This is a genomic window from Pseudomonas sp. GD03903 (assembly GCF_029840045.1).
Lineage (GTDB): Bacteria > Pseudomonadota > Gammaproteobacteria > Pseudomonadales > Pseudomonadaceae > Pseudomonas > Pseudomonas pseudonitroreducens.
On the sequence record NZ_JAOCBT010000032.1, the window covers coordinates 1 to 57,671 of the forward strand.

At 64.0% G+C, this 57,671-nt stretch carries 48 protein-coding genes (1 of these 48 running past the window's edge); 18 read left to right on the plus strand and 30 right to left on the minus strand.

Annotation, left to right across the window (positions count from 1 at the left end):
- Positions 1-586: 586 nt before the first annotated feature.
- The 8 genes from N5C91_RS29795 to ppc all read right to left on the minus strand — a co-directional run bounded on the left by N5C91_RS29795 (position 587) and on the right by ppc (position 8,629).
- Positions 587-1,369: a class I SAM-dependent methyltransferase gene (locus N5C91_RS29795; protein ID WP_236173143.1), complete on the minus strand. Its 783-nt coding sequence runs from the start codon at positions 1,367-1,369 to the stop codon at positions 587-589.
- A gap of 55 nt (positions 1,370-1,424) precedes the next feature.
- Positions 1,425-2,117, minus strand: coding sequence for an extensin family protein (locus N5C91_RS29800; RefSeq protein WP_236173144.1), 693 nt, complete (start codon positions 2,115-2,117; stop codon positions 1,425-1,427).
- A gap of 3 nt (positions 2,118-2,120) precedes the next feature.
- A complete protein-coding gene (locus tag N5C91_RS29805) occupies positions 2,121-2,948 on the minus strand; it encodes an isocitrate lyase/phosphoenolpyruvate mutase family protein (RefSeq protein ID WP_279833993.1) in 828 nt (275 codons plus the stop codon).
- 74 nt (positions 2,949-3,022) lie between these two features.
- Positions 3,023-3,880, minus strand: coding sequence for a DUF72 domain-containing protein (locus N5C91_RS29810; protein ID WP_279833995.1), 858 nt, complete (start codon positions 3,878-3,880; stop codon positions 3,023-3,025).
- A 23-nt stretch (positions 3,881-3,903) separates the two neighbouring features.
- Positions 3,904-4,251 (minus strand): hypothetical protein, encoded by a 348-nt coding sequence (locus N5C91_RS29815; protein WP_236173147.1) that lies wholly within the window; start codon positions 4,249-4,251, stop codon positions 3,904-3,906.
- A 66-nt stretch (positions 4,252-4,317) separates the two neighbouring features.
- Positions 4,318-4,992: a tRNA (adenosine(37)-N6)-threonylcarbamoyltransferase complex dimerization subunit type 1 TsaB gene (gene tsaB, locus N5C91_RS29820; protein ID WP_236198413.1), complete on the minus strand. Its 675-nt coding sequence runs from the start codon at positions 4,990-4,992 to the stop codon at positions 4,318-4,320.
- A 104-nt stretch (positions 4,993-5,096) separates the two neighbouring features.
- Positions 5,097-5,744 carry an adenylate kinase gene (gene adk, locus N5C91_RS29825; protein ID WP_236173149.1) on the minus strand — a complete coding sequence of 216 codons (648 nt, stop codon included), beginning with the start codon at positions 5,742-5,744 and terminating at the stop codon, positions 5,097-5,099.
- A gap of 248 nt (positions 5,745-5,992) precedes the next feature.
- Positions 5,993-8,629, minus strand: a complete 2,637-nt coding sequence (gene ppc, locus N5C91_RS29830; RefSeq protein WP_279833999.1) for a phosphoenolpyruvate carboxylase — start codon at positions 8,627-8,629, stop codon at positions 5,993-5,995.
- Between the two features lie 218 nt (positions 8,630-8,847).
- Here ppc and N5C91_RS29835 point away from each other — a divergent pair, with 218 nt between their 5' ends.
- Positions 8,848-9,183, plus strand: coding sequence for a pilin assembly protein (locus N5C91_RS29835; protein ID WP_279834001.1), 336 nt, complete (start codon positions 8,848-8,850; stop codon positions 9,181-9,183).
- A 230-nt stretch (positions 9,184-9,413) separates the two neighbouring features.
- On the opposite strand, the gene cadR is transcribed toward N5C91_RS29835, so the two are convergent.
- Positions 9,414-9,881: a Cd(II)/Pb(II)-responsive transcriptional regulator gene (gene cadR / locus N5C91_RS29840; RefSeq protein ID WP_279834003.1), complete on the minus strand. Its 468-nt coding sequence runs from the start codon at positions 9,879-9,881 to the stop codon at positions 9,414-9,416.
- Positions 9,882-10,262: 381 nt separating this feature from the next.
- Between cadR and N5C91_RS29845 the strand changes: the two genes are divergently transcribed.
- From N5C91_RS29845 to N5C91_RS29855, 3 genes are all read left to right on the plus strand, one after another.
- Positions 10,263-12,332: a heavy metal translocating P-type ATPase gene (locus tag N5C91_RS29845; RefSeq protein ID WP_279834041.1), complete on the plus strand. Its 2,070-nt coding sequence runs from the start codon at positions 10,263-10,265 to the stop codon at positions 12,330-12,332.
- 176 nt (positions 12,333-12,508) lie between these two features.
- A complete protein-coding gene (locus N5C91_RS29850; RefSeq protein ID WP_279834006.1) occupies positions 12,509-12,919 on the plus strand; it encodes a DUF4398 domain-containing protein in 411 nt (136 codons plus the stop codon).
- Positions 12,920-12,956: 37 nt separating this feature from the next.
- Positions 12,957-13,748 carry an OmpA family protein gene (locus N5C91_RS29855; RefSeq protein WP_236173155.1) on the plus strand — a complete coding sequence of 264 codons (792 nt, stop codon included), beginning with the start codon at positions 12,957-12,959 and terminating at the stop codon, positions 13,746-13,748.
- Between the two features lie 269 nt (positions 13,749-14,017).
- Here the strand turns inward: N5C91_RS29855 and N5C91_RS29860 are convergent, their stop codons facing one another.
- The 15 genes from N5C91_RS29860 to N5C91_RS29930 all read right to left on the minus strand — a co-directional run bounded on the left by N5C91_RS29860 (position 14,018) and on the right by N5C91_RS29930 (position 30,594).
- Positions 14,018-14,548, minus strand: a complete 531-nt coding sequence (locus N5C91_RS29860; protein WP_279834007.1) for an O-acetyl-ADP-ribose deacetylase — start codon at positions 14,546-14,548, stop codon at positions 14,018-14,020.
- Between the two features lie 37 nt (positions 14,549-14,585).
- Positions 14,586-14,909, minus strand: coding sequence for a hypothetical protein (locus N5C91_RS29865; protein WP_045209962.1), 324 nt, complete (start codon positions 14,907-14,909; stop codon positions 14,586-14,588).
- Complete coding sequence (locus N5C91_RS29870) at positions 14,906-15,844, minus strand: alpha/beta hydrolase (protein ID WP_236198409.1); 939 nt, start codon at positions 15,842-15,844, stop codon at positions 14,906-14,908. Before N5C91_RS29870 ends, N5C91_RS29865 begins: the two co-directional genes overlap by 4 nt.
- Positions 15,845-16,003: 159 nt before the next feature.
- A complete protein-coding gene (locus N5C91_RS29875; protein ID WP_236198408.1) occupies positions 16,004-17,308 on the minus strand; it encodes a flavohemoglobin expression-modulating QEGLA motif protein in 1,305 nt (434 codons plus the stop codon).
- The gene (locus tag N5C91_RS29880) at positions 17,305-17,868 is read right to left on the minus strand and encodes a hypothetical protein (RefSeq protein ID WP_236198407.1); all 564 of its coding nucleotides are present in this window, start codon (positions 17,866-17,868) and stop codon (positions 17,305-17,307) included. The genes N5C91_RS29875 and N5C91_RS29880 overlap by 4 nt, the downstream gene beginning before the upstream one ends.
- 107 nt (positions 17,869-17,975) lie before the next feature.
- Entirely contained in the window at positions 17,976-18,692 is a 717-nt protein-coding gene (locus N5C91_RS29885; RefSeq protein WP_236173161.1) for a TetR family transcriptional regulator, read from the minus strand.
- 673 nt (positions 18,693-19,365) lie between these two features.
- Positions 19,366-20,871, minus strand: a complete 1,506-nt coding sequence (lysS, locus tag N5C91_RS29890) for a lysine--tRNA ligase (protein ID WP_236198406.1) — start codon at positions 20,869-20,871, stop codon at positions 19,366-19,368.
- Positions 20,872-20,989: 118 nt separating this feature from the next.
- A protein-coding gene (gene prfB / locus N5C91_RS29895) for a peptide chain release factor 2 (RefSeq protein ID WP_236173163.1) occupies positions 20,990-22,085 on the minus strand; the annotation gives its coding sequence in 2 pieces (ribosomal slippage) (positions 20,990-22,012 and positions 22,014-22,085; 1,095 coding nt in all).
- 119 nt (positions 22,086-22,204) lie between these two features.
- Positions 22,205-23,215: a PleD family two-component system response regulator gene (locus tag N5C91_RS29900; protein WP_236173164.1), complete on the minus strand. Its 1,011-nt coding sequence runs from the start codon at positions 23,213-23,215 to the stop codon at positions 22,205-22,207.
- A 24-nt stretch (positions 23,216-23,239) separates the two neighbouring features.
- Positions 23,240-24,247, minus strand: coding sequence for a chemotaxis response regulator protein-glutamate methylesterase (locus N5C91_RS29905; RefSeq protein WP_236173165.1), 1,008 nt, complete (start codon positions 24,245-24,247; stop codon positions 23,240-23,242).
- Positions 24,244-26,574 (minus strand): hybrid sensor histidine kinase/response regulator, encoded by a 2,331-nt coding sequence (locus N5C91_RS29910; protein ID WP_279834010.1) that lies wholly within the window; start codon positions 26,572-26,574, stop codon positions 24,244-24,246. Before N5C91_RS29910 ends, N5C91_RS29905 begins: the two co-directional genes overlap by 4 nt.
- Positions 26,571-27,269 (minus strand): chemotaxis protein CheW, encoded by a 699-nt coding sequence (locus N5C91_RS29915; RefSeq protein ID WP_236198403.1) that lies wholly within the window; start codon positions 27,267-27,269, stop codon positions 26,571-26,573. The genes N5C91_RS29910 and N5C91_RS29915 overlap by 4 nt, the downstream gene beginning before the upstream one ends.
- The gene (locus tag N5C91_RS29920) at positions 27,262-28,497 is read right to left on the minus strand and encodes a CheR family methyltransferase (RefSeq protein WP_279834011.1); all 1,236 of its coding nucleotides are present in this window, start codon (positions 28,495-28,497) and stop codon (positions 27,262-27,264) included. The genes N5C91_RS29915 and N5C91_RS29920 overlap by 8 nt, the downstream gene beginning before the upstream one ends.
- Positions 28,494-29,000: a chemotaxis protein CheW gene (locus N5C91_RS29925; RefSeq protein WP_279834012.1), complete on the minus strand. Its 507-nt coding sequence runs from the start codon at positions 28,998-29,000 to the stop codon at positions 28,494-28,496. The genes N5C91_RS29920 and N5C91_RS29925 overlap by 4 nt, the downstream gene beginning before the upstream one ends.
- Positions 28,975-30,594 carry a methyl-accepting chemotaxis protein gene (locus N5C91_RS29930; RefSeq protein WP_236198400.1) on the minus strand — a complete coding sequence of 540 codons (1,620 nt, stop codon included), beginning with the start codon at positions 30,592-30,594 and terminating at the stop codon, positions 28,975-28,977. The genes N5C91_RS29925 and N5C91_RS29930 overlap by 26 nt, the downstream gene beginning before the upstream one ends.
- 205 nt (positions 30,595-30,799) lie before the next feature.
- On the opposite strand from N5C91_RS29930, the gene N5C91_RS29935 reads away from it, so the two are divergent.
- The 3 genes from N5C91_RS29935 to N5C91_RS29945 all read left to right on the plus strand — a co-directional run bounded on the left by N5C91_RS29935 (position 30,800) and on the right by N5C91_RS29945 (position 33,521).
- Positions 30,800-31,237, plus strand: coding sequence for a YqaA family protein (locus N5C91_RS29935; RefSeq protein ID WP_236173171.1), 438 nt, complete (start codon positions 30,800-30,802; stop codon positions 31,235-31,237).
- 154 nt (positions 31,238-31,391) lie between these two features.
- A complete protein-coding gene (locus N5C91_RS29940; protein WP_279834013.1) occupies positions 31,392-33,014 on the plus strand; it encodes a methyl-accepting chemotaxis protein in 1,623 nt (540 codons plus the stop codon).
- 117 nt (positions 33,015-33,131) lie between these two features.
- Entirely contained in the window at positions 33,132-33,521 is a 390-nt protein-coding gene (locus tag N5C91_RS29945; RefSeq protein ID WP_279834015.1) for a hypothetical protein, read from the plus strand.
- Between the two features lie 146 nt (positions 33,522-33,667).
- On the opposite strand, the gene N5C91_RS29950 is transcribed toward N5C91_RS29945, so the two are convergent.
- The 3 genes from N5C91_RS29950 to N5C91_RS29960 all read right to left on the minus strand — a co-directional run bounded on the left by N5C91_RS29950 (position 33,668) and on the right by N5C91_RS29960 (position 37,783).
- Positions 33,668-33,952, minus strand: a complete 285-nt coding sequence (locus N5C91_RS29950) for a hypothetical protein (protein WP_279834016.1) — start codon at positions 33,950-33,952, stop codon at positions 33,668-33,670.
- Between the two features lie 133 nt (positions 33,953-34,085).
- Entirely contained in the window at positions 34,086-35,708 is a 1,623-nt protein-coding gene (locus N5C91_RS29955) for an MFS transporter (protein ID WP_279834018.1), read from the minus strand.
- 410 nt (positions 35,709-36,118) lie between these two features.
- Positions 36,119-37,783, minus strand: coding sequence for a GMC family oxidoreductase N-terminal domain-containing protein (locus N5C91_RS29960; protein WP_279834020.1), 1,665 nt, complete (start codon positions 37,781-37,783; stop codon positions 36,119-36,121).
- Positions 37,784-37,921: 138 nt separating this feature from the next.
- Here N5C91_RS29960 and N5C91_RS29965 point away from each other — a divergent pair, with 138 nt between their 5' ends.
- The 9 genes from N5C91_RS29965 to N5C91_RS30005 all read left to right on the plus strand — a co-directional run bounded on the left by N5C91_RS29965 (position 37,922) and on the right by N5C91_RS30005 (position 52,719).
- Positions 37,922-38,827, plus strand: coding sequence for a LysR family transcriptional regulator (locus tag N5C91_RS29965; protein WP_279834022.1), 906 nt, complete (start codon positions 37,922-37,924; stop codon positions 38,825-38,827).
- Between the two features lie 381 nt (positions 38,828-39,208).
- Complete coding sequence (locus tag N5C91_RS29970) at positions 39,209-41,362, plus strand: type I secretion system permease/ATPase (RefSeq protein ID WP_279834024.1); 2,154 nt, start codon at positions 39,209-39,211, stop codon at positions 41,360-41,362.
- 4 nt (positions 41,363-41,366) lie between these two features.
- The gene (locus N5C91_RS29975; RefSeq protein ID WP_279834026.1) at positions 41,367-42,794 is read left to right on the plus strand and encodes an HlyD family type I secretion periplasmic adaptor subunit; all 1,428 of its coding nucleotides are present in this window, start codon (positions 41,367-41,369) and stop codon (positions 42,792-42,794) included.
- Between the two features lie 124 nt (positions 42,795-42,918).
- Positions 42,919-45,012 carry a M12 family metallo-peptidase gene (locus tag N5C91_RS29980; RefSeq protein ID WP_279834028.1) on the plus strand — a complete coding sequence of 698 codons (2,094 nt, stop codon included), beginning with the start codon at positions 42,919-42,921 and terminating at the stop codon, positions 45,010-45,012.
- Positions 45,013-45,075: 63 nt separating this feature from the next.
- The gene (locus N5C91_RS29985) at positions 45,076-45,993 is read left to right on the plus strand and encodes a glycosyltransferase (RefSeq protein ID WP_279834029.1); all 918 of its coding nucleotides are present in this window, start codon (positions 45,076-45,078) and stop codon (positions 45,991-45,993) included.
- 26 nt (positions 45,994-46,019) lie between these two features.
- Complete coding sequence (locus N5C91_RS29990) at positions 46,020-46,838, plus strand: hypothetical protein (protein WP_279834031.1); 819 nt, start codon at positions 46,020-46,022, stop codon at positions 46,836-46,838.
- Positions 46,839-47,581: 743 nt separating this feature from the next.
- Positions 47,582-48,388 carry a glycosyltransferase gene (locus N5C91_RS29995; RefSeq protein WP_279834033.1) on the plus strand — a complete coding sequence of 269 codons (807 nt, stop codon included), beginning with the start codon at positions 47,582-47,584 and terminating at the stop codon, positions 48,386-48,388.
- A gap of 168 nt (positions 48,389-48,556) precedes the next feature.
- Positions 48,557-50,635: a tetratricopeptide repeat protein gene (locus tag N5C91_RS30000; RefSeq protein WP_279834034.1), complete on the plus strand. Its 2,079-nt coding sequence runs from the start codon at positions 48,557-48,559 to the stop codon at positions 50,633-50,635.
- A 101-nt stretch (positions 50,636-50,736) separates the two neighbouring features.
- Positions 50,737-52,719 (plus strand): tetratricopeptide repeat protein, encoded by a 1,983-nt coding sequence (locus N5C91_RS30005; protein ID WP_279834035.1) that lies wholly within the window; start codon positions 50,737-50,739, stop codon positions 52,717-52,719.
- A gap of 94 nt (positions 52,720-52,813) precedes the next feature.
- On the opposite strand, the gene eco is transcribed toward N5C91_RS30005, so the two are convergent.
- The 3 genes from eco to N5C91_RS30020 all read right to left on the minus strand — a co-directional run bounded on the left by eco (position 52,814) and on the right by N5C91_RS30020 (position 55,113).
- The gene (gene eco, locus N5C91_RS30010; RefSeq protein ID WP_236174683.1) at positions 52,814-53,296 is read right to left on the minus strand and encodes a serine protease inhibitor ecotin; all 483 of its coding nucleotides are present in this window, start codon (positions 53,294-53,296) and stop codon (positions 52,814-52,816) included.
- A gap of 112 nt (positions 53,297-53,408) precedes the next feature.
- A complete protein-coding gene (locus tag N5C91_RS30015; RefSeq protein ID WP_279834036.1) occupies positions 53,409-54,197 on the minus strand; it encodes a tellurite resistance TerB family protein in 789 nt (262 codons plus the stop codon).
- Positions 54,198-54,393: 196 nt separating this feature from the next.
- Positions 54,394-55,113 (minus strand): tellurite resistance TerB family protein, encoded by a 720-nt coding sequence (locus tag N5C91_RS30020; protein WP_236198388.1) that lies wholly within the window; start codon positions 55,111-55,113, stop codon positions 54,394-54,396.
- A 251-nt stretch (positions 55,114-55,364) separates the two neighbouring features.
- On the opposite strand from N5C91_RS30020, the gene N5C91_RS30025 reads away from it, so the two are divergent.
- Positions 55,365-56,276, plus strand: a complete 912-nt coding sequence (locus N5C91_RS30025) for a LysR family transcriptional regulator (protein WP_024765694.1) — start codon at positions 55,365-55,367, stop codon at positions 56,274-56,276.
- Between the two features lie 293 nt (positions 56,277-56,569).
- Positions 56,570-57,671 carry the 5' portion of a gamma-aminobutyraldehyde dehydrogenase gene (locus tag N5C91_RS30030; protein ID WP_236174686.1) on the plus strand. 395 nt of this gene lie beyond the right edge of the window, so 1,102 of the gene's 1,497 nt are visible here — the first part of the coding sequence; its start codon is at positions 56,570-56,572; the stop codon falls past the right edge of the window.

Sequence of the window (57,671 nt, forward strand, 5' to 3'; positions counted from 1 at the left end):
CTGCAAGAGCAAAGCTGCGGCAACATGATTTGTAGGAGCGGACTCCGTCCGCGATAGGTGCGAATCGCGCCGAAAGTCATCGCGGACAAAGTCCGCTCCTACGTGAAAGTTCTGCGCTCAGGTCGGCCCCACCCTAACCCTCTCCCGGAGGGAGAGGGGACCGTCCTGAGCGCCCTGATCGCGCCGCGCTATCCGGCTGGCTCCGGAATCGATCCGGTGCGAACAGGATTTCCCGGCGATTTCGGCGTTGGGCCGGTTCGCGAGCAAGCTCGCTTCTGCAAGAGCAAAGCTGCGGCAACAAGATTTGTAGGAGCGGACTCCGTCCGCGATAGGTTCGAATCGCGCCGAAAGTCATCGCGGACAAAGTCCGCTCCTACGTGAAAGCTCTGCGCTCAGGTCGGCCCTCTCCCGGGGAGAGGGAACCGTTAGGTGCAGGATGAAACCTCAGTGTCAGCCGGCTCGGGCTGCCCCCTCTCCCTGAGGAGCGGGGCGCGCAGCCAGGGCTGGGGTGAGGGGGATGTATTGGTACGGCCCCGAGGAAAAAACAGTTGCTCCTACGTAAATCCTCGGGCCCTCGAGTTGGCCGTCAGCCCTTCAGGCTCTTCAGCGGATAGATGTCATACCGGCTGGACTTGCCTTCCAGGCTGTAGCTGGGCTTCTGCCCCTCGATGATCGGCGCCTTGCGCGGGCGCTTCACCACCACTCGGTGGCTGGCCAGCTTCAGCGCCGCTTCCAGCAGCGCCGGTGCATCCAGGTCGTCGCCGACCAGCGGGCGGAACAGGCGCATTTCCTTCTTCACCAGCGCGCTCTTGTCGCGGTGGGGGAACATCGGGTCGAGATAGATCACCTGTGGCGCCTCCCCCTCCCACGCGGCCATGCGCTCGATGGCGTTGCCCCGCAGCAGGCGCATGCGCGCGACGATGGCGCCCACCTCGAAATCCCCCGCCGCGCGAGCCAGGCCGTCTTCCAGCAACGCGGCAATGATCGGCTGACGTTCGCTCAGGTGCATCTCGCAACCCAGGGTCGCCAGCACGAAGGCGTCCTTGCCCAGGCCGGCGGTGGCGTCCAGCACATGCGGGCGCACGCCCTGCTGGATACCCACGGCCTTGGCGATCATCTGCCCGGCGCCGCCGCCGAACTGCCGGCGGTGCGCCGTGGCTCCCTCGAGGAAGTCCACCCGCACCGGGCCAGGCGAATCCGGCCCCAGTTGCAGCAGTTGCAGGCCGTCATCCCCCAGTTGCACGGCGAAGTCCGCATCACCCTCGCCCATCGGCAGCCCGAGCCGCTGCGCCCACTGCTCGGCGGCAGCCTGCCAGGCAGGCGCCAGCGCCTGGACGACGATGCGCGGCGGGGTGAGTACTTCGGTCATGACGGGGCGATCCTGGGAAAAACCGCAATTCTATCGCAGCGCGCGACCCGCTGGCTCAACGGCAGATCTGCCAGCCGCCCAGGTCGAGATGGAAATGATCATGGTGGGCGCGGTTGTAATCCGGGCCGAGCACACCGTCGAAATTGCCACACGCGCCATCGCGCACGGCACGCAGGAAGCGCGCGGCATCGCCGTGTCCGTTCCAGTCCTCGGCCACCACGATGCGTCGGCCATCGGCGAGGCGGAAGGCGGCGATGTCCAGCGCATTGGCGCTGGCATGCTGGCTGCGCCGGGCATCGGCGCGGCCGTAGATGTTGCGGCAGGCAAAGCTGCCCAGGTGCTCGACTCCAGCCACCGGCTGGCCATAGATCTCCCGCGCGACCGGCTGCAGCGAGTGGCGCTCGAACAGTGCGAAGCTCACCGCCAGCGGGCAACTGGCGAGAAAGCTGCTGCTCAACTTCACCTGCGCGCCCTGCACCCGCCAGACGTTGTGCAACGGGCAGCCGGCGACCGGCTCACTGTCGGCCATCGGCTGCGCCTTGAGATCGGAACTCTGCAATGCCAGGCGGCATAGGTCGACGTCGTCACGCAGGCGCCAGAGCTTGTAGCGGGTCAGCAGGTTGGGCTCATCGCGCACATCCAGCGGTGCCCAGGGATTCCAGCGAGCTGGCAGGCTCAACCACTGTTGCTGCACCGACAACGCAAACCCCGCGCAGGCGAGGACGAAAGCGAGCAGCCACCAGCGCAAGCCTCAGCCCCGGAACAGGCCGTTGATGCGGTCGAAGGGCATGGCGCCGTGCATGGGCTGCAGGTCGCCTTTCGCCAACGCTTCGGAAGCACCGAAGAAGGCGCCATAGGCCGCTCGCGCCAGGGTCGAACCGACGCTGACACGCTTCACGCCCAGCTCGGCCAACTCCTCCAGCCCCAGTTGCAGGGCCGGCGAGCCCACCAGCACGTTGACCGGGCGCGGCGCCACGGCGCTGACCACGGCGGCGATTTCCTCGCGGGTCTTCAGGCCCGGGGCATAGAGCACGTCGGCGCCCGCTTCGGCGAAGGCCACCAGGCGGCGGATGGTGTCGTCCAGGTCGACTCGGCCGTGCAGGAAGTTTTCCGCCCGCGCCGCCAGGGTGAAGGTAAAGGGCAAGTCACGGGCGGCTTGCACGGCAGCGGTGACGCGCTCCACGGCCAGTTCCAGCGGGTAGATCGGCGCATCGGCCCGGCCGGTGGCGTCTTCGATGGAGCCGCCGACCAGCCCGCAGGCGGCGGCAAGACGGATCGTTTCCGCACAGTGCTCCGGGGTATCGCCGTAACCGTTCTCCAGGTCGGCAGCGACCGGCAGCGGCGTCGCTTCGACTATCTCGCGCGCATTGGCCAACGCCTCGTCACGACTCACCGCGCCTTCGGCGTCACGCCGACCGAGGGCGAAGGCCAGCCCCGCACTGGTGGTGGCCAGGGCTTCGAAACCCAGGTGGGCGAGCATTTTTGCCGAGCCGGCATCCCAGGGGTTGGGCAGGACGAACAGGCCATCGCGCTGGTGTAGCGCGCGGAAGGCTTCGCCGCGTTGCTGTTGTGGGGTCATGGCCATCTCCTTGCCGAACGGGGAAGCAGCAGGTTAGCCCCCTCGCTCGCCCCACGCCACGCACAATTGCCCGCTCAGAGCAGCCCGAGCTGTTCCACTTCCGGTTTGTGCTCGAACAACGGCGGCAGTCCCGGCAGGCGCTCGCGCAGCAAGGCGTGGAAGCGCTGTGCCTGCTCGGCGGCGCAGTGGTTGTCCGGCGTGTGGAGGAACACGTAGGGCGTCAGGCCCTGCTCGATCCACTCGGCCACCTTGCCGATCCAGGGCGCGAGATGGGCGAGATTGGCGTCCAGGTCCGGCCCTCCGATGAAGCGCACTTGCGGGCTGTCGCTGAAGGCCGCCGGACGCACCGGCACCTTGGGTTTCTTCGACTGGGCATGGAGCACGGCAGGATCGTCGGACTGCACGGCGAACAGCGCCCGCGAGTCCAGGCAGATGCGCTCGACGCCACGGTCCAGCAACAGGCGGTTGAGCGCCCGTTCTTCGTCGCCCTTGGCGAAGAAGGCCGGATGCCGGACCTCCACCGCGATGCGCCGCGTGGAGAAAGCGTCCAGCCAGGCGGCCAGCTCGGCGAGGCGGTCCGGGCCGAAGCCGGCGGAAACCTGCAACCACAGCGGCGCGACGCGCTGGCCCAGCGGCGCCAGCAGGTCGAGGAAGTCCTGGGTGTTCTCCAACTGGCCGCGCAGATCGCCTTCATGACTGATGTCGCGCGGCAGCTTGGCGCAGAAGCGGAACGTCTCCGGCATGGTCTGCGCCCAGCGCACGAGGGTGTCGGCGCTGGGTCGGGCATAGAAGGTGGTGTTGCCTTCCACCGCGTTGAATACCTGGGAGTAGAAGCCCAGGGTGTCGCCGGCGCGCAGCTCGGGCGGGTAGAAAGTGCCGCGCCAGGCGGACTCGTTCCAGGAGGGGCAACCGAGGTAGTACGGCAGGCTCATGAAAAGTACGGCAGGGTCATGAATCAGGCGTAGAGGTCGAGACCGACGACTTCCTGGCCTTCGTACTGGCCCACCATGCTGGCGGTGCTGGTGTAGCTGGCGAGCGCCTGGGCCGCGCGGGAACTCAGCGGGCGCTGGTACTCGAGATTGTCGCGCAGGGTCGCCGGCACACCGTAGCTGCTGGCGCTGGAGGATTCCACGCGGCGGGTCTGGGCCTGCGATTCCAGGCCCTGGCTGGCCGAGGTCGACGCGGGCTGTTCGCGGCGGGTTTCGACGTCACGTTGCACTTCCCGATACGGAGTGACCGCAGTGCCCGTACGGGACCCGCGCTCCGGTGTCTGGGATAGGGAAGTGAAGCCGTCGATACGCATGGGAGAAACTCGGTGGGAATAAGCTCACTCTAGCGAGCGGGCGCGACTGCGGTCAATTGGCACAGGTCAGGCTTTCTTGGGTGTTGCCACGTTGTCGCGCAGGTACACCGGCTGGGCCTGCTCTGCGTCAACGGCATCGCCACGGGCCCAGGCGAATTCGGCCAGGGTCAGCAGGTCTTCGGCGTGTGGCAGCAGGCTCGCGTCACGGGCAGCAACCTTCACCGCCAGGCGCTCCTCGAAGCCCCAGCCGGTGCCGGAGCCGAACCACTCGCCCTGGGCGTCGCGCGGCAGCTCTACACGCTCGGGCGGCAACACCGCCTCGGCGCCGGCCAGGCGCATCTCGCCCTGCTCCACGCGGTAGCACCCCCAGTACACCTCGTCCATGCGCGCATCGATGGCCGCCGCTACCTGGCTGGCGCCATGCTCGCGGTAGGCACGCTGGGCCAGCACGGCCAGGTCGGAGATCGGCAGCACCGGCTTCTGCAGGGCGAACGCCAGGCCCTGGACGACGCCGATGGCGATGCGCACCCCGGTGAAGGCGCCGGGGCCGCGGCCGAAAGCGATGGCGTCGACGGCGGACAGCGCGATGCCGGCCTCGCCGAGGAGGTCCTGCACCATGGGCAGCAGGCGCTGGGCGTGCAGGCGCGGGATCACCTCATGGCGCACGAACCGGCGGCCGTCATGCAGCAGGGCGACGGAACAGGCTTCGGTCGAGGTATCCAGGGCCAACAGCGTGGGCATGGTGCTTTCCTTCAATGGCAAACAGCAGAAGCGATAAAAAACGGGCCGGCATTATAAACGCCAAAGGCCCGCGTGTGCGGGCCTTTGGCTGATACGGCGATGGATCAGTTCAGAGCGCCGAGCACCTTGGCGGTGATCTGCTCGACCGAACCGACACCCTCGACGCGGGTGTACTTCGGCGTGCCATCGGCAGCGGCGAGCTTCTGGTAGAAGTCGACCAGCGGCTTGGTCTGCGAGTGGTAGACCGACAGGCGGTGACGCACGGTGGCTTCCTTGTCGTCTTCGCGCTGGATCAGCTCTTCGCCGGTCTCGTCGTCCTTGCCTTCCACCTTCGGCGGATTGTGCTCGACGTGGTAGACGCGGCCCGAGGCCGGGTGAACGCGACGACCGGCGATGCGACCGACGATTTCCTCGTCGTCCACGGCGATCTCGACCACGTGGTCGATGGAAACGCCCGCTTCCTTCATGGCCTCGGCCTGGGGAATGGTGCGCGGGAAGCCGTCGAACAGGAAGCCCTTGGCGCAGTCCGGCTGCGCGATACGTTCCTTGACCAGGTTGATGATCAGGTCATCGGATACCAGGCCGCCGGCGTCCATCACGCTCTTGGCCTGCAGGCCGAGCTCGGTGCCAGCCTTGACCGCTGCACGCAGCATGTCGCCGGTGGAAATCTGCGGAATGCCGAACTTCTCAGTGATGAAGCGAGCCTGGGTACCTTTGCCGGCACCGGGCGCCCCGAGCAGAATCACACGCATCGATATGCTCCTTAATACTTGTTAAGCGAAATCACGGATCCGCCTCGTGGGGCCAATCTCATCATGCTTGGAATGGCGCAGAGGTGCGCCGAAAGGTTGCTCACGATACACAGCGGTCCCACACCACACAAGCCGGCCATGGGGACTGCGCACGCTGATCCCGGGCCATTTCCGCGCCCGGGATCAGCCATCAAATTAATCTCAATTGACGGCTCGGCAATTCACCTTTGGTGGGGGGTGAGCGAGCCTCAGCCGGTATTTCGCAGCCCTGCCGCAATACCGGCCACCGTCACCAGCATGGCTTGCTCCAGACCGCCGCAGGCATCGCCGGTACAGCGTCGCGAGCGTGCCAGCAGCTCGGCCTGGAGCAGGTGCAGCGGGTCCAGGTAGGTGTTGCGCACACCAATGGATTCGCGCGTCTCGGCGGCGTGGGCAAGCAGTTGCGATTGCCCGGTCAGGCCCAGCACCACGCGCACCGACTGCGACAATAGGTCGCGTAAATGCGCACCTAATGGTCGCAGTTCCGATTGCACCAGGCGCTCATCGTAGAGTTGGGCGATTTCCCGGTCGGCCTTGGCCAGAACCATCTCCAGCATGTCGATGCGCGTGGTGAAGAATGGCCACTCCTTGCGCATCCGCCCCAGCAGCGCCCCTTCGCCACGCTCGATGGCCTTGAACAGCGCATCCTCCCAGCCCAGCCAGGCCGGCAGCATCAGGCGCGTCTGGGTCCAGGCGAAGATCCAGGGGATCGCCCGCAGGCTTTCCACCCCGCCCTCGCGGCGCTTGGCCGGCCGACTGCCCAGCGGCAGGCGGCCCAGCTCCTGCTCCGGCGTGGCTTCGCGGAAGTATTCGACGAACTGCGGGTTCTCCCGCACCACTGCGCGGTAGGCGAGCACGCCATCGGCGGCGAGGCGGTCCATTTCCTCGCGCCAGGCGGACTCGGGAACCGGCGGCGGCTGCAGGGTGGCCTCCAGTACGGCGGCGAGGTAGAGGTTGAGGTTCTGTTCGGCGATGTCCGGCAGGCCGAACTTGAAGCGGATCATCTCGCCCTGTTCGGTGGTGCGGAAGCGCCCGGCCACCGAGCCCGGCGGCTGCGAGAGGATCGCCGCGTGAGCCGGGCCGCCGCCACGGCCGACGGTGCCACCGCGGCCATGGAACAGCAGCAGCTCGACGCCATGGTTGCGGCAGATGTCCACCAGCGTCTCCTGCGCGCGGTATTGCGCCCAGGCGGCCGCCAGGGTTCCGGCGTCCTTGGCCGAGTCGGAGTAGCCGATCATCACTTCCTGCGGCCCGGCCAGTTGGGTGCGGTAGCTGTCCAGGCTGAGCAGGCGGTCGACGCAGGGGCCGGCGTTGTCCAGGTCATCCAGCGTCTCGAACAGCGGCACGACGCGCATCGGCCGCTCCAGGCCGCACTCCTTGAGCAGCAGTTGTACGGCCAGCACGTCGGACGGCTGCCCGGCCATGGAGATGACGTAGGAGCCCAGCGCAGCGGCCGGCGCCTGGGCTACTACGCGGCAAGTGGCGAGGACCTCGGCGGTTTCCGGCGTCGGAGCGTAGTTTGCCGGCAGCAGTGGGCGGCGGCTGGCGAGCTCTTCGAGGAGGAATTCCTGGCGCACGCTTTCGTCCCACTCGGCATAGTCGCCCAGGCCCAGGTACTCGGTGATTTCGCTCATCGCCCTGGCGTGCCGCGTGGAGTCCTGGCGCACGTCCAGCCGCGCCAGGAACAGCCCGAATGTGGCGGCGCGGCGCAACGTATCGAGCAACGCGCCATCGGCGATCACGCCCATGCCGCATGCCTGCAGCGAGCGATAGCAGAGGTTCAGCGGCTCCAGCAGTTCGCGGTTGTCCTGCAATACCTCGGCGCCGGGCTCCTCGCCGGTACGAATCGCGCGTTCTGCCCAGGCGCGGGTCGCGCGCAGGCGCTCGCGCAGTTGCTTGAGCAACGCGCGATAGGGTTCGGCGAGGTCGCCCACTGCTGCGCGCAATTCGTCGCTGGCCTGCTGCATGGACAGGTCGGACGCCAGGCTGTCCACATCGCGCAGGTAAAGGTCGGCGGCCATCCAGCGCGCCAGCAGCAGGACTTCGCGAGTGATGGCGGCAGTGACATTGGGGTTGCCGTCGCGGTCACCGCCCATCCAGGAGGCGAAGCGGATCGGCGCGGCGGTGAGCGGCAGGCGCTCGCCAAGGGTGTCCTGGAGGGTGCGGTCGACGTGACGGAGGAAGTCCGGCAACGCGTGCCAGAGTGAATGTTCGATCACCGCGAAGCCCCATTTCGCCTCGTCCACCGGGGTCGGCCGGGTGCGGCGGATTTCGTCGGTGTGCCAGGCCTCGGCAATCAGCCGCTGGAGTTTTTCCTGCACCGCCTGGCGCTCTTCGGGCAGCAGGTCGGCGTGGTCGCCGGCGGCCAGTTGCGCGGCGATGGCGTCGTACTTCTGGATCAGCGTGCGGCGCGCCACTTCGGTGGGATGCGCGGTGAGCACCAGTTCGATTTCCAGCTCCGCCACTTGCCGCGCCAGGCCCTCGGCGCCCAGGCCGGACTTGCGCAGGCGGCCCAGCAGTTCGGCGAGCACGCGGTTCTCGAAAGGCTCCGGCTCCTTCGCCGTGCGCCGACGGATGCGGTGGTACTGCTCGGCGATGTTGGCCAGGTTGAGGAACTGGTTGAAGGCCCGCGCCACCGGCAGCAGTTCATCTTCGCCCAGGCCATCAAGTGTCGCGGTGAGCTGTTTGGCGCCTTCGGCAGAACCGCGTCGGGCGGCCTTGGCGCCGGTGCGGATCAGCTCGATCTTGTCGAGGAAGCCCTGCCCGTACTGGGCGCGGATGGTCTGCCCGAGCAGTTCGCCGAGCAGGTGAACGTCCTCGCGCAGGCGCGCATCGATATCCGGCATCGCAATCTCCTGGATAAAGGGCCCTTGTCCGAGAGCCCTTGATTGAAGGGGCGTCGCTTGGTTGCACAGTGCCGCCGGCGGGGCCGGCAGGCAAGCGCTCGACGAACGCCTGCAGTCCTGCTCGGACAACGTCTAGGCTGAAAGTTATCCCCATCGTCGGGAAAACCTGCGGCGGCCTCACGAGGGCCGACCGCCACGTATCGACCCTAGAGGTGAACATGAAAATCCGCGAGCTGGTACGCCATTGGGAAAAGAACGCCAGGGGGCGCATGACCAACCACCAATACAGCATTCCGCTGGACGTCGAGACGGCCGCGCGTCTGGCCGCGCTGCACGACATGTACCCCAAGCGCAGCGTCGAGGAGCTGCTGGGGGAACTGGTCAACGCGGCGCTGGAAGAGCTGGAGGCGAGCTTCCCCTATGTGCAGGGGAACAAGGTGGTGGCACAGGACGAACACGGCGACCCGATCTACGAGGACATCGGCCCGACGCCGCGCTTCCTGGCACTGTCGCGCAAGTACCTGCATGAGCTGACGGAGGCGGAGCACTCCTGAAACCCAGCGCCCTGGAGTTTTCCGGGGTGCTGGATTCTATTTGTAGGAGCGAGCAAGCTCGCTCCTACATAAAAGCGGTGCCAACTGTCCGTTCCTACGCATGGCCTCGGATCAACAAATTGGCCCAGTAGGGCGCATGCCCTGGGACAGGTTATGCGCCAGCCGGCGCTCAATGGCGGATAACGCTGACGCGTTATGCGCCCTACGAATTCTCGAGCCCGACAATACGATCAATGCCGCCCATGAACGCCCGGGACGTGCAAATGCCCTGCCGCGGCGCACGTATCGGGAATCACCGAAGGCTCCGCCGGCTGCTCCAGCTCGCGGAGGATGCCGCAATCCTCGCTGCTACCCTCGCCCTGGCATTGCGCGCGCAGGTCGCGCAATTGCTGGCTGAGTGAATGCAGTTCGGCGATGCGTACCTCGACGTGGTGCAAATGCTCGTCGATCAGCCGGTTGGCGGTGCCGCAGTCGGATTCGGGGCGGTCGCGCAGGCCGAGGAGGATGCGGATTTCCTCCTGGGTCATGTCCAGCGAACGGCAATGGCGGATAAACGACAGCCGCTCGACGTGGCTGGCGTCGTACTGGCGGTAGTTGCCTTCGCTGCGCGACGGCGCGGGCAGCAGGCCTTCGCGCTCGTAGTAGCGGATGGTTTCCACCGGGCAGCCGGTCAGTTTCGCCAGTTCACCGATCTTCATTTTCGACTCCTCGCCAGCAGGTGCTTGACTCTGTAGTTGCTACAGGGTGTGCAATCAGCAGCAACTCGTCAAACAGGAACGGACGACATGACTGCCAATCGCCAGGGGCCGACCATCCAGGGCCCTGTCCAAGACCGCGAACATGACGCCTCCGGCTGCTGTGGCTGCGACAAAGGCGCGCTGCTGCGTGCCCCGGCGGCCGAACCTGCACCGCACAGACATGACCATGACCATGACCACGATCACGATCACGATCACGATCACGATCACGATCACGATCACGATCATCAGCATGAACGCATCGACCTCGCGCAAGCGGCAAGCGCCGTGGCAGGCGCTGCGGCCGGCGAGCTGCGCTGGACCAGCCTGCGTATCGAAGCCATGGATTGCCCCACCGAAGAGCGCCTGCTGCGCGATGCGCTGGGCCGCGTGTCGGCGGTGGAAGACCTCGACTTCAACCTGATGCAGCGCCTGCTGCGCGTGCAGCACCGCTTCGACAGCATCGAGCCGTTGCAGAAGCTGGTGGCCTCCCTCGGCATGCAGGCCGAGCCGGTGGACGAAAACGCTCCTGCGTCCGCACCACCCGCCCAGCAGAAACCCTGGTGGCCGCTGGCGCTGGCCGGTGTTGCGGCGGCGGGCGCGGAATTCTTCGAATGGTTCGCCATCGGCCCGCACTGGCTGGTGGCGGCGCTGGCCATTGCCGCCATCCTCGGCGCTGGCCTGCCGACCTATCGCAAGGGCTGGATCGCGCTGAAAAACCGCAACCTCAACATCAATGCCCTGATGAGCATCGCCGTGACCGGTGCCATGCTGATCGGCCAGTGGCCGGAAGCAGCCATGGTCGCCGTGCTGTTCGCCATCGCCGAACTGATCGAGGCGAAGTCGCTGGACCGCGCGCGCAACGCCATTCGCGGCCTGCTGCAACTGGCGCCGGAACAGGCCACGGTGCAACTGGACGGGCAATGGCAGGAGGTTTCCGCCAAGTCCGTCGCCCTCGGTGCGCGGGTGCGGGTGCGCCCCGGCGAGCGCATTGCGCTGGACGGCGAGGTGCTCGACGGCCGCTCCAGCGTCAACCAGGCGCCGATCACGGGTGAAAGCCTGCCCGTGGAGAAACAGGCCGGCGATCCACTGTTCGCCGGCACCATCAACGGCGAAAGCGCCCTGGAATACCGCGTCACCCGCGTGGCCGACGACAGTACCCTGGTGCGCATCATCCATGCCGTGGAGGAGGCCCAGGGCTCGCGCGCACCGACCCAGCGCTTCGTCGACCAGTTCTCGCGCATCTACACCCCGGCGGTGTTCCTCATCGCCATCGCCACCGCGCTGCTGCCACCGCTGTTGTTCGGCGGCGCCTGGCTGGACTGGGTCTACCGTGCGCTGGTACTGCTGGTGATCGCCTGCCCCTGCGCCCTGGTGATCTCCACCCCGGTGACCATCGTCAGCGGCCTGTCGGCGGCGGCGCGCCTGGGCATCCTGATCAAGGGCGGGGTGTTCCTGGAAATGGGCCGCTCGCTGAGCTGGATCGCTCTCGACAAGACCGGCACTCTCACCGAAGGTCGCCCGCGCCAGACCGACTTCACCGCCCTGCGGGAAACCGCCGCTGGCGATGTGCGCACCCTGGCTGCCAGCCTCGCCGCGCGCTCGGATCACCCGGTATCGCACGCCGTGGCCCAGGCTGCCGAGGCTGACAACATCGCGTTGTACAGTGTTGGCGAGCTGACTGCCCTGCCCGGCCGTGGGGTGAAAGGCGAGATCGACGGCCGCACCTACCACCTGGGCAACCATCGCCTGGTAGAGGAGCTGGAACTCTGCTCGAAGGAGCTGGAAGCCCGCCTCGACGCCCTCGAGCAACAAGGCAAGACGGTCATCGTGCTGCTCGACAGCGAGGGCCCGCTGGCGCTGTTCGCCGTGGCCGACGGGGTCAAGCAGACCAGCCGCGAAGCCATCGCGCAGTTGCACGAGCTGGGCGTGAAGACCCTGATGCTCACCGGCGACAACCCCCACACCGCCAACGCCATCGGCGCCCAGGTAGGCATCGACGAGGCGCTGGGCAACCTGCTGCCGGAGGACAAGCTGCGCGAGGTGAAGCAACGCCAGGAAGGCGGCAGGCGCGTCGGCATGGTCGGCGACGGCATCAACGACGCCCCGGCCCTGGCCCGCGCCGACATCGGCTTTGCCATGGGCGCGGCCGGCACCGACACGGCCATTGAAACCGCCGGCGTGGCGCTGATGGATGATGACCTGCGCAAGCTGCCGTCCTTCATTCGCCTGTCGCGCCAGACTCATCGCGTGCTGATCCAGAACATCACCCTGGCGCTGGGCATCAAGGCGGTGTTCCTTGCCCTCACCCTGGCCGGTGAAGGCACCCTGTGGATGGCGGTTTTCGCGGACATGGGCGCCAGCCTGCTGGTGGTGTTCAACGGCCTGCGATTGCTGCGTCATCGCGGCTGATCCCGGTTGATCGTCACCAATGCCCGCCAATACGGCGGGCATTTTTTTTGAACCCCCTGACAAAACCCTTAGTCCCCTAATCAGATGCCCCCGAAGCCGCAGACCCGCGCGGCAGGCATCCACCGGCACTCGAATCGCCGAGGGAACCCCTTACCAAACGTCAGAGGATTCACCCAATGGAACTGAAATCTCAGAGCGCTCGAACCGTCCCGACCGCCTCCACCCGCGCCTCCCTGCGCCTCAGCCTGCTTGCCCTTGGCAGCGCCGTGCTGCTGGCCGGCTGCGCTGGCAACCCGCCGAGTGAGCAGATGGCCGTCACCGAGTCGGCAGTGAACGCCGCCGTCAGCTCCGGTGGACCGGAATTCGCCCCGGTCGAAACCAAGAACGCCCAGGACAAGCTGGCCCAGGCGCGTATCGCCCTGAACGACAAGGAATACGACCAGGCCAAGCGCCTGGCGCAGCAGGCCGAATGGGACGCCCGCGTGGCCGAACGCAAGTCGCAGGCCGTGAAGGCCCAGAACAACGTCAAGGACGCCCAGCAGGGCGTGATGGAGTTGCGTCAGGAAGGCCTGCAGCAGGCCCAGTGATCCTGCCCCTACGTCCGGTCATATAAGGAATTTCGACATGAACAAGCTCATCGTACTGCCCACCATCTCGACCCTCGCCCTGGCCCTGGCCGCGTGCTCGACACCGCCCAACGCCAACCTGGAGAAAGCCCGCAACGACTTCCAGGCGCTGCAGGCAGAACCCCAGGCCACCCAGCAGGCCGCGCTGGAAACCAAGGACGCCGGTGATTGGCTGGCCAAGACCGACAAGGCCTATCGCGACGGCGCCGACCAGAAGGACGTCGACCAGATGGCCTACCTGACCCAACAACGCATCGAGCTGGCCAACCAGACGGTGGCGCTGCGCAACGCCGAGGACCAGATGAAGAACACCTCGGCCCAGCGCGCCCAGGCTCGCCTGGATGCCCGTACCGCACAGCTGAACAAGCTCAAGGGCGAGCTGAACGCCAAGCAGACCTCGCGCGGGACCATGGTCTCCTTCGGCGACGTGCTGTTCGATCTCGACCGCGCCGAGCTCAAGCCCGGCGCCATGAGCAATGTGCAGAACCTCGCCGGCTACCTGCAGCAAAACCCGGAACGCAAGGTCATCGTCGAGGGCTACACCGACAGCAGCGGCTCGTCCTCCTACAACCAGGGGCTGTCCGAGCGCCGCGCCGACGCCATTCGCCTGGCCCTGCTGAGCCAGGGTGTCACCTCCGATCGCGTCGTTTCTCGCGGTTACGGCAAGGAGTATCCGGTATCGAGCAACGCCACCCCGGCCGGTCGCGCCATGAACCGTCGCGTCGAGGTGACCATTTCCAATGACGCCAATCCGGTACAGCCGCGCTCGGCAGTAAGCAGCACTTACTGATCCTTCGGGATACAGCGCTCTTGCAGGATGGCGTGGAGCGCAGAGATACCCATCGATCCCTGCACCTGCAGCATGGGTATCGCTGCGCTCCACCCATCCTACGGTCCGGATCCGGCGACACAATCGGCTCTTGCGCTCTTCGTAGGAGCGAGCCTGCTCGCGAACAGATTCACGCACCGAGCCCCTCACCCTGCCTCAAAACGAGAGGGCTGCGGCGAGGGCATGACAATGACGCGGGGGCGAACCTGGGTTCGCGAGCAAGCTCGCTCCTACAAGGAGCAATGGAGCCGCGTAGCCAGCAGGCGCCGATAGAGCTCCGCCATCTCTGCCGAAAATGGCACCAGCACTAATTCCTTCAACGAACTTCCTTCTGCGCGCGGGCGACGCAGCTCGTCCACGGCGACCTGTGCTGCGGCCTCGGCGGGATAACCGTAGATGCCGGTACTGATGGCGGGAAAGGCAATGCTGGCGAGGCCGTTGTCTTCGGCCAGTTGCAAGCTGTTGCGGTAGCACTGGGCGAGGAGTTCCGGCTCGCCGTGCTCACCGCCGCGCCAGACCGGCCCGACAGTATGGATGACGAAGCGCGCCGGCAGGCGGAAGCCGGGAGTGATCTTTGCCTGGCCGGTCTTGCAGCCACCCAGCGGGCGGCAGGCGTGGACCAGGTCCGGGCCGGCGGCGCGGTGGATGGCGCCGTCGACGCCACCGCCGCCCAGCAGCGAGCTGTTGGCGGCGTTGACGATGGCATCGACGTCGAGGCGGGTGATATCGCCCTGCCAGACGCGGATTTCGGGATGGCACATGAGGCTTGCTCCCTTGGCCCGCACGGCGGGCCCGCCGTCACTTGACCTCTTGCGGGGTCTGCTCGCCCATGCAGCGCACGGCGCGCTTGCGACCGTCGACCAGCACACCGGTCAGGCCCTTCTGGGTCATGTCGAACATCACCAGCACGCCGTCGATGCACTGCGCCTGCTGGTCGGCCGGGTCCAGGGAGAGCTTGGTGTCCTGGCCGGGGATGCTTTTCAGCATGGTGAACTGGGTCAGCTCCAAGGCGTCCTCGGGTTTGGCGAAGTGCAGGTAGCCGTAGTACCAGAGCGTGCCGACCGAGACGAAGATGGTGGCGATGACAGTGAGGATGTAGGAGATCGGATTGCGCTCGTTCATGGATTGCCTTGTTGTTTCGGGTCCGCCTGCGATTCCTGTGGCGTCGCCGGAGAGGGAGAGTTCGGGACTTCGGCCAGCCGGCGCAGACCGGTGAAATGCTGCGGATCATCGAGGAACCGCAGCATCACTTCGCGCCACACGGGTTCGCCGAAGGTTTCCACATGGTTGCCGCGCGTCAGCTGGAAGACCTTGGGCGGCGGCGCGGCCTTGTACAGGCTCAGGCCGTTGGCCAGGGGCACAATGGTATCGTCGATGCTGTGGAAGAACAGCACGGGTGCGCCAGAAAGTCGCGGCATGGAACGGATCGCGCTGTCGCCATCAGGCACCAGCCAGGACAGCGGCACCTGCAGCGGCCAGGTCAGCCAACTGGTGGAAAGGGTGTATTGCGCCACGTCGCGGTAGCTCGCCGGCACGCCGTCGAGCACCACCGCATGCAATTGCTTCTGCCGCTCCGGGTGCAGGCCCAGGTAGTGCACCGATAGCGCGCCACCGAGGCTCTGGCCGAGCAGGATCACCGGCTTGCCCTGTACTTCCGGCGCCTTGTCCAGCCAGGCGAAGGCGGCATCGATATCCTGGTAGATCGCTGGCAGGCTCGGTTCGCCGCCGGAATGGCCGTAGCCGCGGTAATCCAGCATCAGCACCTGGTAGCCCTGTTCCGGCAACCAGTAGGCGCCGCCCAGGTGCCAGGCCATGTTGCCGCCATTGCCGTGCAGGTGCAGCACGGTGCCCTTGACCGGCACCCCCGCTTTCGCCGGCAGCCACCAGCCGGCGAGCTTCACGCCATCGGCAGTCGTGAGCGTGACCTCTCTGAACTCCAGTTTGGCCCGCGCGGGCGTGATGGCGACGTCGTCGCTGGGGTAGAACAGCAGGGAGCTGCAGCCGCTTAGGGCGAACAGCAGCGAGACGGCAACAGCGCGGAAACAGCGGTTCAGCATGAGTTCATCCTTGGCATACATCGCACCCTGACTGCCGGGAAGCGCCTTGCGTAGGATGGGTGGAGCTTGCGATACCCATCACCCTGCAGCGCCGGAATATCGATGGGTATCGCTTCGCTCCACACCATCCTACGACCGAGGTCCAATCCGAGTCCGCAGTCAGAGGATATTGGCGTAATCCGCCTCGATGCGGTCGAGGCTCAGGTGATTGAGGAAGTTCGAGAAGCACATCCACGCCGACAGTGCATTGAGATCACGGAACTGCGGCGGCAGGTACTTGGGCGGCACCACCAGGCCCTCGTCCACTAACTGGCGCAAGGTGCGCATGTCTTCCAGGGTGGCCTTGCCGCAGAACAGCAGCGGGATCTGCTCCAGCTTGCCCTTGCGTACGGCGAGCTGGATGTAGTTGTAGATCAGGATGAAACCCTTGAGGTACGACAGGTCCTTGGTGAACGGCAGCCCCGAAGGCGTCGAACCGCGGAACACCCGGCTGGCGTTCTGGTAGCTGCTTTCCGCGCTGTAGTTCTGCTCGCGGTAGAAGTTGAACACTTCGAGGAAGTCCGCGCCCTCCTCCGCCATGTGGATGGCACGAGTGCGGTTGGTGAGCTTGCGCAGGCGCGTCGGGTAGGAGGCAAAGGCGATCACTTCCATCAGGATCGCCAGGCCTTCCTGGGTCACGGTGGACGACGGCGGGCCCTTGGCGAGGAAGGTGCAGATCGGCTGGTTGAGGCCGTTGAGCGTGGTGCCGACGTGCACCAGGCCTTCGTGGACTTCCAGCGCGCGGACGTCGCGCTCGTTGAACATCGCGTCCGCGCGCACCTTGATGTAATCGGCGCCGGCGGCGGCGTCGGCAACGATGCCGTCGGACTCGAAGACGCGGATGGTGTCTTCCTTGCCGTCGAACACCTTGTTAAGGCGCTCCTGCAGCATCCTCACCGCGTCGCTGGCGGTGAGGGTCTTGGGTTCGTCCTTGAGGTCGCCACGGTCGGCGATGTTGTTCAGGTAGTCCGAGAGCATCAGGCCGAGGTCCGCCAGGGTCGGGTCGCCGGCATGGAAGGCATCCGAGGCCGAGCCGTAGAGCTCCTGGGAGATCAGGCCGAAGTCCTGGGTACCGCGCGCCTCGAGCATGCGGATGACCATGCGGTATTCCTTGCACATGCGCCGCATGATCTGCCCGACCGGATTGAACTGCCCCAGGTGGCGGGTGATATCGCGCTCGATGTTCTGGAATTCCTGCTTCTTCGCGCTGCTGTCGAAGGACAGCGGTCGGCCATCGTAGTAGGCGCGGTCGACCTTGGGCGCATGCTTGCCGCGCCCCTTGAGGAAGTCGTCACGGATGCTGTCGTCCCATTTGATGGCGTCGAGCACACGGATCGGTGTCTGTGCCTCGACGATGCGGTCGGACAGGCCGCGGATGATCTGCTGGTACTCGTTGGGCGTGGACTTCTTGCGCCGTGGGGTCATTGCTGTTCTCCCGGGGTAACGCGCGAGAAGCGCAGCGCTTCGACGAACACGTCGGAGTTGGCCGGATCGTTCAGGTAGGCGATGACATCGGCCAGCGGGCTGCTCACCAGGGCGCCGGCACCCTGCTCGGTGTCGACCTTCTCACCCTTGAGCGCGCCTTCCTTCATGTCCTGCAGAATGTGCTCGACATCCAGGTTATAGATCACCAGTTCGTCCTTGTCGGTGATCTCGAATCCGGCCAGGGCGAAGTTGCCGCCCATGCTCTTCGGCAGCCCGGCCGACAGATACCAGCGCTTGCCGTGGTGGGCGACGGTGAAGCCGAAGTCTTCGACGCTGTCGGTGTTGTCCTTGCTGTCGACGTAGCTGAGCGCACGGTAGAGGTTGGAGCCGGAACGGGTCACCTCGAGGAACTGTTCCTCGCCGTACTCGTCCACACGCGACCACTGGCCCAGCAGGTGAGCCGGCGCGGGCTCGTTGGCCGGAATCGGGTCCTTGAACGTCACCAGACAGCCACTGAGCAGGCCGATGCTCAACAGCAGCAGTGCACGCCAGACTTTCATCACGCCCTCCTTAGGTCCGGATGCCTTGGCATGCGATGCGTCAAGGCATCCGGAGTTCCGACACGAAAACCCCGCCGGATGGCGGGGTTGCAATGCAGCAGCTGGAGCTACAGGCCCATCACCAGGTCGAGATAGCGGCTAAGGATGGCACGCATTTCCTCGGTCTGCAGGTGGTCGGCCCCGTCCAGCAGGCCCTGATACTCCATCTGCAGGATGATGGCCGTCAACACCCGGGCATCCTGCTCGGGCTGTCTGGAACCGAGCACTTCGAAGAAATGCACCACGCCCAGGGACAGAATCCGCCGGTGACGCTGCGCCAGATCGCTGAGGCTGGGGTTGAGCAGCGCCTCCTGGCGGAAGGCCTGTTCGGCGAGCAGATGCTCGCGGCGCTCGTTGAGCTGGACCATGACGTACTGGATCGCCAGCTCGACGATATTCGCCGTCAGCTCGCGGCGCGCCTGCGGGTCGTCCTGGGCGAGGCCGGCGGCCATGGCCTGGAGGTCACCCTCGACGCTGCCCCAGAAGGTCGACAGGGCTTCGGCGCTGCGCTCGACGAAGAGCGCGAAGGTATCGGTGATGAGGTCCTGGATGTCCTTGAAGTAGTAGGTGGTGGCGGACAGTGGCACCCCAGCCTCGGCGGCCACGGCGCGGTGACGCACGGCACGCACGCCATCGCGAACGATGATTCGCAGCGCGGCGTCGAGGATCGCCTGGCGGCGCTGTTCGCTGCCCTGGCGGCTGGCCTTGCGGCCCTGGTATTTGACACTTTCGGCGATGGCGCTGGCGACTTGCGCGGCGCTGTCTCGCGGGGACACTTGGGTCACGGGCATTACCTCCGGCGGCGCGGCCTGATGGCACATTGTTCGAGCTTTTCGGTGGGAAAACAATTGCCGCTGTGCGGCTGCGGCATCGGCGTGCGATGCGAGCCACGAGGCGGGGCAGGCGGCAGGGAATCAGGCCTGGGTGTATGACGTGCTACATAACGGCCAAGCCACCGTTCCGGCATGCATTTCGTCGGATTACATACCGCCAGAGTCCCCGACATCTGCAGGAGCGAGCTTGCTCGCAAACGGCCGCATGGTGCGCTCCTGGAAGACTTCCGCGCTCCGGAACATCTGTCGCGTCGGGATCGGCGCCCGGGCTTCCCCCTCACCCCAGCCCTCTCCCTCAGGGAGAGGGAGCAGATAGTGCTGGCGGATACCTAGGCCCATCCTGCACCAAACGGCCCCTTTCCTTCAGGGAGAGGGAGCGGATAGTGCAGGCGGATATCAAGGCTCCCTCCTGCTCCGAACGGCTCCCTCTCCCCTGGGAGAGGGCTGGGGTGAGGGGCGGACCGAGCGCGGAATCATCGGTTCCAAGCGCACCTTGGCCCTGTCCGGCCGAATAGGGGCGGACTCCGTCCACGAGCGCCGTCGCACCCAGGAGTCGCCCCGGCGGGTCCAGCACGCGGAAACGAAAAAGGCCGCCCGAGGGCGGCCTTTCTCACTGTTCCGGCACTTACGCCTGCGGGCGCATGTGCGGGAAGAGGATGACGTCGCGGATCGACGGCGAGTTGGTCAGCAGCATCACCAGGCGGTCGATACCGATGCCTTCGCCGGCGGTGGGCGGCATGCCGTATTCCAGCGCGTTGACGAAGTCGGCGTCGTAGTGCATCGCCTCGTCGTCACCGGCGTCCTTCTCCTTGACCTGCAGCATGAAGCGCTCGGCCTGGTCTTCGGCGTCGTTGAGCTCGGAGTAGGCGTTGGCGATCTCGCGGCCACCGATGAACAGCTCGAAGCGGTCGGTGACGCTCGGGTCGTTGTCGTTGCGGCGGGCCAGCGGGGACACTTCGAACGGGTACTGGGTGATGAAGTGCGGCTGCTCCAGCTTGTGCTCGACCAGCTCTTCGAAAATCATCACCTGCAGCTTGCCCAGGCCTTCGTGGCCGAGGACCTTGGCGCCGGCCTTCTTGGCGATGGCACGGGCCTTCTCGAGGTCGGTCAGGTCAGCCGCGGTCAGTTCCGGGTTGTACTTGAGGATGGCATCGAACACGGACAGGCGGGCGAACGGCTCGCCGAAGTGGAAGACCTTGTCGCCGTAGGGCACGTCGGTGCTGCCGAGCACAGCCTGGGCCAGCTCGCGGAACAGCTCTTCGGTCAGGTCCATGTTGTCTTCGTAGTCGGCGTAGGCCTGGTAGAACTCGAGCATGGTGAACTCGGGGTTGTGCCGGGTCGAGACGCCTTCGTTACGGAAGTTGCGGTTGATCTCGAAGACCTTCTCGAAGCCACCGACCACCAGGCGCTTGAGGTACAGCTCCGGGGCGATACGCAGGAACATGGCCATGTCGAGCGCGTTGTGGTGGGTTTCGAAGGGCTTGGCCGCCGCGCCGCCGGGAATGGTCTGCAGCATCGGGGTTTCCACTTCGAGGAAGCCGCGATCGGAGAGGAAGCGACGGATGTGGGCGATGACCTGGGAACGCACGCGGAAGGTGTGGCGGGTTTCCTCGTTGACGATCAGGTCGACGTAGCGCTGGCGGTAGCGCTGCTCGGTGTCGGTCAGGCCGTGGTGCTTGTCCGGCAGCGGGCGCAGCGACTTGGTCAGCAGGCGCACGCTGGTCATCTCGACGTACAGGTCGCCCTTGCCGGAACGGGCCAGGGTGCCTTCGGCACCGATGATGTCGCCCAGGTCCCAGGTCTTGATCTCGGCCAGGGTCTCTTCCGGCAGGGTCTTGCGGTTCACATAGGCCTGCAGGCGGCCGCTGCTGTCCTGCAGGACGATGAACGAGCCACGGTTGAGCATGATGCGACCGGCGACCTTGACCGGGATGGCGGCTGCTTCCAGCTCTTCCTTGGTCTTGTCGGCGTACTGTTTCTGCAGGTCCGCGAAGTAGTTTTCACGGCGGAAGTCGTTGGGGAAGGCAATGGCCTTGGCTTCACGCACGGCGGCAAGCTTTTCCTTGCGCTGGGCGATCAGCTTGTTTTCTTCCTGTTGCAGTTCGTGCTGGTCGAGTTGTTGGTCGCTCATGGTCGTCTATCTGCCTGGCGTCTAAATCAAATTGGGGGGATACGTGTAGGAGCGAACTTGCTCGCGAAGCTCCTGGACGGGTTCGCGAGCAAGCTCGCTCCTGCAATGGGGCTCTGCGTCAGAGCCCTTGTTTGAGGCTGGCCTCGAGATACTCGTTGAGATCGCCGTCGAGCACCTTGTCGCAATCACTGCGTTCCACGCCGGTACGCAGGTCCTTGATGCGCGACTGGTCGAGCACGTAGGAACGGATCTGGTGACCCCAGCCGATATCCGACTTGGTCTCCTCCAGCGCCTGCGAGGCGGCGTTGCGCTTCTGCATCTCCTGCTCGTACAACCGGGCCCGCAGCATCTTCATGGCGGTGTCCTTGTTGGCGTGCTGGGAGCGTTCGTTCTGGCACGCCACCACGGTGTTGGTCGGCACGTGGGTGATACGCACCGCGGAATCGGTGGTGTTCACGTGCTGACCGCCCGCGCCGGAGGAGCGGTAGGTGTCGATGCGCAGATCGGCCGGGTTGATCTCGATCTCGATGTTGTCGTCGATTTCCGGCGACACGAACACCGCGGTGAACGAGGTGTGGCGACGGTTGCCGGAGTCGAACGGGCTCTTGCGCACCAGACGGTGCACGCCGATCTCGGTGCGCAGCCAGCCGAAGGCGTACTCGCCCTTGATGTGCACGGTGGCGCCCTTGATGCCGGCGACTTCGCCCTCGGACAACTCGACGATCTCGGCATCGAAGCCGTTCTTGTCGGCCCAGCGCAGGTACATGCGCAGCAGCATGTTGGCCCAGTCCTGGGCCTCGGTGCCGCCGGAGCCGGCCTGGATGTCCAGGTAGGCGTTGTTGGGGTCCATCTCGCCGCTGAACATGCGGCGGAACTCGAGCTTCTCGAGGATTTCGCGCAGGCGCTGGACTTCCGCCTCGACGTCGCCAACGGCGCCTTCGTCGTTCTCCTCGACCGCCATGTCGAGCAGGTCGCGGGAGTCGGCCAGGCCGCTGGTGAGTTCGTCGAGGGTCTCGACGATCTGCGCCAGCATGGCGCGCTCGCGGCCCAGGTTCTGGGCGTATTCGGGTTTGTTCCAGACCGCCGGGTCTTCCAGCTCGCGGTTTACTTCGATCAGACGATCATGTTTCAGATCGTAGTCAAAGATACCCCCGAATCGACTGGGTACGGTCGGAGAGGTCCTTGATGCTGTTGAGGATCGGTTGGATTTCCATGGCGGGCATCTCTCACGGGTAAAGGGCGTAGAAAAGCCGGCAAGTATACGTGAATTTTCGTCGCCTTTTCAGGCTTTGCGACAAAGCACGCCCACCGTTTCCGCGCCCTCCCTGCCCGTTCAGCCGGCGATGGCCACCTGGTTGCGACCGCCGTGCTTGGCGTTGTAGAGCGCCTGGTCGGCCAGTTCGATGAGCTGGCGGCAAGCCTGCCCGGCCTGGGGAATCAGGGTCGCCACGCCGATGCTGATGGTCAGCGACGAACCCGGGGTCGGCAGTTCGTGGCGGATGTTCAGGTCCTGCACCAGGCGCCGCAGCTTCTCCGCCAGCAGGCGCGCGCCACCAGGCGAGGTATTCGGCAGGACCATGACGAACTCTTCGCCGCCGTAGCGCGCCGGCAGGTCCGAGGGGCGGCTGGCGCTGGCACGGATTGCCCCGGCCACCTGGCGCAGCGCCTCGTCGCCCTGCACATGGCCGAAGGTGTCGTTGTAGGCCTTGAAGTGGTCCACATCGATCAACAGGATCGACAGCTGGGTCTGCTCGCGCAGGCCACGACGCCACTCCATTTCCAGGTATTCGTCGAAGTGCCGGCGGTTGGACAGCCCGGTGAGGCCGTCGGAGTTCATCAGCCGCTGCAGCACCAGGTTGGTTTCCAGCAACTGCTGCTGGCTCTCGCGCAGGGCGCGGTAGGCCTCGTCGCGCTGCAGCAGGGCGAGGTAGGAGCGCGAGTGATAGCGGACCCGGGCGATCAGTTCGATGGCGTCCGGCAGCTTGACCAGGTAGTCGTTGGCGCCGGCGCTGAACGCCGCGCTCTTCACCGCCGGGTCTTCCTTGGTCGACAGGACGATGATCGGCAGGTCGCGGGTCGCCGGGTTGGCGCGGTATTCGCGCACCAGCGAGAGACCGTCGGCGCCAGGCATCACCAGGTCCTGGAGAATCACCGTGGGCTTGATCTGGATGGCCAGGGCGATGGCCTGGTGCGGATCGGAGCAGAAGTGGAAGTCGATACTGGGGTCGTCCGCCAGCGCGCGGCGCACGGCTTCGCCGATCATCGGCTGGTCGTCGACCAGCAGCACCATCACAGCGGAATCGCCTGGGGTGTTCACGGGGTAGTCACTCGTCAAAGGGTTCATCTGATGGGGCTCCGTAGCCTGCACTCAGGCGCAGACTTCAGCGAGTCTTCGGGCGATGTCGCCCAGCGCACGAATCTCCACGGCGGCACCGATCGCCGCCGCGGCCTTGGGCATACCGTACACGGCGCTGCTGGCCTGGTCCTGGGCCAGCGTCAAAAAGCCACGTTCGCGCATGCGTTTCAATCCTTCGGCGCCGTCCCGGCCCATGCCGGTGAGCAGCACGCCAACGGCATCGCCAGACCAGTACTCCACCACGCTGTCGAAAAATACGTCGATCGATGGTCGATAGATGTGCCCGCTGGGCTCGGCGGTGTAGGCCAGCTCGCCGCCCTTGAGCAGACGGATATGGTGGTTGGTGCCGGCCAGCAGCACGCAGCCGGGCTGCGGCGGCTCGCCATTGCGCGCCAGGCGCACGGGAATCTTCGATTGGGTCGAGAGCCACTCGGCCATGCCGGCGGCGAACACCTCGTCGACGTGCTGGACGACCACGATGGCCGCCGGGAAATCCGCTGGCAGCCGCGCGAACAGGTCCGCGAGCGCCGCCGGGCCGCCCGCCGAAGAGCCAATGGCGATCAGCTTGCGCGCACCGCCCCCGCGCCGCACCGGGGCAACGCTGGCGTTGGGGCGGGTATCACGCGGGGCGGTCAGCCAGGCCAGGTTCTGCAACTTGCGCAGCAGCGGCCGGGCCGCCTCCGCGGGGTCGCCGACACCGATGGTCGGGGTGTTCACCGCGTCTACCGCGCCATTGCCCATGGCGTCGAATACGCGGCTCATGTTCTGTTCCAGGTCGACCGTGACGACGATGATCGCGCAGGGACTCTGGGCCATGATCCGGCGGGTGGCCTCGACGCCATCCATCACCGGCATCAGCAGGTCCATGAGGATCACGTCGGGCTTGTGCGCGGCGCACATCTCCAGCGCTTCGGCGCCATTGGCGGCGACCCAGACAATGCGGTGCGCCGGCTCATAGGCCAGCGCGCGGCGCATCGCTTCCACCGCCAGGGGCATATCGTTGACTATCCCTATCTTCACCCGTGGGCTCCTCCGATCAGGTCGACCACCGCATCCAGCAGGGCCTCGTCGTGGAAGCTGGCCTTGGCCAGATAATAGTCGGCGCCGGCATCCAGGCCGCGCCGACGGTCTTCTTCGCGATCCTTGTAGGACACCACCATCACCGGCAGCGACTGCAGGCGGGTGTCGCGGCGGATCAGGGTGACCAGTTCGATGCCGTCCATGCGCGGCATGTCGATATCGGTGATGACCAGGTCGAAGTGCTCCGAACGCAGGGCGTTCCAGCCATCCATGCCATCCACCGCCACGGCGACATCATAGCCGCGGCCCAGCAGCAGCTTGCGCTCCAGCTCGCGCACGGTCAGCGAGTCGTCCACCACCAGCACGCGCTTGCGCGCCGGGCCGGTGAGGCGGCCGGTGGGATCGATGCGCTCCAGGCGGCCGGTGGCGAGCAGTTTTTCCACCGACCGCAGCATGTCCTCGACGTCGAGGATCAGCACCGGGGTGCCGTCATCCAGCAGCGCGCCGGCGGAAACGTCCTGCACCTTGCCCAGCCGGGCGTCCAGCGGCACCACCACCAGGGTGCGCTCGCCGATGAATCGCTCCACCGCCACGCCGTAGGCGCTTTCCCGCTCGCGGATCACCACCACCGGAATCTCGTCGGACGTGGCCTCGCCGTCGGGTCGCTGCAACAACTGGCTGGCCGAGACCAGGCCGACATGGCGCCCCTCGTGCCAGAACTGCTGGCGGCCTTCGAGCTGGACGATCTCGTCCGGCGCCAGGCGGCGCATGCGTTCGATGTGCGCCAGCGGAAAGGCGTACGCCTCGCCGCCAATGCTGACGACCAGGCTGCGTACCACCGACAGCGTCAGCGGCACTTCCAGGTGGAAGCGCGCGCCCTGCCCGCGTACCTGTTCCATGCGGATGCCGCCACGCAGTTGGCGCACCATGTGCTGCACGGCGTCCAGGCCGACGCCGCGACCGGACACTTCGGTAACCTGCTCGCGCATGCTGAAGCCAGGCAGGAACAGGAAGCTCAGCAGCTCTTCCTCGGTGAGACGCGCCACGGTCTCCTCGCTGGACAACTGGCGACGCACGATGGCCGAGCGCAGACGATCCAGGTCGACCCCGCCGCCGTCATCCTGCAGCTCCAGCACCAGCATGCCGGCGTGATGGCGGGCCAGCAGCTGGATGCTGCCCTCTTCCGGCTTGCCGTTGCGGGCGCGCACTTCAGCGGCTTCGATACCGTGGTCGACGGCGTTGCGCAGCAGGTGGGTGAGCGGCGCCTCGAGCTTCTCCAGCACATCGCGGTCGACCTGGGTGGCGGCGCCCTGCACCTCCAGGCGCACGGCCTTGCCCAGCGAGCGACCCAGGTCGCGGACCATCCGCGCCTGCCCGGACAAGACGTCGGAGAAGGGCCGCATGCGACAGGACAACGCGGTGTCGTAGAGCGACTGCGCGCGCTGCCCGGCCTTGAAGCTGAACTCGTCCAGCTCGGCGATCTGCTCGCTGAGCAGTTGCTGGCATTCGCCGACCAGACGGCGGGCGTCCGCCAGATAGGCCTGCGCCTCCACATCGAGATTGGCCGTGCTGGCGGCGTCACGAGCGCCATCGAGCACACGACTGGCGCTGGCCTGGATACGTTTGAGGCGCTGCAACGAATCGAGCAGCGGCTTCAGGCGCTGGGACTCCACCAGCGATTTGCTGGAGTAGTCGAGCAGTTGATTCAGACGCTCGGCGGTCACCCGCAGGACGCGCTCGCCCGCTTCATCACTGTCGCCGGAGCGGCGACGTGGAGCGCGCTCGGCAGCGGCGGCCGGCGCTGGCGCAGCTGCAGGAGTCGCAGCGGGTTGCGCGACAGCTGTCGGCGCTGGCTCGGCGAGCGGCCCGGCAGGCGACTCGGCAGGCGACTCGGCGGACGGCGCGGACGGCGCAGGTTGGCTGGACGCCTTGGCAGACACCAGCGCCTGCAGGCGCTCGACCATGGCCGGCACGCCCTGCTGGGCCTGTTCGGCGCGCTCGGGCTGGGCATCGGCAATGTGCAGCAGGATATCGGTGCCGGCCAGCAGCGCGTCGATATGCCCGGAGGTCAGCAGCAGCCGCCCCTCCTGGGCGCCGACCAGGCAGTCCTCCATCACGTGGGCGACCTGCACGCCGGCATCCAGCCCGACGATGCGCGCCGCGCCCTTGAGCGAGTGCGCCGCGCGCATGCAGGCTTCCAGCTGGTCGGCCTGGGTCGGGTTGCGCTCCAGCGCCATCAGGCCCTGCACCAGCACCTGCGTCTGGGCCTCCGCCTCCAGGCGGAACAACTCCAGCATCGACGCGTCCTTCATCTGGTCCGGGGTCATGCGAGGCTCCGGGTGGCGGCATCGAGCAGGGCTTCCTGGTCGAGCAGGCGGATACTGCGCTGGCGCCACTGCATCACTCCGCGGGTGAAGCGGTCGTTGGCGGCGTGGCTCTGCGACGTGGCTTCGACGATGGCCTTCTCATCCAGTTCATGGATGCCGTCCACCTCATCCACCGGCGAGATGATCGGCCCGCCAACCGCCGCCAGAATCAGCATGCGCGGCACGATACGGGCGCCTTCGCGGGCAGCCGCGCGGCTGTCCAGGCCCAGCAGTTCGCCGAGGGAGATGCAGGCCACCAGGGTGCCACGAACGTTGGCCACGCCCAGCAGCGCCGGCGAGCGCTGGTGCGGCAGCGAATGCACGACACAGGCGGGTGCCACCTCGGCCAGCGCGCGGGTGGGCAAGCCCAGCCATTCTTCGCCCAGGCGGAAGATCAGGTGCGGGCGGCCCTCTTCGACGGCCGCTTGCGTGGTTTCCACAGGCGCCAGCTCGGCCCCGCTGCCCAGCGCGTAGCGGTCCAGCAGGCTGATGGCGGCGGCGGCATGCACCGGGCAATTGCGGCAGTGAATGTGCTCGGCCAGCTTTGCGCAGCTGCGATCACCGCGCACGCCGATGCGGTTCCAGCAGTCGTCCACTGTCGGCAGGTCATCGTCATGGGACGAGCTGTCGATGAATGAAGCATCGCGTTCAACCATTGCGCTTCACTCCTCGCGCGGCGCGCTCCTGCAGGCGCCGGGCGCCAGCCGTGTCTCCCTGTGCCGCGAGCAGCGCGGCCAGGTGTTGCAGGCTTTCCTGATGATCGGGCTGCAGGTACAGGGCCTTGCGGTAGAACGCCTGTGCCTCGCTGCCCTGGCCCTGGGCGTCGGCCAGCAGGCCGAGCCAGTAGAAGACTTCGGCGTCCGGGCCCTTATCGGCCAGCAGCGCCTCGCAGCGCTGCCGCGCTGCATCGGCCTGGCCGGAATTGGCCAGCCGGGCGATCTCCGCCAGCGCGTTGCCGGCAGGCGCGGCGACCGGCTGCTCGGGCCTGGCGCTCGGGCGCGGGCGCGGCGGCACCGGTTTTGCGGGAGCCGGGCGCAGAACCGGCGCCGGCGCGGCCCAGTTCGGCGGCGACACCTGGGGCGGCGGCTCAGCTCCCTGCAACGGGAAGGCAAAGGACTGCGGTACCCCCAGCGGGCGCAGGCCGATACGCGACATCAGGCTGGCCTCGGCCGGGCCGATGAACAGTACGCCGTCCACGCGCGCCAGGCGACGCAGCACGTCCACGACCTGCTCCTGGGTCGGGCGGTCGAAATAGATCAGCAGGTTGCGGCAGAACACGTAGTCGTAGGGCGCTTCGCCGGCCAGCAGACCCGGCGCGAGCAGGTTGCCCGCGCGGAAGCGAACCTTGCGGCGCACCGCCTCGGCCAGTTGGTAATCGTTGCCGTCGGCGCTGAAATGGCGCTCGCGGAATTCCAGGTTGGAGCCGCGGAAGGAGTTGCGCCCGTAGCGCCCCTCTTCCGCCCGCTCCAGCACCGCGCGGCTGACATCCAGCGCGTCGACCTGGAAGGCCGACGGCGCGAGGCCCGCGTCCAGCAGCGCCATGACGATCGAATAGGGTTCCTCGCCCGTGGAGCACGGCAGGCTAAGCACCCGCAGCGGCCGCGCCCCGGCCAGCTCCAGCACGCGTCGGGAGGCGAGCTGCGCCAGCGCGCCGAAGGATTCGGGGTAACGGAAGAACCAGGTCTCCGGAACTATCACCGCCTCGATCAGCGCCTGCACTTCCTCGGCCGAGCCCTGCAGGAGCATCCAGTAGTGTTCGGCGTTGCCGCCGCTGACCTTGTTGCAGCGCTGGCGTACCGCGCGCTCGATCACGGCATCGCCGACCGACTCGGCATCCAGGCCGATGCGCTCCTTGAGCAGTTGGGCGAAGCGCGGATCGCTCATGCCGGCTCTCCCTCGCCCGGCAACAGGCGCGCACGGGCTTCGGCACTGAGCAGCTGGTCGACGCCGACGAGCTGCAGCAGACCCTGCTCATCCTCCAGCACAGGGCCGAGGTAGCGGGCGCTGCCATTGTCCAGTTCATAGTCGCGGAACGCCGCCGGATCACGCCGCAGTGTGTGGGTAGCCTGTTCGAGGATCAGCCCGAGGCGCTGCTCCGGGCCCTCGTCGACGCGATAGCGCACCAGCACCAGGCGCGTACTGGTGCGGCGCGGTGCGCTGTGCCCGAAGGCCAGCTGGCTGAGGTCGAGCACCGGCAGCAGTTCGCCGCGGTGCGGGAACAGGCCGGCGACCCAGGCCGGCGCTTCCGGCACGCGCTTGAGCGCCGGCACCGGCAGCACCTCGATGACGTCATGCACGTCCAGCGCGTAGCGGTCCGCGCCCAGGCGGAATTGCAGGTACAGCCTGCCCGCCCTGGCGGCGTCAGACCTTGAAGCGGGAGACGCCATTGCGCAGTCCGTTGGCCACGAGGTTCAGCTCATCGATGGCAAAGCTGGCCTGGCGCAGGGATTCCACGGTCTGCCCGGTGGCCTCGCCGAGCTGTACCAGCGCCTGGTTGATCTGCTCGGCGCCGGTGGCCTGGGCCTGCATGCCTTCGTTGACCATCTGCACGCGCGGCGCCAGCGCCTGTACCTGCTGGATGATCTGCGAGAGCTGCTCGCCGACCTGGCCGACTTCCGAGATGCCGCGCCGCACCTCCTCGGAGAACTTGTCCATGCCCATCACGCCGGCGGAAACCGCGGACTGGATCTCGCGCACCATCTGCTCGATATCGTAGGTGGCGACGGCGGTCTGGTCGGCCAGGCGGCGCACTTCGGTGGCCACCACGGCGAAGCCACGGCCGTACTCGCCGGCTTTCTCCGCCTCGATGGCGGCGTTGAGCGAGAGCAGGTTGGTCTGGTCGGCCACCTTGACGATGGTGGTGACCACCTGGTTGATGTTGCCGGCACGCTCGTTGAGGATCGCCAGCTTGGCGTTGACCAGCTCGGCGGCGCCCATCACGTGGTGCATGGTCTCTTCCATGCGCGCCAGGCCCAGTTGGCCGGAGCCGGCCAGGGTGGATGTCTGTTCGGCGGCCGAGGACACCTCGGTCATGGTGCGCACCAGGTCACGCGAGGTGGCGGCGATTTCACGCGAGGTTGCGCCGATCTCGGTAGTGGTGGCGGCAGTCTCGGTGGCGGTGGCCTGCTGTTGCTTGGAGGTGGCGGCGATCTCCGTCACCGAGGTGGTGACCTGGATGGCCGAGCGCTGCGCCTGCGATACCAGGCCCTTGAGCTCCTCGGCCATGCCATTGAAGCCGGTCTCGATCACCGCGAACTCATCGTTGCGCTCCATTGCCAGGCGAGTGGTGAAGTCACCACTGCCCATGACCTGCAGGCCCTTGACCACCTGGCTCACCGGCTCGGTGATGGCGCGCATCAGCAACAGCCCGCAGACGGCCGCCGCGGCAATCGCCAGCAGCAGGGAAATCAGCATGATCGCCTTGGCGGTGGCGACCTCGTCGACGATATTCGACGCCGCGGCGTCGGCGATTTCCTTGTTCAGGGTAATGAGCTGTGTAAGCGTCTTGCGGCCGTCTTCCCACAGCGGTTCCAGACGCTCCAGCAGCAGCTTGCGCGCGCCTTCCCGGTCGCTGGCGGACAGCTGCAGCACCTGCGCAAGCAAGGCGTCGTACTGGCTGACCTGCTGTTTGAAGTGGCTGAGCATCTCCTTGTCGCGCGGGTCGCTCACCGTGCGCTCGTACTGGCCAAGGCGCTCGAGCAGGGTGTCGTGGTTGGCGCTGAACTCCTGACGGTGCTTTTCATCCAGCGTCTGGCCGTTGGAGAGACCGACCAGTACCTGGGTCATCAGGATGCTGTCGGTCCAGGTCGAGCGTACCTGGGTCAGGGCGTAGGTGCCGGGCATGGCATCTTCATTGACCCGCTTGGTGCTGGCTTCGACACGCAGCAGGCGGGTGTAGGAAATCACCACCATCAGCAGCATGATCGCGATGACGACGGCAAAGCTGGCCAGGATGCGTTGGCGTAGAGTCCAGTTCTTCACAGCGTTCCCCAGGAGATGTGTGGCGTGCCGACGGATGATGCATTCGGGCGCATGGTCGCGCGAATGTAAATTCCTACTAAATCCTCAGCAAGATAGGACATATAGTATCTGGAGACGTCTGAAGCTCATCCCTTTATTCCAAATTTTTAGCACGACGGTTCCTGTCATTCTGACCGCCCCCTTTTCGCCCTTTTTGTCCTGACCAATGCTCAGCCTCGCCCTGGCCGCCCACGCCGGCCTGTTCCTCTCCGCCTTCGGTGCCGCCACCCTCTTGCCGCTGCAATCGGAAGCCGTGCTGGTCGGCCTGCTGCTGGGCGGCCAGTACCCGCTGTGGTCGCTGTTGCTGGCGGCCAGCCTGGGCAACGTGCTCGGCTCGCTGGTGAACTGGCTGCTGGGCCGCGGCATCGAGCGCTGGCATGGCAGCCGCTGGTTCCCGCTGAGCGATGCGGCGCTGGAAAAAGCCCAGCGCCACTACCGGCGTTTCGGCAGCTGGTCGCTGCTGCTGAGCTGGGCACCGGTGATCGGCGACCCGCTGACGCTGATCGCCGGCGTCATGCGCGAGCCACTGTGGCGCTTCCTGTTGCTGGTCACGCTGGCCAAGGTCGGGCGCTACGCGGCGCTGGCCTGGCTGACGCTCGTCTGAATCCTGCCCTCCCCGAAAGCGGACAGGTTTTTCGTCTGCTAGTCCTGTTTTGCCACTGCTGCGAAAAAATGTCGCCCAGTAATATCATTGCGCCATCAGCGTACATGGCGGAGCCCATGGGCTCTACACACTGGATGAAGAAAGGGAATTCACGATGTTCAGAAGCATGAGTATTGGCCGCCGCGCGTCCTTGGGTTTCGCTGCCATGGGCCTGCTCCTGGTGTTTCTCGGGTTGTTCTCGCTGTACAAGCTCTCGACCTTGCGCGCCGCGTCCGAAGAGATCGACAGCAACTGGCTGCTGAGCATCAACCACATGAACCAGCTGTCGGGGGATATCGCCCGCATCCGCCTGGAATCCATGCGCCTGCTGGTCAACCAGGAGAGCGCCGCACGCCAGCGCAGCCTGGAGCTGATCGCCGAAGCACGGCAGGACAAGGACAAGGTGCTCGCCGACTACCGCCGGCTGATTCTCAGCGCCGAGGAGCAGCAGCGCACCGACGAACTGCGCCAGGCCCTGGACGGCTATCTCGGTTTCGTCGACCAGCTGCTGGAGAAGATTCGCCAGGACGACAACGCCGGCGCGCTGCAGATTCTCAACGGCAACATCACCCAGCAGGGCGCGGAACTGAACAAGCGCCTCACCGCCCTGATCGACCTCAACCGCAACGGTGCAGGCGCCGCCGCCGACCGCGCCGTGGAGCAATACCAGAGCGGCCGGCTGGTGGTCAGTGCGATCCTGCTGCTGAGCGTCGGCCTGACCCTGCTGCTGGCCTGGCAGCTCACCCGCAGCATCGTCGTACCGCTCAACCAGGCGGTGCGCGTGGCCAGGACCATCGCCAGCGGCGACCTCAGCCAGCGTTTCACGGTCGAGGGCCGCGACGAGCCGGCGCAACTGCTCAACGCCCTGGCGGACATGCAGAACAGCCTGCGCGAGACCATCCGCGGCATCGGCAATTCGGCCAGCCAGCTGGCGTCCGCCGCCGAGGAAATGCACAGCGTGATGGAGGAAAGCAGCCGCGCACTGCAACAGCAGAGCGACCAGATCGAAATGGCCGCCACCGCGGTCAACCAGATGACCAGCGCCGTGGAGGAAGTCGCCAGTAACGCCGCCTCCACCTCCGCCGCCTCCCGCGAGGCCATCGACGCCGCGCGCAGTGGCAGCGAGCGGGTGGACGAGACCTCCAGCGCCATCGGCACCCTGGCCGGCGAAGTGGGCCAGGCCTCGCACCTCGCCGAAGCCCTGGCGAACCAGGCACAGGACATCGGCAAGGTGCTGGAAGTGATCCGCAGCGTCGCCGAGCAGACCAACCTGCTGGCACTCAACGCCGCCATCGAAGCCGCCCGTGCCGGCGAGGCCGGGCGCGGCTTTGCGGTGGTCGCCGACGAGGTGCGCTCGCTGGCCCAGCGCACGCAGAGCTCGACCCGCGAGATCGAGGAACTGGTCTCGGCCATCCAGAACGGCAGCGACCGTACCGTCGCTGCCCTGCTCAGTAGCACCGCCCATGCCGAACGTACCGTCAGCCGCACCGGCGAGGCCGGCGCTTCACTGCAGGTGATCCTGGAACGCATGTCGCTGATCAACGAACGCAACCTGGTGATCGCCAGCGCCACCGAGGAACAGGCCCAGGTCGCCCGCGAGGTGGACCGCAATCTGTTGAACATTCGCGACCTGGCGACCCAGACCTCGGCCGGCGCCACGCAGACCAGTGCGGCGAGCCAGGAGCTGTCGCGCCTGGCCGTGGACCTGAACGGCATGGTGGCGCGCTTCGTGGTCTGACGACTGCGGCCTACTGCCGTTTCGTCAGCATTGCAGCGAAACGGCAGCGGCCGGCAGGGAATTATTCCGGCCTTTTCCTATCCAATGGCCATCATGGAACGCCACAAGGGTGGATAGATGAAACTGTTGAAATTGTCGGCCGTGCTGGCCGCCGCCGCGCTGCTGAGCGCCTGCGGGGGCAACGAGGCCAAGGTCTGCGGGTCGGACGATGTGAAGAACCAGTTGGTGAAGATCTTCCTCTCCGGCGCGCTTTCCGCTCAGTCCGACGCGCTGAGCAAGGCCGAACTGAAGGACGTGGCGATCATCGACAAGGACCCGGACAGCGGCGTGCTGGAGTGCGTCGGCACCCTGACCGTACCGGTGGTCGGCCAGGTGGCTTCGGGCACACTGAAGTACCAGATAGCCCCGGCAGCCAAGTCCGAGCACGATTACCTGTTGTTGCTGGCCGATGGGCCGTTGGCCAATGCCTTCGCCAAGCGCATCGAGGGGATGGTCCCGCAGCAGTGAGGTTATCCACAGGCAATAAAAAACCGGCCCAGGTGGCCGGTTTTTTATTGGGCGGGCATTTTGTAGGAGCGCTGCCTCTGGGGTTCCCGTTGGGAATGGATTCCGCCAGGAGGATTTCGCGGTGGCCTACTGCAGGGACTTTCCGCTCAGAAGCCTTCCAGATCGATCAGCTCGCCCTCGAAGCGCAGCCAGCCGCCCTCTTCATTTGCCTCGCCGCCCTGGATCTCGCCGTAATAGGACAACCCGTTATCCAGCGTCACGCAGACATGCGTCGGCTCTTCCGGGGCATCCAGCTGGCCGTTGAAACGCACCTCGATCACACCCTCTTCCGGCGCGCTGAGGCTGATGGTGACGCGGGCGTTATCCACTGCTTCGGCTTCGCGGCCCCAGTGCTCGGCGCTGACGGTAACGGTGGCGATCTCTTGACTCATGCTCGAACTCCAATACGAATGGCCCGCTGCGCAGGCCAAGTCGGCATAGGGTAAGCGACAGCGTGGCGCGGCGATACCTCCGCACAACGAACAAGGCCCGCAGTGCGCGGGCCTTGTCCGGTTCAATCGCCGGTCAGTCGGCGTGAATATCGTTGTCCTTGGTCTCCTTGAGGAACAGCAGCGAGCAGACCAGGCTCATCGCCGTGATCAGCACCGGGTACCACAGCCCGTAGAAGATGTTGCCGGTGTACACCACCAGCGCGAACGAGATGGTCGGCAGCAGCCCGCCGAACCAGCCGTTGCCGATGTGGTACGGCAGCGACAGCGAGGTGTAGCGGATGCGCGTCGGGAACAGCTCGACCATCAGCGCCGCCAGCGGGCCGTAGCAGCAGGTGGCGATGAAGATCAGCGCGACGATGATCGCCACCACCATCGGCCGGTTCACCAGCGAGGAGTCGGCCACGGTCGGGTAGCCGGCGTCCTTCACCGCAGCGCCCAGCGCGGCGGCGTCGAAGCCCTCGATGCGCTTCTCGCCCACGGTCACCACCAGCTCGCTGCCCACGGGGGCGGCCACTGTGCTGTAGGGCACGCCACCTTTCACCAGCAGGGTCTTGGCCTTGTCGCAGGCGCTGTCGAATTTGGCCTTGCCCACCGGGTCGAACTGGAAGGTGCAGGTGGCCGGGTCCGCCATCACGGTGACCGGCGCCTGCCGCGAGGCCGCGTCGATCTGCGGGTTGGCATAGTGGGTCAGCGCCTTGAACAGCGGGAAGTAGAGCACCGTGGCCAGCAGCAACCCGGTGATCAGCACCGGCTTGCGCCCGACCTTGTCCGACAGCCAGCCCATCAGCACGAACAGCGGCGCGCCGATCACCAGGGAGATGATCAGCAGCCCGTTGGACAGCGCCGGGTCCACCTTGAGTACCTGGGTGAGGAAGAACATCACGTAGAACTGCGCGGCGTAGAAGGTCACCGCCTGCCCGGCGTTGATGCTGAACAGGGCGATCAGCACGATCTTCAGGTTGCTCCAGCGGGTGAAGGACTCCTTGAGCGGCGACTTGCTCACCTTGCCCTCGGCCTTCATCTTCAGGAACGCCGGCGACTCCTGCATGGACAGGCGAATCCAGGTGGAAATGCCCAGCAGCACGATGGAGATCAGGAACGGCAGGCGCCAGCCCCAGGTCTCGAACTCGGGCCCGGTAAGCTGGCGGCAACCCCAGATCACCACCAGCGAGAGCAGCAGGCCACCGGTCGCGGTGCACTGGATCCAGCTGGTGTAGGCACCGCGCTTGTGGTCCGGCGCGTGTTCGGCCACGTAGATCGCCGCGCCGCCGTACTCACCGCCCAGCGCCAGGCCTTGCAGCAGGCGCAGCACGATGAGGATGACCGGCGCGGCCACGCCGATGGTGGCGTAGGCCGGTAGCAGGCCGACAGCAAAGGTCGACAGGCCCATCAGCAGGATGGTGACGAGGAAGGTGTACTTGCGCCCGATCATGTCGCCCAGGCGGCCGAACACCAATGCGCCGAACGGGCGGACCAGGAAACCGGCGGCAAACGCCAGCAGGGCGAAGATGAAGGCGGTGGTGTCATTGACCCCGGCAAAGAAGTGCTTGGCAATGATCGCCGCCAGCGAGCCGTAGAGGAAGAAGTCGTACCACTCGAATACCGTGCCGAGCGACGAGGCGAAGATCACCTTGCGCTCGTCGCGACGCGAGGTCGCGGGACGCTCATAGGAGCTGGGCTGTGCTACGTCGGTCATTACGGGCTCTCCTGCCCCTTCTGGGGGCTTTTGTTTTTGTCAGCCTCGACTGCCACGGCTTTCACACCGCGCGATAGCGTTTCTTGCAGCTCCTTGTAGGAGCGACCCTCTACATCAGTTCCGCAGGATGGCGTGGAGCGCAGCGATACCCATCGATGAGCGCGCCGCTACGGCATGGGTATCGCTGCGCTCCACCCATCCTACGAGCTTGTTTTTGTCAGCCTCGACTGCCGCGGCTTTCACACCGCGCGATAGCGTTTCTTGCAACTCCTTGTAGGAGCGACCCTCTACATCAGTTCCGCAGGATGGCGTGGAGCGAAGCGATACCCATCGATTACTGCGCAGCTTCCGCATGGGTATCGCTGCGCTCCACCCATCCTACGAGCCACGCAGCTTTCGGCCGCACACCGTCACGCCACCGGCGCTTGCTCCTGTGTGCGCCCACTGGAAGGGATGACCTCCGCGGCGCGCGCGGGTTCGCTCAAAATCATCTGCGCGGCCTTTTCGGCGATCACCAGCACCGGCGAGCAGCTATTGCCGGAGGTCAGGCTGGGCATGATCGAGGCATCGGCGATGCGCAGGCCGGGTATGCCGTGCACGCGCAACTGGCTGTCCACCACCGCGCCCTCGCCCTGGCCCATGCGGCAGGTGCCGGCCGGGTGGAAAATGGTGGTGCCGATCTCGGCGGCGGCGCGGTGCAGGTCTTCCTCGGTCTGGTAGTCCGGGCCGGGCTTGAACTCCACCGGGTTGAAGCGCGCCAGGGCCGGCGCAGCGGCGATGCGCCGGGTCAGGCGGATGGCATCTGCGGCCACGCGCAGGTCCTGCGGGTGGCTCAGGTAATTGGGCTGGATCACCGGCTTGTCGCGCGGATCGAGCGAGCGCAGCGTCACCGAGCCCCTGCTCAGCGGGCGCAGGTCGCAGACCGACGCGGTGAACGCCGGGAAGCTGTGCAGCGGCTCGCCGAAGCGCTCCAGCGACAGCGGCTGCACGTGGTATTCGAGGTTGGCTGAACGCTGGCCCGGGTCGGACCTGGCGAATGCGCCCAACTGGCTCGGCGCCATGGACAGTGGGCCACTGCGCTTGAACAGGTACTCCAGGCCCATGCCCATCTTGCCCCACAGGGTCGAGGCGATCTGGTTCAGCGAAGGTGCACCGTTCATGCGGTAGATCAGCCGCAGCTGCAGGTGATCCTGCAGGTTGCCGCCCACGCCGGACAGTTCATGGCGCACACCAATGCCGTGCTTCTCCAGCAGGCCACGCGGACCGATACCGGAGCGCTGCAGCAATACCGGCGTGTTGATCGCCCCGGCGCAGAGGATTACTTCACGCCGCGCACGCAACTCGCGCCGCGCGCCCTGCCAGTTCACCTCAAGCCCGGCGGCGCGGCCGTTCTCCAGTAGCACACGGAGGGCCTCGACATTGGTCAGTACAGTGAGATTGGCGCGATTGGCGATGGGCCGCAGGAAGGCCTTCGACGCATTCCAGCGCACGCCGGAACGCTGGTTCACCTGGAAATAACCGCAGCCTTCGTTGTCGCCGCCGTTGAAGTCCTCCACCGACGCTATCCCCGCCTGCGCTGCCGCCTCGCGGAAGGCATCGAGGATCGCCCACGACAAGCGCTGCTTCTCCACTCGCCACTCGCCGCCGCCGCCGTGCAGCGCGCTGGCACCCGCGAAGTGGTCCTCCATCTTCATGAACAAAGGCAGCAGGTCGCCCCAGCCCCAACCGGGATTGCCCTCGGCGGCCCAGCCGTCGTAATCCAGCGCCTGGCCACGCATGTAGATCATGCCGTTGATCGAGGAACAGCCGCCCAGCGTGCGTCCGCGCGGGTACTTGATGGCGCGGCCGTTCAGGCCCGGCACCTGCTCGGTGTCGAAGCACCAGTCAGTGCGCGGGTTGCCGATGCAATAGAGGTAGCCGACGGGAATGTGGATCCAGGGATAGTTGTCCGGGCCGCCGGCTTCGAGCAGCAGCACGCGGTTGGCAGGGTCGGCGGACAGGCGATTGGCCAGCAGGCAACCCGCAGGGCCCGCGCCGACGATCAGGTAGTCATAAGCATCCAGTGCCTGGGGCATGGAGAAGTACCTCGTCGTTCTTGTTCTTTTTACTCTGACGAACGAGCCTAGTCGTTCGTTCGTGATAAAAGAACAGTCGTTTCGAGTCACCTGCTGTGCGTTTTCTAACAGCGCGCCTTCTGCCAACGAGAGCCGCCCATGTTCGACTGGAATGACCTGCGCTACTTCCTCGAGCTGCATCGCAGCGGCCGCCTGCTGACCACCGCCAAGCGCCTGGGCACCACCCACGCCACGGTGGCGCGGCATATCGAAAGTATCGAACGCGACCTCGGCACCCAGCTGTTCGCCCAGCACACCGGCGGCTACCAGCTCACCCCGGCCGGCCAGGCGCTGCTCAAGCACGCCGAGGCCATGGAGAACACCGCCCTGCTCGCCCAGGAGGAAATGAGCCAGGCCATCTCGCCGCTGGGGCAGATCCGCATCGGCGTCACCGAAGGCCTGGGCACCATGTTCCTCGCCCCACGCCTGAGCGAACTGATGCAGCGCTACCCCGGCCTGGAAGTGGAGCTGGTGTCAGTGCCGCGCTTCGTCAGCATCACCAACCGCGAGGCCGACATCGCCATCACTTTGGAACGCCCCAGCGCCGACCTGCTCATCAGCCGCCTGCTCACCCGCTACCGCCTGAGCCTGTTCGCCAGCCCCGCCTACCTGAAAAACGCCCCGCCCCTGCGCGATCGCGAAGACCTCTGCAAACACCCCTGGATCGGCTACGTCGACGACCTGCTGTTCAGCCAGGAACTGCTGTTCCACCACAGCTTCTGCCGCCACCCGCAGGTGGTGTTCCGCAGCACCAGCGTGGTCGCCCAGCAACAGGCCGCCCAGGCCGGCATCGGCATCGCCATCCTCCCGCAGTACATGGGCCTGCACGACCCGCGACTGGTACCGGTGCTGCCGGAGGAGTTCATCGAACGGGAATACTGGATGTGTACCCGGCGCGAGCTGCACCGGTCGGTACGGCTACGGTTGGTATGGGATTTTCTGGTGGAAGTCTGTGGGCGGGAACAGGGAATTCTGGTGGGCGGGAAAGCCTCAGTGCCTGCGTAGGGCGTATAAAGCGGAACGCTTTATCCGCCGACCACGAGCGCGGACAGCTCCTGGCCCTGAACCGTCCGCCTAGGTTAGCCCCAGCGACAGCGACGCGCATTGAACTGCAAAGCGAAGCCGGGCAAAGGCCAAGCAATCTTGCCAATCACGTACCACTGCCAATTCAGACAGAACCGGCTCCCCGCCCCCCGTCCTCCGAAAATTTGCTCATAAGGGTTGGGATGAAGCTGGCACTCAACGCCGATTCAAAGCGAGTGGGCGTCTGAAAGGTCTGATTTAGAGCCTTCCCCCTACACTAGTATTGCTGAACCAAGGCTGAACAAACATAACTTCCCTGTCCCGGTAGCGCCCCTGCGCGGCCATCGCTGACAGGAAGTTAAGATGAACGCTCCGCAACAGCCGGATGCCCCTGCCAATCCAACAGACAGCGGTCTTGAATGTCTGGTGACCCTCGCCCGCTTTCACGGCATCGCCGCCAGCGCCGAACAACTGCGGCACGAACTGGCGCACAGCTCCCAGCTTTTCGGTCGCGATCAACTGCTCCTCGCGGCTCGCCAGCTGGGATTGCTCGCCAAGGCAGTGGACACCCAAGCACAGCGCCTCGCCCAGACTCCCCTCCCCGCCATCGCCGAAGCAGGGGACGGCACCTTCTTCATCCTCGCGCGTGTCGACCAGGGCCAGGCGCTGATCCAGGTCCCCGGTCAGTCTCGCCCGCAAACCCTCGCGCTGGACGACCTCACTCACCTGTGGAGCGGTCGACTGATCCTGCTGCGCTCGCAGGCATCTATCGCCGGCGACCTGGCGCGGTTCGACTTCACCTGGTTCATCCCCGCCATCGTCAAGTACCGCAGGCTGCTCGGTGAGATTCTGCTGGCGTCCTTCTGCCTGCAATTGTTTGCCCTCATAACACCGCTGTTTTTCCAGGTAGTAATGGACAAGGTGCTGGTGCACCGCGGCCTGTCGACCCTCGACGTACTGTGCACAGGGCTGCTCGCGGTCCTGGTGTTCGAAAGCCTGCTCAGCGGCCTGCGCAGTTACGTCTTCGCCCATACCGCCAGCCGCATCGACGTGGAGTTGGGATCACGCCTTTACCGCCATCTGATTGCCCTCCCCCTGGCTTACTTCCACGCGCGCCGGGTAGGCGATTCGGTAGCGCGGGTACGCGAACTGGAGAACATCCGCAGCTTCCTCACCGGCAATGCCATCACACTGCTGCTGGACTTGCTGTTCTGCGTGCTGTTCATCGCGGTGATGCTGTTCTACAGCGGCTGGCTGACCCTGGTGGTCATCCTTTCACTGCCGGTCTACGGGCTGCTCTCCCTGTTCATCACGCCACCCTTGCGCGCGCGCCTGCAGGAGAGCTTCAACCGTGGCGCGGAAAACCAGGCGTTCCTGGTCGAGTCGCTGAACGGCATCGATACCGTGAAATCCATGGCCGTGGAACCTCAGTCCACCCGGCGCTGGGACAACCAGCTGGCCGCCTACGTCGCCGCGAGTTTCCGCACGCAGGTGCTCTCCACCCTCGCCAACGAAGGCGTCGGCCTGATCGGCAAGCTGGTTACGGTACTCACTCTCTGGCTCGGAGCGCGCCTGGTCATCGAGGGACAACTGTCGGTCGGCCAACTGATCGCCTTCAACATGCTGGCCGGCCGCGTGGCACAGCCGATCATGCGCCTGGCGCAACTCTGGCCGAACTTCCAGCAGACCGGCGTTTCCATGCAACGCCTGGGTGACATTCTCAACACCCGCAGCGAAGCGGGTGTCGGCCAACGCAGCCCGCTTCCGCCGTTGCACGGCCGTATCGAGTTCGATCAGGTACATTTCCGCTATCGCAGCGACGGTTCCGAAGTGTTGCGCGGCATCAGCCTGGGGATTCGACCCGGCGAGGTCATCGGCATCGTCGGGCGCTCCGGCTCCGGCAAGAGCACCCTGACGCGCTTGCTGCAACGCCTCTACGTGCCCGACCGGGGTCGCGTGCTGGTGGACGGCATGGACCTGGCGCTGGCCGAAGTCTCCTCCCTGCGTCGCCAGATCGGCGTCGTATTGCAGGAGAACCTGCTGTTCAACCGCAGCATCCGCGAGAACATCGCCCTCACCGATCCTGGCGCCCCCCTGGAGCGGGTGATCGAGGTCGCCCACCTCGCCGGTGCCCACGAATTCATCCTGGAACTCCCTGAAGGCTACGACACCGTAGTGGGCGAACATGGTGCTTCGCTCTCCGGCGGCCAGCGGCAGCGCATCGCCATTGCCCGTGCGCTGCTCGGCAATCCGCGCATCCTGATCTTCGACGAAGCCACCAGCGCGCTGGACTACGAGTCCGAACGCATCATCCAGCAGAACATGCAGCGCATCTGCCAGGGCCGCAGCGTGATCATCATCGCCCACCGTCTGACCGCCGTGCGCCAGGCCAACCGCATCGTGGTGCTCGAGCGGGGGCAGATCGTCGAGCAAGGCAGCCATGCCCAACTGCTCACGCTGCAGAACGGGCACTACGCCCGCCTGTACCAACTGCAGCAAGGCTGCGGGGAGGATTAAGCAGATGAAGCCTCGCCTCGCCGCCCAGCACGAACTCCTGCAGCGTTACCACCAGGCGTGGAAACACGCCTGGCGCCAGCGCCGCCAGCTCGACAGCACAGCGCGCCTGCCGCACGAAAGCCACTTCCTCCCGGCAGCCCTCGCCCTGCAGGAAACCCCGGTGCACCCGGCCCCACGCTACCTGCAATGGCTGATCATGGCCTTCGCTGGCCTGGCCTTGCTCTGGGCCTGCATCGGCCAGGTCGACATCGTCGCCACTGCCAGCGGCCGCATCGTGCCCAGCGGCCGCAGCAAGGTCATCCAACCGCACGAAGTGGCCGTGGTGAAAGCCATACACGTGCACGACGGCCAAACCGTGAAGGCCGGCGAACTACTGGTCGAACTGGACAGCAGCCAGACCGGCGCCGACGTCGAGCGCCTGGGCAGCGACTTGCTCGCCAGCCAGGTGGATGCGGTGCGCGCACAGGCCATGCTTGACGCCATCGACAGCCAGCACGCGCCCGCCGATGTGGCCGGCAGATTGCCGCAGGCCGGAGTCGCACAGCAGCAAGCCGCCAATCGCTGGCTGGCAGGCCAATACCAGGAGCTGCATAGCGCCCTGGCCCAACAGGAAGCGCTGATCTCTCAGCGCAGCGCAGAAATACACGCCGCCAAGCAGTCCGCCAGCAAGCTGGAACAGATACTGCCGATTACCCAACGCATCACCGCCGACTATGCGCGCCTGGCGGAAAAAGGCCTGGTGCCCAAGCACCATTACCTGAACAAACAGCAGGAGCAGATGGAGCAGGAGCGTCAGCTCACCGAGCAGAAAAGCCGAATCATCGAACTCACCTCGGCATACCAGGCCGCACGGCAACAACGCGAAACCACCCTGGCGCAGAACCGCCGGGCGATGCTCGACCTGCTGCATCAATCCGAACAGAAAGCCGCAGCGCTTCAGCAGGAACTGCACAAGGCGCAAAGCCTCGACAACCTCACCCGCCTCACCGCACCGGTCGATGGCACCGTGCAGCAACTGGCAATCCACACCGCTGGCGGCGTGGTCACCGAGGCGCAACCGCTGATGGTCCTGGTGCCACGCGACCAACCGGTGGAAATCGAAGCGCAACTGGAGAACAAGGACATCGGCTTTGTCCACCCAGGGCAGGACGTGTCCGTGAAGGTCGAGGCCTTCAATTTCACCAAGTACGGCGTGCTCCACGGAACCGTGCTGGATCTCTCCGAAGACGCTATCGAAGACGAAAAGCGCGGCCTGCTCTACAACCTGCGCATTGAACTTGCGCAGAGCCACATCCGTGTCGGCAGCGAAGATCGGCCACTGACACCGGGCATGGCTGTGCGTGCGGAAATAAAGACGGATAAGCAACGGGTTATCGAGTACTTCCTGAGTCCACTGAAGCGGTATGTGGATGAGAGTTTGGAAGAACGATGAGTCGACCGAGAATTCAGTAAACACAACCATTCTCAGGATACTCCAAACGCCAAGAAAACAATTTTAAAAACCAGAAATGGCCAGACTCAACAACTTCATCACAAGCCAACACGGAGAGACAAATATGACCGTATACAGTGACCTCACGCAAAAAACAGGAAACGAGTTAATTGACTCAATACTCAGCGACCAACATTTTAGACTAAAGAGCGACAGAACAATCTATTGGAGCCGCACAATACCAAACTGGCCAAATGACCCGTACGTATCAAAACAGCTAGATGGTGCCATGCTAGCCCAAGTTCAGTATGCAATGGCCAGATACAGCGAAGTAGCAAATATAAATTTCCGAGAAATAGCCAGCTCCACGGAAACAGAATTAAGCATTACTTCAGCGGAAAATCTGTACAGTATCGGCGCTGCTGGAATTGCGGTCATGAACAACGGAGCTCCTTTCGCCACTGTTCAACTCCAAATCAGCCAACAGAATGAATATGACTGGATAACAGCAGCACATGAGATCGGCCATATCCTTGGCCTGAGCCACACAAAGGAATTAATAAACGGAGTTTATCAAACCAATCCAACAAGCAAAAAATACTCCTTCATAGATACTGTAATGTCGTACAACGGGCAAAGCTCATACCCATTCGACGAAAAATACAGAACCATGCTTTACAAGAACTGGGAATTCCTAGGTCATGCAAAATTAAAAAACCTTAGCATAAATGACATAGCTGCAATCCAATACCTCTATGGAGCAAACTATAATTACAACTCTGACAACACAACCTACATCTACGACCCATCCACTCTAAATTTCTATGACACCATCTGGGATGGAGGAGGCACAGATACTATCGACCTAAGCCGTTTCTCGCTGGGTACCGATTTGAATCTGACAAACGGCACACGCAGCTCTGTTTACATCCCCGTAAACCGTAACGATGGCGACATCACTAGAATGTACAACGGTACTAGTGCCATCGGCATAGCTTATGGCGCAAACATAGAAAATGCTCGAGGCACACAAGGTAACGACACCATTACTGGCAATGAACTTAACAACACTATTTGGGGAGAGAGCGGAAACGATATAATATACGGAAACGATGGAAACGACTTACTTTACGGCGGTACGGGGAACGATACTCTTTACGGTGGAGCAGGAAATGACACTTTGGACGGTGGCACCGGGTCCGACACGATGTTTGGTGGTGCAGGAAACGATATCTACTACGTCGACAGCGCCGGGGACACGGTCACCGAGAATAGCAACGAGGGCATCGACACCGTAAATTCCAGCGTTAGTTTCACGCTGGCATCTAATATTGAGAACTTGACACTTGCGGGAAGTTCATCAATAAACGGATTCGGTAACAATCTGAACAATATCATTCTAGGAAACGGTTACGATAACGTTCTCTTCGGAAATTCCGGCAATGACGTAATGCAGGGATTTGGTGGGCGCGACACTCTGTACGGAGGCGACGGAAACGATACTCTGTATGGCGATGCAGGTGGCGACTTACTGTATGGCGGCAACGGAAATGATCAATACAACATTTTCGACGCATCAGCATCAATAATTGAATATCAAAGCGAGGGAATAGACACTATCACCATCTGTTCCGATAGCATACTTTCGCACAAGATGACCGAAAACCTCGAGAACTTCTACTCGCCATCCCTCGGAAACAACATCAGCATTGTGGGAAATGACTTATCCAACAGCATTCGCATTGGCGGCGGCAACAACGTAATCACTGGCGGAAAGGGCGATGACATCCTGTCAGGTGGAGGTGGTAATGACACATATATATTCAACAGAGGCGACGGTTCCGATCGAATCCAAGAAGCCGGAAAAGATGTAGCGTCCTCCAAGACAGATGTGGATGTCCTTCAATTTGGGGAAGGCATTAACTTTGATCAACTCTGGTTTAGCAAAGAGTCGTTCTATGGAACCCTGACAGTAGGACTTATCGGAACCACTGACAAAGTTTCTATTGAATTCTGGTATCCAAATCAACAGACAAATTGGTCAGAGAACTATATCGAAAAATTCCAAACCAGCGATGGAAAAACCCTGTCACTTGGAAAAGTTGACCAGCTGGTCAACGCCATGGCGGCGTTCTCACCTCCTGCGCTTGGTCAGACCACCCTCCCCTCCAACTATCAGCAGACACTTGCACCGGTGATAGCTGCTGCTTGGAGCTGATTTAGCTTTGGCGGTGTTCGCAAGAGCACCGCCCTCTATATTTATCTGCTCATGGACTAAACCATGCCTAAAGTCAGCGTAGTACTTCCCGTTTATAATGGAGAAGCATTCCTAGGTGAATGCCTTGACTCACTTCTCGCACAAAGCCTCAAGGACTTTGAAGTCCTACTCATTAATGATGCCTCTACAGACAGCAGTCAAGAAATCTGTCAGCAATATCAAAGCCGTGACAAACGTATCCGCTACATCGAAAATTCGACCAACTTAGGCACCGCCAGCACTACCAACCTCGGACACCGACTAGCGCAGGGCGACTATATTGCACATGCCGACCAAGATGATATATCAGAACCGCAACGTTTGGGATGGCAAGTAAATTTCCTCAAGAACAATCCAAGTATTTGCATGGCTAGCGGGCAGATGCGAGCATTTGGCTCAAGCAGCGGGGCTTTAAGCGCACCACAACTAGATGCTGATATAAAGACAAATTTTTTGCCAGCCATGCATAACCTATTCAACCCTACGATAATGATTCGAAAGTCCTTCATCGAAGAGCATGCATTGAGCTTCGACCCAATTCAGAAGGGCGCTGCAGACTATGGATTCTTCGTAAATTCAATGTGCCGTGGAGGAAAGTTCGCCAATCTCCCGAAAACTCTGTTGAGCTATCGTTCGCATAGTCAACAGCAGTCCGGAAACCGAGGATTGATGGAAGAAATTACTAGCGGCATCCGCCGCCAGGTACTCAATGAGTTCTTTCCTGAACTCAACCAACCCGATGTTGATCGTGTGGAGCCTTTGCTCCGTTGGCTGAGCCCACCCTCTCTGCCTGTAACTGAGGTAGAGGCCGGTCTTGATGTGCTGCCACGTCTGCTTAGTAGCAATACTTCAAGGCATGGAGAGAGCCGCGAGCAACGCGACGGCTTCCTTCAAGCCTGTCAACGCCGCTGGAGCGATGGGATACAACAGTTAAGATCCTAATCACCCTTTCAGCTATAGACAACATGATGAACTCCTTAATATATCAAATTTATTACGACACAAACTCCAAGAACTCACTGGACCCTGGATTCGTTCCACTGAACAATACTGACAACCAAAGACCAGACTGGTACGAACTATGGGTTATCAAAAAATTTCTGGAAAATGAAAATCTTTCCGACGACACCTGGTACGGATTTCTATCCCCCAAATTCCACGCAAAAACCGGCCTGCGAGCAGAGGATATTTACAGCTTTATAAACAAGGTTGACTCAAATACAGATGTAGTCACGATATCGTACTCTTGGGATCAACTCGCCTACTTCATAAACCCCTTTGAACAGGGTGATTTATTCCATCCCGGCCTTATGAAATGCAGCCAGGAATTCTCCGACCTTATGGGAATCGACCTAGACATACCCACCTTTGTCGGACACTCTGGCAACAGTGCTTTCTGTAACTTCATCATCGCCAAACCTGCCTACTGGAAAAAATGGCTCGAACTTGCTAGCGCCTTATTTGACTTGGTCGAAAAAGGCAAAGAGCCATTAGCCAAAGAACTAGGCGGAATGACCAGTTATGGATCGGTACGAAACAAAGCGCCATTGAAAACCTTCGTGCAAGAGCGCTTCCCATCGATTATTTTGTCCAGCAACGAGTTCAACACCAGCAGCCTCGACATAAGCCACACCCCCATTTTCAGGCGATTGTTCGACGAAACCCCTCGCACACGCCGCTTATTGCAGACTTGCGATTTTCTAAAGAGTGAATATTCAAAGTCCAAAGACCCCGATCTACTGACAGCTTATTGGAAGATCAGAGCCTTGATACCCAGGAAATTCTAAATCGCACTCCACCCCGATTGAACTCAGACCTGTCGAATCACAGCAGCGTAGCTGGCGACCATTTCTTCGCCAATATATTGGGATGAACTGCAGTAATGGTCAGGATACGCCAGGGGTAGTGGTCTCCTGAGCGGCTAGTCAGGTGCCGGGATAGGTGGAGATATATAAAGGCCTGGAAATGCTCCTGGGAAATCTGACAACTAACACCAGCAGTCACGGCCAACAGGAAAAATCCCCAGCCCCACCAACCGGCATCGACTGTCGACCCCAATATTTCTCTCACTGTCATTAATTCAGCATGAATCATCCATCCCTGACATCCCATCCAAAGACATGCTCCTCGCTCATGCAAGGCACATTGCCCGAAAAATCTCTGCCGGCACTCCGGTTATTGGCACGTCTAACCGACAAAGGAAACGGCCTGGTCGGAATTGCGTCACCTTCGCTTCGCGATGCCACTGAACAGGCCGATACAAATGAAGCATATCCATTCTGTCGATCCCCATGGAGTGCGCTCCTCCAAACCAACGACGCGCCATTTGCGCAGGTCTGTACTTTCAACCGGACCAATCATTACCGCCAGTTGCTGAAGACTTTCCGCACGCTGGTCAGATTGGATCCATCGCGCTCCGACACCCAACTCTATGTTGGCGTTAAAAGAGTCAGGAACTGCGACTACAGCCTCCGCTCGCAATATAAAAATCCAATTACTATCAATATTAATTAAACAGGGAGCATTCACGATGCCAGTCCATCTTTCCAATAGTAAGGATACACCCACTGTAAGCATTATTACGCCCACATGGAACCGCGAGGAATTTTTACCTTTTGCCTATCATTCATTTTGCGCACAGCAGGATGTTTCTATCGAATGGATAGTCATCGATGACAGCAATAAGCCGAGCGCCTTCATTTCAACACTAAACGACCCAAGAGTTACCTACCTGCACCTTTCCTCAAGAAAAACAATAGGTGAGAAGCGAAACATCGCAATTGAACTTTCTCGCGGAGAAATTATTGCACACTTCGATGATGATGAGATCTATGGACCTAACTATATCAGCACCATGCTTGAGCATATGCGCCTTCAAGAAGCAGACTTTGCCAAGCTCAGTGCATTCTTTCTCTACAGCACCATCCATCATGCGTTCGCATATTGGGACTTGATGCACACAAGTGGCTTGCACTTCCGGTGGGATGAAGGGCCGATGACAGTCCTTAGCTTTCCAGCGAACAGTAAAAGATTCGCTGACAACTATCTTGGATTTGGCTTCAGCTACATTTACACAAAACGCTTATGGGCTTCCCAGCCATTCGAGCCGGTTTCATTCAATGAAGATGGTATTTTTGCGGCCGCAGCACGTGCACGAGGAGTCCGACTTGCATTACCCGCGGACGAGATGGGTTTATGCTTGCATGTAGTTCACAATTCCAACACCTCTGTCAGTTTCCCACAATCCATTTTGCCTGAAAGGCTTGTTAATCGTCATTTATCCTATTTCCGGGAAACTCTCGGCAAAATTTTTCCGCGGGACCCGGCAGCAATCTGAGAAACCCATAAATGACACTCTAGCCAAATAACTTCTGAAACCAATAGCCCCGATACAACAAAAGAGTAAGAGTCGAAAAGGAATAATCCTACACTCGAATAGGAAATATCTATAAGCCCATCTGACAAAATACCCACTTCTGGTCAGACGCCCCTTAGAGACTTTGAAATGAAGCGCCCTTCTCGAATACCGCCAGCACGTCCCAATCAGCATCGCCAGGCCAGTCTCGTCCAGAAGGTCTTTGCACAAGTCACGGCGCTCTATCAGAGCAATCAGTACACACAGGCCTTAGAGCTTTGCCGTAGCAAGCTGCTGAAACTTGCACCGAGTCATCCCGGTGGCCTGCTTTATGCCGGCGTTATCAGCTACCTAAGCAACGACCTGCAAGAATCCGAACACTATCTCAAGGCTGCCGCAGCCGCGGGTAACAGCTTCGACGCTTATACCAATCTCGGGCTCACACTTGCGGCCATGCACCGATTGCCGGAGGCTGAGTCAGCCTATCGTCGCGCCGTTGCGCTGAATCCACGTGCGGCCCAAGCCTGGAACAACCTGGGCAATATCCTGAAGAACAGCTTCAAGGCCGAGCGCCGCCAGGAAGCGCTGGAGTGCTACCGACGAGCGATCGCGGCCAATCCTGGCTACGCCAATGCGCACAACAACCTCGGCCATGCGCTCGACTCGATCCTGGGTGACAAGGCTGGTGCAGAGGAGAGCTTCCGCGCCGCCATCGCCCACGATCCAAACTACCTCCAGGCCCACCTCAATCTGGCGGACATTCTTGAGCGAAGTGGGCGGCCGGACGATGCCTTGAACAGCCTCCGGCAGGCGCTCGTCCTGCAGCCGAACAATTTCCAGCTCATCGGCCGCATCCTTGGCCTGCGTCGCGGCCTCACCGACTGGGACGAAAACCAGGGCCCTGCAATGAGCGACTTCCTGGCCGCGCTGCCGCAGGGCGATTCCAGCGAGTTCCAGCCTTTGAATCTGCTCGCCTGGCCGGAAATCGACGCGGCCACCCAGTGCCGCCTGGCGGGTCTGTTTGGCCGCACCCGCTGGGCCGCTGCGCTGGCGGTGCCGCCCATGGTTTCCACGGTTGCCAGCGCCCGCAACGGGCGCCTGCGGGTGGGGTATCTGTCGGCGGACTTTCGCAATCACCCGGTGGCTCATCTGGTCACCCAGGTCATCGCCGCCCACGACCGGGAGAATTTCGAAGCATTCCTGTATGCCTACGGGCCGGAAGTGGATGACGCCGAGCGACGCCAGCTGATCACCGCAGCCGACCATTTCACGGTCGTCAGCCGTATGGAGGACCAGGAAGTCGCCACCCTGATTCGCGATGACCGGATCGATATCCTGGTCGACCTCACCGGCTACACCACCCATGCCCGACCGGGCATCTGCGCCTTGCGGCCGGCCCCCGTCATTGCATCGTGGATTGGCTACATGGGCTCTCTGGGCGAGCCTCGTCTGGCGGATTACATCATCGGCGACGCCATTGCCACGCCGCCGGCAAATGCCTGGCAGTTCAGCGAGGCACTGGCGCTGATGCCCGAGTGCTTCCAGCCGAACTGCCCTTTGACGCCACTGGCCCCGCCACCACCACGGTCGCAAGAGGGTTTGCCGGACAACGCCGTGGTCTTCTGCAGCTTCAATCAGGTCTTCAAATTGACGCCGCAGCTCTGGGACGACTGGTGCGAAATTCTCCGCAATGTTCCCGACAGCGTGTTGTGGATAGCACCGGGGTCTTCGGAGGTCATCCGCAGCAATCTGCTGAAGGAGACCCGGAAGCGTGGCGTCGCGGCAGAGCGCATTGTCTTTGCCGCCCGCAAACCCTTGGCGGAACATCGCGCGCGGCTCGCCCTCGCCGATATCGCCCTGGACACCTTCCCCTACAACTCCGGCGCCACCGCCAGCGATACCCTGCGTGCCGGTGTGCCACTGGTTACCTACATGGGCGAAACGCTGGTCAGCCGCATGGCTGGGAGCCTGTTGCACGCGTTGAATTTGCAGGAACTGTGCACCACCAGCCGTCGTGACTATGTGGAACTGGCCATCGCACTGGCCAAGGACGCCGCCAAACGGCAGGCGATTCGCCAGAGACTCGGCGAGCAGTTGACGACCTCGGTGCTGTACCAGCCCGAGAAGTTCGCCGCTCAACTCGAGCAACTGTTCAACGCCATGCACGAGCAGGCCAGGATCGGACGGCGCGAAACCATCGATCTCACCAGGCGCTCAGCGCCGGCATGAAATCCGCTCGGGCGTAACCGGAAGGTAGCCGGAAACCGGCATCCAATTTCACCACAGAGAACTTGAATAGAGGCCCAGCCTCCTCTTTTTCGGAGCACAGCATGCGCCAGCATCGTCCTACCCTTTCCGCGCAATCCGTTCTGGCCGCGCTGCAGAGCGGCAACGCTGAGCGCGGCGAAGCCATGGCGCGACAGCTGCTACGGACCAAGCCCCGCGATGCAGAAGTACTGCACCTGTGTGGCGCCGCCTGCCTGATGCTGGGAAAGGCTGCCCAGGCACGGGAGCTGTTCAAGCGCGCGCTGGGGGTGCGCAAGGACGCCTCCTGCTACCTGAACCTGGCCCTGGCCGAGCAGAGCCTGGGAGACACGCCGGCCAGCTCGGAGGCGCTGCGCAACTGCCTGCGCCTGGAACCCGGAAACGCGAAAGCGGCCAACAACCTGGCCAATCTCCTCGACCACCAGCGTCACTACGCCGAGGCTGAGCAGTTCTATCGCCAGGCCATTGCCAGCCAGCCCGGTTACCTGCTGGCCTACAAGAACCTGGGCAATCTCTTACGCACGCAGGGCAGGCAGGAAGAGGCGATGTCGCTCCTCGAGCACGCCCTGGCGCTGAGTCCCGGCAGTGCCGAATTGCAGTTGGAATTTGCCAGGGCACTGGAAGACGGCAAGCGCTTCGCCGACGCCGCTGGCTGGTTCGCCAAGGCCGGTAGCTGGGCCGAATTGCAGTGGGTGTTGCGGGCCTTGGCCAGCTGGCCGCAACTGGCCGCGACCGATGCCGCCACCCTGCAGCAACTGGGCAATCCGACTCAGGAATCCATCGATCCCTGGAGCCTGATCAACCTGCCGGCACTGACTCCCGAGCTGCACCGCGATGCCGGTCACCACTTTGCCGAGTCCAACTGGCCTGGAGAACTCACCGCCGCACCGCTGGCCGTCGAGCCCGAGCAGAATGAACGACTGCGCATCGGCTACCTGTCCAGCGACTTCTATGGCCACGCGACGATGCACCTGATGATGGGCGTGCTGGAAGCGCATGACAGCGCCAAGGTGGATATCCAGCTGTTCGACTACAGCCCACCGCGCGAGGACTATTTCACCCGCCGCATTGCCGCGACCGGGCTGCCGCGCCATGAGTTGCGCGAGTTGTCCGACGAGGCGGCAGCAAAGCTGATCGCCGAGCAGCGCCTGCACCTTCTGGTCGACCTGAAGGGCTACACCACCGGCGCGCGCCTGGGTATCACTGCGCGGCGTCCGGCGCCGGTGATCGTCAGTTGGCTGGGCTATCCGGGCAGCCTGGGTCATCCGCGGTTGGCCGATTATCTGATTGGCGATGCCACCTTGACCCCGGCCGAACATGCCGGGCACTTCAGCGAAACCCTGGCGCTGATGCCGCACAGTTACCAGCCCAATGACCGTGATCGGCCACTGGCCGATCACGCCAGCCGCATCGATGCAGGGCTGCCGGAACACGGCTTGGTGTTCTGCAGCTTCAACCAGTTGCTCAAGCTGAATCCCGGCGAGTTCGAACTCTGGTGCCGGCTGCTACGGGAGGTGCCCGGCAGCGTTCTGTGGCTGCTGGAGCCCGAGGCGACGGAAGCTTGCGACAACCTGCGCCGGGAAGCACAGGCGCGCGGCGTCGACGCCGAGCGCCTGGTGTTTGCACCTCGGCTGAAGCAGGACGAACATCTGGCACGCCTGGCATTGGCGGACCTGGCTCTGGACAGCTTCCCCTGCACCTCGCACACCACCGCCAGCGATGCTCTGTGGGTCGGCGTACCGCTGATGACTCGGCTCGGGGAGACGTTCACCAGCCGAGTGGCGGGCAGCCTGCTGAAGGCGCACGGGTTCGATGAGCTGGTGGCAACCGATACGCAGGACTATTTCGAACGGCTCAAGGCGCTGGCCCTGGACCACGCGAAACGCGATGACCTGCGCCAGCGGCTGCGCGCAGCGAGAATGACATCGCCGCTGTTCGACACAGCGCGCTTCACCCGCGATCTGGAAGGCTTGTACCGACGCATCTGGGAGCACCACTGCAGTGAGCCGGAAGAGCGCCCGGAGGTTGTGGTGACAGCTTATTTGTAGGAGCGAGCTTGCTCGCGAACCCAGCCAACGCCGGGGCCCAGAGGAAAGCTGTTCGCGAGCGAGCTCGCTCCTACGAGAGCAAAGCGCTGGGGCGTTACTCCGCGCGGGCGTGCTCGACCTTGTCGGAGGCGGACCAGAGGCGGTAGCGCACTTCGACGTCCTTCGGCGCGTAGATCACGATGGGCAGCTTGCTGTTGTAGCGCAGCACGAAGCCTTCGCCGATCACCGGGACGAAGTCCTTCTTGCTCTTGCCTTCCGGGCAGGCCATCAGGGTGCTGGCCGGGCCGCTGACCTTGTCCAGGCGGTAGTAGGAGTAGCCCCAGCCTTCCAGGGTCTTCTCTTCCAGGGTGCCGCCCAGGCGCTGACGGTTACAGTCGACGGTCAACGTCTTGCCGGCGAGGATCTCGACCTTGAAGTTCTCTTCATGGGCCTGCTTGGGCAGGTGGATGACCTGGCGCACGAAGCCTTCATCAGCCTTGGGATAGGGCGCGACATCTTCGAGCTTGGCGGCGTTGGCCAGGGTGGCGGTGGCGCTGAGCAGCAGCGCGGCGGGCAGGGCGAAACGAGCGAACGGCATGAAGCCTCCTTGCAGAAAATTGAAGGGCGAGCGCACCGCGCGGGTGCGCTCGTCCGAGCCTCTCTGACCGTCAGATTGTACGAATGCTCCTACAGCCATGCCCTGAGTTGTATCAAGCTACTTCACCGCCGGCCTTCGCCTGCTGTTCCAGGTGCGCCTGCAACTGCGGGTCGAGATTGAGGTTGTAGGCGAGCTCGTCGAGGTAGGTGCGCTCGGTGTCCTGCTGGTCGTCTACCAGCATCACGCTGACCAGGTACATCTCGGCGGCTACCGCGGGGTCCCCCTGGGCTGCCCGGGCGACATCGGCGGCGTCGAGCGGCTTGCACATTTCGGCGTCGATCCACGCTTGCAGCTGCGGCTCGCCGGCATGGCGCTGCAACTCGGCCTGGATGGCCGCCTGTTCGCGCTCATCGATACGACCGTCAGCCTTGGCCGCCGCCAGCATCGCCTGGAGGATGGCATGGCTGTGCGCCTCGGCTTCGGGGCCGTCGAGCTGGTCGACAGTGGTCAGCGATTGCTGCTGGGAGGGATTGGCGCTCTGCTGGCGCTGCCAGTTCTGATAGGCCTGGTAAGCCATCATGCCCAGTGAGGCGAGCATGGCGTAGTTGACGCCGCCCCCCGTGGAACGACCCTGGGATGCACCGCCAGCGCTGCTGCCACCGCCGAGCATGCTGCCCAGCACACCACCCAGGCCGCCCAGACCACCGCCGCCGGAGCCACCCGCGCCAGCGCCGCCGAGAATCGAACCGAGGCCACCGCCACCGCCGCCGCCCAGCAGCCCACCGAGCAAGCCACCCAGGCCACCGAGCGGGTCCGCGCCACCGGCGCCGCCCTGTTGCTGTTGTGCTGCCGAGCCTTGTCCGGCCCGCAGCAGTTGTTCCAGTAGATCGGTTGTGTTCATGACCAGTCCCTCGCCATCGCGCGGTGTGCGTTGGGCAACGATAGTCCCGCCACACCGATGCGCCAGCGCCGTCCGCCGGCCGGCCCGGAATGGGCGGGACGCCCAGCGACGGAGACTGCTGCGCGGCGCCGGCGGGTGCCAGGCGAAGCGGCGCCGGCGCGAGCTTTATCCAGCGCTTGCGAGGGTGGTCACGGGTTTACGCGGGTACGGCATCCAGCGCTTTCTGCGCCTGCGCTTCCAGCTCGACCTTGAGGCCGGCGTCGAGACTCAGCTGGCGCGCCAGTTCATCGAGATAGGCGCGCTCCATGAAGTTGGTCTCGTCGACCATCAGCAGGCTGGCCAGGTACATCTCGGCGGCCATTTCCTCGCTGGTGGCAGCGCGGGCGACTTCGGCCGGGTCTAGCGGCTTGGCCAGTTCGCGGTCGAGCCAGCCTTGCAGCTCGAGGTCGCCGGTGAGTTTGGCAATCTCGCCATCGATCAGTTGGCGTTCGCGATCATCGATATGTCCGTCGGCCTTCGCGGCGGCGACGATGGCCCGCAGGATGGCGTGGCTGTGCTGCTCGGCCTGGGCCGGCGGCAGGCGGTCGACGGTCTGCGGCTCGCCGCGCGGGGCGCTGGCCTGTTTCTGCTGCCAGTTGCCGTAGGCCTTGTAGGCGAGCACGCCGAGCGCCGCCAGGCCGCCATAGGCGACGACCTTGCCGCCCACCTTGCGCGCCTTCTTGCTGCCCATCAGCAGGCCCAGCGCACCCGCCGCCAGGGCGCCGCCACCGGCGCCGGAGAGCAGGCTGCCGAGGTCCAGGCCACCCTTGCTGCCGCCCTGTGCGGGTTGGCCGCCGCCCTGCTGGGCCAGGCCCTTGTTCTGCATCAGTTCCTGCCCGGACTTGAGCAGTTGGTCGAGCAGGCCGCGTGTGTTCATGGCGATCTCCACTAGCTATCGAGATGAAAAGTCAGGCCTCCGACTCTAGCTCGCAGCCTTGTGACAGCGGAGTTGCAGAGTGCTTCCGGATATTGCGGGCCTTTCTCGGCGGGTCCGCAGGGCAAATAGGCAACTTCCATTCGATTAAAAAGAATGCTCCTATAGATTTTCGATAGTCAACAATGAAATGCGCCGAGACCGGCTAGACAAGGCTCTAGATCGAGGCTCCGCGCGCCAGCGGCCAAACGCCCATGATGACCCTCCGCCAGATCCGCCACTTCATCGCCGTCGCCGAGACCGGCTCGATCTCCGCCGCTGCCCAGGCGGTGTTCATTTCCCAGTCGACCCTGACGCTGGCCATCCAGCAACTGGAAGAAGAGATCGGCGTGCGTCTGTTCGACCGCCACGCCAAGGGCATGACCCTGACCCACCAGGGCCATCAGTTCCTGCGCCAGGCGCACCTGATCCTGGCCACCGTGGAGAACGCCAAGCGCAGCCTGCAGCAGAGCACCGACCAGGTGGCCGGCAGCCTGACCATCGGGGTGACCAGCCTGGTGGCGGGCTATTACCTGGCCGACCTGATCAACCGCTTCCAGCGCGCCTTCCCCAACGTGAAGACCCGCGTGGTGGAGGACGAGCGCCCGTACATCGAGCACCTGCTGGTGAGCGGCGAGATCGACGTCGGCGTGCTGATCCTCTCCAACCTGGAAGACCGCCACGCCCTGCAGACCGAGGTGCTCACGCACTCGCCGCACCGCCTCTGGCTGCCGGCACAGCACCCGCTGCTGGAACGCGACAGCATCGCCCTGGCCGATGTGGCGGGCGAGCCATTGATCCAGCTGAACGCCGACGAGATGGGCCTGCACACCCAGCGCATCTGGTCGCGCGCCGGGCTGGTGCCGCAGGTGACGCTGCGCACCGCCTCGGTGGAAGCCGTGCGAAGCCTGGTGGCGGCGGGCCTGGGCCTGTCGATCCAGCCGGACATGACCTACCGTCCCTGGTCGCTGGAAGGCGACATCATCGAGGCGCGGCCGCTGGTGGACCTGTCCGAACCATTGGACGTCGGCCTGGCCTGGCGTCGCGGCACCGCGCGGCCGGCGCTGGTGGACCCATTCCTCACCGTCGCCCGCGAGCAGCCCAACGCAAAGCGCCTGTCGATCTGAGGAGCGGATTACACAAACACGCCGAGCCAATGTAGGGCGAATAACCGCTCGCGGTTATCCGCCAAATGGACCGGGAGAAAATGGATGGCGGATAACGCTTGCAGCGTTATGCGCCCTACGAAAGCCGCTACGCAATGGCAAAACGCCTTGCGATCTAGAGGCTTACAGCGTTCGATTTAATCGAACGGCGCTTTCAGTAATTAGAATTTGTCGACCCCACGTCCGGACTCTAGTCTCTCGTCCCATACCAAAGGGCCAAGTTCCGGGCACCGCCCCTACGCCGGAGCACGCACATGGCCCCCGAAAACAAGACAGATAAAAGACGAGTTTCCAAGATGACCGGCGCAACCCTGCATACCGCCTTGCTGATCGACGGCCAACTGGTCGCCGGCGAAGGCATGGCCGAGCCGATCATCAACCCGACCACGGGCGAAACCATCGCCAGCATCGCCGACGGTTCCATCGACCAGGTCGAGCAGGCCATCGCCGCTGCACACCGTGCCTTCCCCGCCTGGGCCCGTACCACGCCCGCGCAACGTTCCGCCGCGCTGCTGGCCATCGCCGATGCCATCGACAAGCGCGCGAACGATCTCGCCCAACTGGAATCGCTGAACTGCGGCAAGCCGCTGCATCTCGCGCGCCAGGACGATATCCCCGCCACCGCCGACGTGTTCCGCTTCTTCGCCGGCGCCGTGCGTTGCCAGCAGGGCCAGCTCGCCGGCGAGTACGTGCCCGGCCACACCAGCATGGTGCGCCGTGACCCGGTGGGCGTAGTCGCTTCGATTGCGCCTTGGAACTACCCGCTGATGATGGCGGCGTGGAAAATCGCCCCCGCGCTGGCCGCCGGCAACACGCTGGTGTTCAAGCCGTCCGAGCACACCCCGCTGAGCATCCTGGCGCTGGCGCCGGCATTGGCCGAAATCCTCCCCGCCGGGGTGATCAACATTGTCTGTGGCGGCGGCGAAGGCGTCGGCAGCCACCTGGTCAGCCACCCGAAGGTGCGCATGGTCTCGCTCACCGGCGACATCGTCACCGGCCAGAAAATTCTCCAGGCTGCCTCGCGCACGCTCAAACGCACCCACCTGGAACTGGGCGGCAAGGCGCCGGTGATCGTCTGCAACGATGCCGACCTCGAAGCCGTGGTCCAGGGCGTGCGTACCCATGGTTACTACAACGCCGGCCAGGACTGCACCGCTGCCTGCCGCATCTACGCCCAGGCCGGTATCCATGACCGCCTCGTCGCCGAGCTGGGCGATGCCGTGGCGAGCATCCGCTTCGCCCGCAAGCGCGACGCCGATAACGAGATCAGCCCGCTGATCAGCGCCCGCCAGCGCGACCGCGTGGCCAGCTTCGTCGAGCGCGCCCTTGGCCAGCCGCACATCGAGCGCGTCACCG

What these genes read in the sequence shown, in the direction of transcription:
- N5C91_RS29845 (WP_279834041.1), top strand. Translation starts at nt 10,263, where the DNA reads ATGGATTGCCCCACCGAAGAGCGCCTGCTGCGCGATGCGCTGGGCCGC.
- N5C91_RS29945 (WP_279834015.1), top strand. Translation starts at nt 33,132, where the DNA reads ATGAAACTGTTGAAATTGTCGGCCGTGCTGGCCGCCGCCGCGCTGCTG.
- N5C91_RS29920 (WP_279834011.1), bottom strand. Translation starts at nt 28,497, where the DNA reads ATGAGCGATCCGCGCTTCGCCCAACTGCTCAAGGAGCGCATCGGCCTG.
- N5C91_RS29970 (WP_279834024.1), top strand. Translation starts at nt 39,209, where the DNA reads ATGAACGCTCCGCAACAGCCGGATGCCCCTGCCAATCCAACAGACAGC.
- N5C91_RS29940 (WP_279834013.1), top strand. Translation starts at nt 31,392, where the DNA reads ATGTTCAGAAGCATGAGTATTGGCCGCCGCGCGTCCTTGGGTTTCGCT.
- N5C91_RS29850 (WP_279834006.1), top strand. Translation starts at nt 12,509, where the DNA reads ATGGAACTGAAATCTCAGAGCGCTCGAACCGTCCCGACCGCCTCCACC.
- N5C91_RS29860 (WP_279834007.1), bottom strand. Translation starts at nt 14,548, where the DNA reads ATGTGCCATCCCGAAATCCGCGTCTGGCAGGGCGATATCACCCGCCTC.
- N5C91_RS29980 (WP_279834028.1), top strand. Translation starts at nt 42,919, where the DNA reads ATGACCGTATACAGTGACCTCACGCAAAAAACAGGAAACGAGTTAATT.
- N5C91_RS29925 (WP_279834012.1), bottom strand. Translation starts at nt 29,000, where the DNA reads ATGGCGTCTCCCGCTTCAAGGTCTGACGCCGCCAGGGCGGGCAGGCTG.
- N5C91_RS29870 (WP_236198409.1), bottom strand. Translation starts at nt 15,844, where the DNA reads ATGCTGAACCGCTGTTTCCGCGCTGTTGCCGTCTCGCTGCTGTTCGCC.
- lysS (WP_236198406.1), bottom strand. Translation starts at nt 20,871, where the DNA reads ATGAGCGACCAACAACTCGACCAGCACGAACTGCAACAGGAAGAAAAC.
- N5C91_RS29865 (WP_045209962.1), bottom strand. Translation starts at nt 14,909, where the DNA reads ATGAACGAGCGCAATCCGATCTCCTACATCCTCACTGTCATCGCCACC.
- adk (WP_236173149.1), bottom strand. Translation starts at nt 5,744, where the DNA reads ATGCGTGTGATTCTGCTCGGGGCGCCCGGTGCCGGCAAAGGTACCCAG.
- N5C91_RS29955 (WP_279834018.1), bottom strand. Translation starts at nt 35,708, where the DNA reads ATGACCGACGTAGCACAGCCCAGCTCCTATGAGCGTCCCGCGACCTCG.
- N5C91_RS29935 (WP_236173171.1), top strand. Translation starts at nt 30,800, where the DNA reads ATGCTCAGCCTCGCCCTGGCCGCCCACGCCGGCCTGTTCCTCTCCGCC.
- ppc (WP_279833999.1), bottom strand. Translation starts at nt 8,629, where the DNA reads ATGCCGGATATCGATGCGCGCCTGCGCGAGGACGTTCACCTGCTCGGC.
- N5C91_RS29910 (WP_279834010.1), bottom strand. Translation starts at nt 26,574, where the DNA reads ATGACCCCGGACCAGATGAAGGACGCGTCGATGCTGGAGTTGTTCCGC.
- N5C91_RS29990 (WP_279834031.1), top strand. Translation starts at nt 46,020, where the DNA reads ATGAACTCCTTAATATATCAAATTTATTACGACACAAACTCCAAGAAC.
- N5C91_RS30020 (WP_236198388.1), bottom strand. Translation starts at nt 55,113, where the DNA reads ATGAACACACGCGGCCTGCTCGACCAACTGCTCAAGTCCGGGCAGGAA.
- N5C91_RS29835 (WP_279834001.1), top strand. Translation starts at nt 8,848, where the DNA reads ATGAAAATCCGCGAGCTGGTACGCCATTGGGAAAAGAACGCCAGGGGG.
- tsaB (WP_236198413.1), bottom strand. Translation starts at nt 4,992, where the DNA reads ATGCCCACGCTGTTGGCCCTGGATACCTCGACCGAAGCCTGTTCCGTC.
- N5C91_RS29900 (WP_236173164.1), bottom strand. Translation starts at nt 23,215, where the DNA reads ATGAACCCTTTGACGAGTGACTACCCCGTGAACACCCCAGGCGATTCC.
- N5C91_RS29995 (WP_279834033.1), top strand. Translation starts at nt 47,582, where the DNA reads ATGCCAGTCCATCTTTCCAATAGTAAGGATACACCCACTGTAAGCATT.
- N5C91_RS29960 (WP_279834020.1), bottom strand. Translation starts at nt 37,783, where the DNA reads ATGCCCCAGGCACTGGATGCTTATGACTACCTGATCGTCGGCGCGGGC.
- N5C91_RS29965 (WP_279834022.1), top strand. Translation starts at nt 37,922, where the DNA reads ATGTTCGACTGGAATGACCTGCGCTACTTCCTCGAGCTGCATCGCAGC.
- N5C91_RS29875 (WP_236198408.1), bottom strand. Translation starts at nt 17,308, where the DNA reads ATGACCCCACGGCGCAAGAAGTCCACGCCCAACGAGTACCAGCAGATC.
- N5C91_RS30005 (WP_279834035.1), top strand. Translation starts at nt 50,737, where the DNA reads ATGCGCCAGCATCGTCCTACCCTTTCCGCGCAATCCGTTCTGGCCGCG.
- N5C91_RS29880 (WP_236198407.1), bottom strand. Translation starts at nt 17,868, where the DNA reads ATGAAAGTCTGGCGTGCACTGCTGCTGTTGAGCATCGGCCTGCTCAGT.
- N5C91_RS29915 (WP_236198403.1), bottom strand. Translation starts at nt 27,269, where the DNA reads ATGGTTGAACGCGATGCTTCATTCATCGACAGCTCGTCCCATGACGAT.
- N5C91_RS30025 (WP_024765694.1), top strand. Translation starts at nt 55,365, where the DNA reads ATGATGACCCTCCGCCAGATCCGCCACTTCATCGCCGTCGCCGAGACC.
- N5C91_RS30000 (WP_279834034.1), top strand. Translation starts at nt 48,557, where the DNA reads ATGAAGCGCCCTTCTCGAATACCGCCAGCACGTCCCAATCAGCATCGC.
- eco (WP_236174683.1), bottom strand. Translation starts at nt 53,296, where the DNA reads ATGCCGTTCGCTCGTTTCGCCCTGCCCGCCGCGCTGCTGCTCAGCGCC.
- N5C91_RS29795 (WP_236173143.1), bottom strand. Translation starts at nt 1,369, where the DNA reads ATGACCGAAGTACTCACCCCGCCGCGCATCGTCGTCCAGGCGCTGGCG.
- N5C91_RS29985 (WP_279834029.1), top strand. Translation starts at nt 45,076, where the DNA reads ATGCCTAAAGTCAGCGTAGTACTTCCCGTTTATAATGGAGAAGCATTC.
- N5C91_RS29950 (WP_279834016.1), bottom strand. Translation starts at nt 33,952, where the DNA reads ATGAGTCAAGAGATCGCCACCGTTACCGTCAGCGCCGAGCACTGGGGC.
- N5C91_RS29805 (WP_279833993.1), bottom strand. Translation starts at nt 2,948, where the DNA reads ATGACCCCACAACAGCAACGCGGCGAAGCCTTCCGCGCGCTACACCAG.
- N5C91_RS29855 (WP_236173155.1), top strand. Translation starts at nt 12,957, where the DNA reads ATGAACAAGCTCATCGTACTGCCCACCATCTCGACCCTCGCCCTGGCC.
- N5C91_RS29975 (WP_279834026.1), top strand. Translation starts at nt 41,367, where the DNA reads ATGAAGCCTCGCCTCGCCGCCCAGCACGAACTCCTGCAGCGTTACCAC.
- N5C91_RS29815 (WP_236173147.1), bottom strand. Translation starts at nt 4,251, where the DNA reads ATGCGTATCGACGGCTTCACTTCCCTATCCCAGACACCGGAGCGCGGG.
- N5C91_RS29810 (WP_279833995.1), bottom strand. Translation starts at nt 3,880, where the DNA reads ATGAGCCTGCCGTACTACCTCGGTTGCCCCTCCTGGAACGAGTCCGCC.
- cadR (WP_279834003.1), bottom strand. Translation starts at nt 9,881, where the DNA reads ATGAAGATCGGTGAACTGGCGAAACTGACCGGCTGCCCGGTGGAAACC.
- N5C91_RS30015 (WP_279834036.1), bottom strand. Translation starts at nt 54,197, where the DNA reads ATGAACACAACCGATCTACTGGAACAACTGCTGCGGGCCGGACAAGGC.